The sequence below is a fragment of the Paraburkholderia sp. HP33-1 genome (assembly GCF_021390595.1).
Lineage (GTDB): Bacteria > Pseudomonadota > Gammaproteobacteria > Burkholderiales > Burkholderiaceae > Paraburkholderia.
The window spans coordinates 690,788-746,265 of sequence record NZ_JAJEJR010000003.1 but is presented as its reverse complement, the minus strand read 5'-3'; the positions used below and the strand labels follow the sequence as shown (position 1 = coordinate 746,265).

General features: G+C 58.8%; 55 protein-coding genes and 3 pseudogenes (2 of these 58 running past the window's edge). 18 read left to right on the top strand and 40 right to left on the bottom strand.

Annotated elements, in window-relative coordinates:
• From L0U81_RS30380 to L0U81_RS30370, 3 genes are all read right to left on the bottom strand, one after another.
• A protein-coding gene (locus tag L0U81_RS30380; RefSeq protein WP_233805282.1) for an IS1182 family transposase crosses the window boundary here: on the bottom strand, nucleotides 1-1,381 show its 5' portion. It extends 35 nt beyond the left edge of the window; the window shows 1,381 of its 1,416 coding nt (coding positions 1-1,381); it begins with the start codon at nucleotides 1,379-1,381; the stop codon falls past the left edge of the window.
• Nucleotides 1,378-1,821 carry a hypothetical protein gene (locus L0U81_RS30375; RefSeq protein WP_233809383.1) on the bottom strand — a complete coding sequence of 148 codons (444 nt, stop codon included), beginning with the start codon at nucleotides 1,819-1,821 and terminating at the stop codon, nucleotides 1,378-1,380. The genes L0U81_RS30380 and L0U81_RS30375 overlap by 4 nt, the downstream gene beginning before the upstream one ends.
• 211 nt (nucleotides 1,822-2,032) lie before the next feature.
• Complete coding sequence (locus L0U81_RS30370) at nucleotides 2,033-2,434, bottom strand: hypothetical protein (RefSeq protein WP_233809381.1); 402 nt, start codon at nucleotides 2,432-2,434, stop codon at nucleotides 2,033-2,035.
• Between the two features lie 548 nt (nucleotides 2,435-2,982).
• Here L0U81_RS30370 and L0U81_RS30365 point away from each other — a divergent pair.
• Nucleotides 2,983-3,993 carry a pentapeptide repeat-containing protein gene (locus L0U81_RS30365; protein WP_233809379.1) on the top strand — a complete coding sequence of 337 codons (1,011 nt, stop codon included), beginning with the start codon at nucleotides 2,983-2,985 and terminating at the stop codon, nucleotides 3,991-3,993.
• A gap of 156 nt (nucleotides 3,994-4,149) precedes the next feature.
• On the opposite strand, the gene L0U81_RS30360 is transcribed toward L0U81_RS30365, so the two are convergent.
• From L0U81_RS30360 to L0U81_RS30335, 6 genes are all read right to left on the bottom strand, one after another.
• Nucleotides 4,150-4,518: a nitrile hydratase accessory protein gene (locus tag L0U81_RS30360; protein WP_233809377.1), complete on the bottom strand. Its 369-nt coding sequence runs from the start codon at nucleotides 4,516-4,518 to the stop codon at nucleotides 4,150-4,152.
• Nucleotides 4,515-5,189 (bottom strand): nitrile hydratase subunit beta, encoded by a 675-nt coding sequence (gene nthB / locus L0U81_RS30355; RefSeq protein WP_233809375.1) that lies wholly within the window; start codon nucleotides 5,187-5,189, stop codon nucleotides 4,515-4,517. The genes L0U81_RS30360 and nthB overlap by 4 nt, the downstream gene beginning before the upstream one ends.
• Entirely contained in the window at nucleotides 5,186-5,845 is a 660-nt protein-coding gene (gene nthA, locus L0U81_RS30350; protein ID WP_233809373.1) for a nitrile hydratase subunit alpha, read from the bottom strand. The genes nthB and nthA overlap by 4 nt, the downstream gene beginning before the upstream one ends.
• Before the next feature lie 231 nt (nucleotides 5,846-6,076).
• Nucleotides 6,077-6,814 carry an SDR family oxidoreductase gene (locus L0U81_RS30345; RefSeq protein ID WP_233809371.1) on the bottom strand — a complete coding sequence of 246 codons (738 nt, stop codon included), beginning with the start codon at nucleotides 6,812-6,814 and terminating at the stop codon, nucleotides 6,077-6,079.
• 118 nt (nucleotides 6,815-6,932) lie between these two features.
• Nucleotides 6,933-7,169: a tautomerase family protein gene (locus L0U81_RS30340; protein ID WP_233809369.1), complete on the bottom strand. Its 237-nt coding sequence runs from the start codon at nucleotides 7,167-7,169 to the stop codon at nucleotides 6,933-6,935.
• A 12-nt stretch (nucleotides 7,170-7,181) separates the two neighbouring features.
• Complete coding sequence (locus L0U81_RS30335) at nucleotides 7,182-7,592, bottom strand: (R)-mandelonitrile lyase (RefSeq protein WP_233810053.1); 411 nt, start codon at nucleotides 7,590-7,592, stop codon at nucleotides 7,182-7,184.
• A gap of 136 nt (nucleotides 7,593-7,728) precedes the next feature.
• On the opposite strand from L0U81_RS30335, the gene L0U81_RS30330 reads away from it, so the two are divergent.
• Nucleotides 7,729-8,622 carry a LysR family transcriptional regulator gene (locus L0U81_RS30330; protein WP_233809367.1) on the top strand — a complete coding sequence of 298 codons (894 nt, stop codon included), beginning with the start codon at nucleotides 7,729-7,731 and terminating at the stop codon, nucleotides 8,620-8,622.
• 111 nt (nucleotides 8,623-8,733) lie between these two features.
• Here L0U81_RS30330 and L0U81_RS30325 read toward each other — a convergent pair whose 3' ends face one another.
• On the bottom strand, nucleotides 8,734-9,705 hold the full coding sequence (locus L0U81_RS30325; RefSeq protein ID WP_233809365.1) for a LysR family transcriptional regulator: 972 nt from the start codon (nucleotides 9,703-9,705) through the stop codon (nucleotides 8,734-8,736).
• A 211-nt stretch (nucleotides 9,706-9,916) separates the two neighbouring features.
• Here L0U81_RS30325 and L0U81_RS30320 point away from each other — a divergent pair, with 211 nt between their 5' ends.
• Together L0U81_RS30320 and L0U81_RS30315 are read left to right on the top strand one after the other, a co-directional pair.
• Nucleotides 9,917-10,768, top strand: a complete 852-nt coding sequence (locus tag L0U81_RS30320) for an aldo/keto reductase (RefSeq protein ID WP_233809363.1) — start codon at nucleotides 9,917-9,919, stop codon at nucleotides 10,766-10,768.
• Between the two features lie 206 nt (nucleotides 10,769-10,974).
• Entirely contained in the window at nucleotides 10,975-12,192 is a 1,218-nt protein-coding gene (locus L0U81_RS30315; RefSeq protein ID WP_233809361.1) for an NAD(P)/FAD-dependent oxidoreductase, read from the top strand.
• Between the two features lie 252 nt (nucleotides 12,193-12,444).
• Here L0U81_RS30315 and L0U81_RS30310 read toward each other — a convergent pair whose 3' ends face one another.
• Both L0U81_RS30310 and L0U81_RS30305 read right to left on the bottom strand, forming a co-directional pair.
• On the bottom strand, nucleotides 12,445-12,609 hold the full coding sequence (locus L0U81_RS30310; protein ID WP_233809359.1) for an FmdB family zinc ribbon protein: 165 nt from the start codon (nucleotides 12,607-12,609) through the stop codon (nucleotides 12,445-12,447).
• Between the two features lie 240 nt (nucleotides 12,610-12,849).
• Nucleotides 12,850-13,137, bottom strand: coding sequence for a hypothetical protein (locus tag L0U81_RS30305; protein ID WP_233809357.1), 288 nt, complete (start codon nucleotides 13,135-13,137; stop codon nucleotides 12,850-12,852).
• A gap of 241 nt (nucleotides 13,138-13,378) precedes the next feature.
• On the opposite strand from L0U81_RS30305, the gene L0U81_RS30300 reads away from it, so the two are divergent.
• The gene (locus L0U81_RS30300) at nucleotides 13,379-14,686 is read left to right on the top strand and encodes an MFS transporter (RefSeq protein ID WP_233809355.1); all 1,308 of its coding nucleotides are present in this window, start codon (nucleotides 13,379-13,381) and stop codon (nucleotides 14,684-14,686) included.
• 33 nt (nucleotides 14,687-14,719) lie between these two features.
• Here L0U81_RS30300 and L0U81_RS30295 read toward each other — a convergent pair whose 3' ends face one another.
• The 20 genes from L0U81_RS30295 to L0U81_RS30195 form a co-directional block, all read right to left on the bottom strand.
• Nucleotides 14,720-16,870 (bottom strand): D-(-)-3-hydroxybutyrate oligomer hydrolase, encoded by a 2,151-nt coding sequence (locus L0U81_RS30295; RefSeq protein WP_233809353.1) that lies wholly within the window; start codon nucleotides 16,868-16,870, stop codon nucleotides 14,720-14,722.
• A gap of 506 nt (nucleotides 16,871-17,376) precedes the next feature.
• Nucleotides 17,377-18,243, bottom strand: a complete 867-nt coding sequence (locus L0U81_RS30290) for an alpha/beta fold hydrolase (protein WP_233809351.1) — start codon at nucleotides 18,241-18,243, stop codon at nucleotides 17,377-17,379.
• Nucleotides 18,244-18,251: 8 nt separating this feature from the next.
• Nucleotides 18,252-19,787, bottom strand: coding sequence for a methyl-accepting chemotaxis protein (locus L0U81_RS33745; protein ID WP_326489883.1), 1,536 nt, complete (start codon nucleotides 19,785-19,787; stop codon nucleotides 18,252-18,254).
• A gap of 78 nt (nucleotides 19,788-19,865) precedes the next feature.
• Complete coding sequence (locus L0U81_RS30275; protein ID WP_233809349.1) at nucleotides 19,866-20,609, bottom strand: SDR family NAD(P)-dependent oxidoreductase; 744 nt, start codon at nucleotides 20,607-20,609, stop codon at nucleotides 19,866-19,868.
• Nucleotides 20,610-20,636: 27 nt separating this feature from the next.
• A complete protein-coding gene (locus L0U81_RS30270; RefSeq protein WP_233809347.1) occupies nucleotides 20,637-21,182 on the bottom strand; it encodes a hemerythrin domain-containing protein in 546 nt (181 codons plus the stop codon).
• Nucleotides 21,183-21,208: 26 nt separating this feature from the next.
• Nucleotides 21,209-21,742, bottom strand: coding sequence for a cupin domain-containing protein (locus L0U81_RS30265; protein ID WP_233809345.1), 534 nt, complete (start codon nucleotides 21,740-21,742; stop codon nucleotides 21,209-21,211).
• Nucleotides 21,743-21,754: 12 nt separating this feature from the next.
• A complete protein-coding gene (locus L0U81_RS30260) occupies nucleotides 21,755-22,888 on the bottom strand; it encodes an alcohol dehydrogenase catalytic domain-containing protein (RefSeq protein WP_233809343.1) in 1,134 nt (377 codons plus the stop codon).
• A 69-nt stretch (nucleotides 22,889-22,957) separates the two neighbouring features.
• On the bottom strand, nucleotides 22,958-24,031 hold the full coding sequence (locus L0U81_RS30255) for a porin (RefSeq protein ID WP_233809341.1): 1,074 nt from the start codon (nucleotides 24,029-24,031) through the stop codon (nucleotides 22,958-22,960).
• A 141-nt stretch (nucleotides 24,032-24,172) separates the two neighbouring features.
• Nucleotides 24,173-25,192 carry a 4-hydroxy-2-oxovalerate aldolase gene (dmpG, locus tag L0U81_RS30250; protein WP_233809339.1) on the bottom strand — a complete coding sequence of 340 codons (1,020 nt, stop codon included), beginning with the start codon at nucleotides 25,190-25,192 and terminating at the stop codon, nucleotides 24,173-24,175.
• 11 nt (nucleotides 25,193-25,203) lie between these two features.
• The gene (locus tag L0U81_RS30245; RefSeq protein WP_233809337.1) at nucleotides 25,204-26,133 is read right to left on the bottom strand and encodes an acetaldehyde dehydrogenase (acetylating); all 930 of its coding nucleotides are present in this window, start codon (nucleotides 26,131-26,133) and stop codon (nucleotides 25,204-25,206) included.
• A 5-nt stretch (nucleotides 26,134-26,138) separates the two neighbouring features.
• Complete coding sequence (locus tag L0U81_RS30240; RefSeq protein WP_233809335.1) at nucleotides 26,139-26,942, bottom strand: 2-keto-4-pentenoate hydratase; 804 nt, start codon at nucleotides 26,940-26,942, stop codon at nucleotides 26,139-26,141.
• A gap of 11 nt (nucleotides 26,943-26,953) precedes the next feature.
• The gene (locus L0U81_RS30235; protein WP_233809333.1) at nucleotides 26,954-27,898 is read right to left on the bottom strand and encodes a 3-carboxyethylcatechol 2,3-dioxygenase; all 945 of its coding nucleotides are present in this window, start codon (nucleotides 27,896-27,898) and stop codon (nucleotides 26,954-26,956) included.
• Nucleotides 27,899-27,907: 9 nt separating this feature from the next.
• Entirely contained in the window at nucleotides 27,908-28,333 is a 426-nt protein-coding gene (locus tag L0U81_RS30230) for a lipocalin-like domain-containing protein (RefSeq protein WP_233809331.1), read from the bottom strand.
• 14 nt (nucleotides 28,334-28,347) lie between these two features.
• Nucleotides 28,348-29,178, bottom strand: coding sequence for an alpha/beta fold hydrolase (locus tag L0U81_RS30225; RefSeq protein WP_233809329.1), 831 nt, complete (start codon nucleotides 29,176-29,178; stop codon nucleotides 28,348-28,350).
• Nucleotides 29,178-30,131 (bottom strand): VOC family protein, encoded by a 954-nt coding sequence (locus tag L0U81_RS30220; protein WP_233809327.1) that lies wholly within the window; start codon nucleotides 30,129-30,131, stop codon nucleotides 29,178-29,180. The genes L0U81_RS30225 and L0U81_RS30220 overlap by 1 nt, the downstream gene beginning before the upstream one ends.
• A 93-nt stretch (nucleotides 30,132-30,224) precedes the next feature.
• A complete protein-coding gene (gene iaaH / locus L0U81_RS30215; RefSeq protein ID WP_233809325.1) occupies nucleotides 30,225-31,673 on the bottom strand; it encodes an indoleacetamide hydrolase in 1,449 nt (482 codons plus the stop codon).
• A 162-nt stretch (nucleotides 31,674-31,835) separates the two neighbouring features.
• Nucleotides 31,836-33,164, bottom strand: a complete 1,329-nt coding sequence (locus tag L0U81_RS30210) for a M20 family metallopeptidase (RefSeq protein ID WP_233809323.1) — start codon at nucleotides 33,162-33,164, stop codon at nucleotides 31,836-31,838.
• A gap of 9 nt (nucleotides 33,165-33,173) precedes the next feature.
• The gene (locus tag L0U81_RS30205) at nucleotides 33,174-34,199 is read right to left on the bottom strand and encodes an FAD-binding oxidoreductase (RefSeq protein WP_233809321.1); all 1,026 of its coding nucleotides are present in this window, start codon (nucleotides 34,197-34,199) and stop codon (nucleotides 33,174-33,176) included.
• A gap of 36 nt (nucleotides 34,200-34,235) precedes the next feature.
• On the bottom strand, nucleotides 34,236-35,642 hold the full coding sequence (locus L0U81_RS30200) for an amidase (protein WP_233809319.1): 1,407 nt from the start codon (nucleotides 35,640-35,642) through the stop codon (nucleotides 34,236-34,238).
• Between the two features lie 155 nt (nucleotides 35,643-35,797).
• The gene (locus L0U81_RS30195) at nucleotides 35,798-37,162 is read right to left on the bottom strand and encodes a Rieske 2Fe-2S domain-containing protein (protein WP_233809317.1); all 1,365 of its coding nucleotides are present in this window, start codon (nucleotides 37,160-37,162) and stop codon (nucleotides 35,798-35,800) included.
• A gap of 424 nt (nucleotides 37,163-37,586) precedes the next feature.
• Between L0U81_RS30195 and L0U81_RS30190 the strand changes: the two are divergent.
• A pseudogene (locus L0U81_RS30190) lies at nucleotides 37,587-37,781 on the top strand (integrase core domain-containing protein); the annotation flags it as partial.
• Nucleotides 37,782-37,937: 156 nt separating this feature from the next.
• On the opposite strand, the gene L0U81_RS30185 reads toward L0U81_RS30190, so the two are convergent.
• The gene (locus L0U81_RS30185) at nucleotides 37,938-38,945 is read right to left on the bottom strand and encodes an AraC family transcriptional regulator (RefSeq protein WP_233809315.1); all 1,008 of its coding nucleotides are present in this window, start codon (nucleotides 38,943-38,945) and stop codon (nucleotides 37,938-37,940) included.
• Between the two features lie 183 nt (nucleotides 38,946-39,128).
• Nucleotides 39,129-39,755 carry an AMP-binding protein gene (locus tag L0U81_RS30180; protein WP_233809313.1) on the bottom strand — a complete coding sequence of 209 codons (627 nt, stop codon included), beginning with the start codon at nucleotides 39,753-39,755 and terminating at the stop codon, nucleotides 39,129-39,131.
• 675 nt (nucleotides 39,756-40,430) lie between these two features.
• Here L0U81_RS30180 and L0U81_RS30175 point away from each other — a divergent pair.
• A pseudogene (locus L0U81_RS30175) lies at nucleotides 40,431-40,739 on the top strand (response regulator); the annotation flags it as partial.
• A gap of 151 nt (nucleotides 40,740-40,890) precedes the next feature.
• Here the strand turns inward: L0U81_RS30175 and L0U81_RS30170 are convergent.
• Nucleotides 40,891-42,459 carry a tetratricopeptide repeat protein gene (locus L0U81_RS30170; RefSeq protein ID WP_233809311.1) on the bottom strand — a complete coding sequence of 523 codons (1,569 nt, stop codon included), beginning with the start codon at nucleotides 42,457-42,459 and terminating at the stop codon, nucleotides 40,891-40,893.
• A gap of 211 nt (nucleotides 42,460-42,670) precedes the next feature.
• On the opposite strand from L0U81_RS30170, the gene L0U81_RS30165 reads away from it, so the two are divergent.
• The 5 genes from L0U81_RS30165 (at nucleotide 42,671) to L0U81_RS30145 (ending at nucleotide 45,718) form a co-directional block, all read left to right on the top strand.
• A complete protein-coding gene (locus tag L0U81_RS30165) occupies nucleotides 42,671-43,048 on the top strand; it encodes a DUF2306 domain-containing protein (RefSeq protein WP_233809308.1) in 378 nt (125 codons plus the stop codon).
• Nucleotides 43,045-44,178 carry a sensor histidine kinase gene (locus L0U81_RS30160; RefSeq protein WP_233809306.1) on the top strand — a complete coding sequence of 378 codons (1,134 nt, stop codon included), beginning with the start codon at nucleotides 43,045-43,047 and terminating at the stop codon, nucleotides 44,176-44,178. Before L0U81_RS30165 ends, L0U81_RS30160 begins: the two co-directional genes overlap by 4 nt.
• 59 nt (nucleotides 44,179-44,237) lie before the next feature.
• On the top strand, nucleotides 44,238-45,065 hold the full coding sequence (locus L0U81_RS30155) for a LytR/AlgR family response regulator transcription factor (protein WP_442793484.1): 828 nt from the start codon (nucleotides 44,238-44,240) through the stop codon (nucleotides 45,063-45,065).
• A 96-nt stretch (nucleotides 45,066-45,161) separates the two neighbouring features.
• Nucleotides 45,162-45,419 (top strand): type II toxin-antitoxin system ParD family antitoxin, encoded by a 258-nt coding sequence (locus tag L0U81_RS30150; protein WP_233809302.1) that lies wholly within the window; start codon nucleotides 45,162-45,164, stop codon nucleotides 45,417-45,419.
• Nucleotides 45,416-45,718 (top strand): type II toxin-antitoxin system RelE/ParE family toxin, encoded by a 303-nt coding sequence (locus L0U81_RS30145; RefSeq protein ID WP_233809300.1) that lies wholly within the window; start codon nucleotides 45,416-45,418, stop codon nucleotides 45,716-45,718. Before L0U81_RS30150 ends, L0U81_RS30145 begins: the two co-directional genes overlap by 4 nt.
• A 65-nt stretch (nucleotides 45,719-45,783) precedes the next feature.
• On the opposite strand, the gene L0U81_RS30140 is transcribed toward L0U81_RS30145, so the two are convergent.
• Nucleotides 45,784-46,167 carry a TraR/DksA family transcriptional regulator gene (locus tag L0U81_RS30140; RefSeq protein WP_233808301.1) on the bottom strand — a complete coding sequence of 128 codons (384 nt, stop codon included), beginning with the start codon at nucleotides 46,165-46,167 and terminating at the stop codon, nucleotides 45,784-45,786.
• A 192-nt stretch (nucleotides 46,168-46,359) separates the two neighbouring features.
• A complete protein-coding gene (locus L0U81_RS30135) occupies nucleotides 46,360-47,235 on the bottom strand; it encodes a patatin-like phospholipase family protein (RefSeq protein WP_233809299.1) in 876 nt (291 codons plus the stop codon).
• 508 nt (nucleotides 47,236-47,743) lie between these two features.
• Between L0U81_RS30135 and L0U81_RS33740 the strand changes: the two genes are divergently transcribed.
• The 3 genes from L0U81_RS33740 to L0U81_RS30125 all read left to right on the top strand — a co-directional run bounded on the left by L0U81_RS33740 (nucleotide 47,744) and on the right by L0U81_RS30125 (nucleotide 50,033).
• On the top strand, nucleotides 47,744-48,046 hold the full coding sequence (locus tag L0U81_RS33740) for a VF_A0006 family four-cysteine protein (RefSeq protein ID WP_326489882.1): 303 nt from the start codon (nucleotides 47,744-47,746) through the stop codon (nucleotides 48,044-48,046).
• A 288-nt stretch (nucleotides 48,047-48,334) separates the two neighbouring features.
• Nucleotides 48,335-49,411, top strand: coding sequence for a GGDEF domain-containing protein (locus tag L0U81_RS30130; protein ID WP_233809297.1), 1,077 nt, complete (start codon nucleotides 48,335-48,337; stop codon nucleotides 49,409-49,411).
• A gap of 334 nt (nucleotides 49,412-49,745) precedes the next feature.
• Nucleotides 49,746-50,033 carry a hypothetical protein gene (locus L0U81_RS30125; protein ID WP_233809295.1) on the top strand — a complete coding sequence of 96 codons (288 nt, stop codon included), beginning with the start codon at nucleotides 49,746-49,748 and terminating at the stop codon, nucleotides 50,031-50,033.
• Nucleotides 50,034-50,503: 470 nt separating this feature from the next.
• Here the strand turns inward: L0U81_RS30125 and L0U81_RS30120 are convergent, their stop codons facing one another.
• Nucleotides 50,504-50,842 carry a hypothetical protein gene (locus L0U81_RS30120; RefSeq protein WP_233809293.1) on the bottom strand — a complete coding sequence of 113 codons (339 nt, stop codon included), beginning with the start codon at nucleotides 50,840-50,842 and terminating at the stop codon, nucleotides 50,504-50,506.
• Between the two features lie 197 nt (nucleotides 50,843-51,039).
• Here L0U81_RS30120 and L0U81_RS30115 point away from each other — a divergent pair, with 197 nt between their 5' ends.
• The 3 genes from L0U81_RS30115 (at nucleotide 51,040) to L0U81_RS30105 (ending at nucleotide 54,527) form a co-directional block, all read left to right on the top strand.
• Complete coding sequence (locus L0U81_RS30115; protein ID WP_233809291.1) at nucleotides 51,040-52,644, top strand: hypothetical protein; 1,605 nt, start codon at nucleotides 51,040-51,042, stop codon at nucleotides 52,642-52,644.
• A 26-nt stretch (nucleotides 52,645-52,670) separates the two neighbouring features.
• Nucleotides 52,671-52,889 carry a hypothetical protein gene (locus tag L0U81_RS30110; RefSeq protein WP_233809289.1) on the top strand — a complete coding sequence of 73 codons (219 nt, stop codon included), beginning with the start codon at nucleotides 52,671-52,673 and terminating at the stop codon, nucleotides 52,887-52,889.
• Nucleotides 52,890-53,102: 213 nt separating this feature from the next.
• Entirely contained in the window at nucleotides 53,103-54,527 is a 1,425-nt protein-coding gene (locus L0U81_RS30105; RefSeq protein ID WP_233809287.1) for a UbiA family prenyltransferase, read from the top strand.
• Between the two features lie 23 nt (nucleotides 54,528-54,550).
• On the opposite strand, the pseudogene L0U81_RS30100 reads toward L0U81_RS30105, so the two are convergent.
• A pseudogene (locus tag L0U81_RS30100) lies at nucleotides 54,551-54,745 on the bottom strand (tyrosine-type recombinase/integrase); the annotation flags it as partial.
• 22 nt (nucleotides 54,746-54,767) lie between these two features.
• Nucleotides 54,768-55,478: the 3' portion of an NAD(P)/FAD-dependent oxidoreductase gene (locus L0U81_RS30095; RefSeq protein ID WP_233809285.1), read on the bottom strand. It continues 426 nt past the right edge of the window; only the last 711 of its 1,137 coding nucleotides appear in the window; its start codon lies off the right edge, out of view — the gene reads right to left on this strand; the stop codon is at nucleotides 54,768-54,770.

Sequence of the window (55,478 nt, the reverse complement as noted above, 5' to 3'; positions counted from 1 at the left end):
GCATGAACCGCTTGGCCATTCTTCGCAGGTTTTGCGCAGTCGCTGCCATCAGGAACTCATCATGAGCACCGCTTGGACCTCGCAGTCGCAAACGGTCCAGTTTCAGGATGCGTTTGAGATGCGCAAAGAGCATTTCCACCTTCTTTCGCTCACGGCAAGATCGCTTGTATTCAGGCGTCTTCGCAATACGCCTGGCCTCGTCGCGTGCAGCTTCATGGATGCTGCGGGCAATCTTGCGGAATGGTGTATTCGGGCAGCAGCGCTCCTTCATCGAACAGCTCCCGCAGTCGAGCGGGCTTGCCCGATAGATGATCGTGTCTGCCTTCGTGATGCGCGAGCGCGGATTCCTGAATTTGCGCCGATCACTGCGTAGTGCGTGCCCGGTAGGACAGCGATATTCATTAGCGAGTTCATCCCATCGGAACTCGCTGCTGGACAATGTATTGTCCTTGCGCGTCGTTTTATCCCAGACCGGAACATGTGGTGCAATTTCCTTCTCTTCGATCATCCAGGCAAGCATCGCTGCTGAGCCATACGCGGTGTCGCCTGCAAGACGTCGAGGTTTGAGATCGCGCCGCTGCTCAACGCGATCAATCATCGTCCTGGTTGATTCCACTTCGTGGGAACGGTTCGCGGGCGTCGCCTCGACGTCAACGATGATCCCTGCTTGCAGGTCAATCAGATAATTGGTCGAGTAGGCGAAGAACGGCAAGCCACCCTTGGCGGCTGTCCAGCTCGCAGCGGGATCCGTCAGGGATATCCTCTTTGGAGGCGTCGATGACTCTGTCATCTCCGCCGCTTCGGTGCCTGCTGGATTCGCTTCTTCCAACGCTTCCAGATACTCCCGCACGGCACGGCTTTGGCCCTTGACACAACCCCAGTCGATGGGTTCAGAACCCGGAACACCGCGTACAGAACTCGCGTCGGCTCTGATGATGCTCGCGTCAATCGCGAATCCTTCACCCTTTACGAGCCCTTCGGACATGCACCGACCCAGTACCGACTCGAACACATGGCGCAGCACATCGCTATCGCGGAAGCGACCGTGGCGGTTCTTGGAGAATGTCGAGTGTTCGGGTACGGCGTCCTCCAGGCCCAGGCGGCAGAACCATCGATACGCCAGATTCAGATGCACTTCTTCGCATAGCCTGCGCTCGGACCGGATGCCGAAACAGTAGCCCACAATCAACATGCGGATCATGAGCTCCGGATCAATCGATGGCCGTCCCATGGGACTGTAGAACGGCGCAAGATGCTGGCGTAGATCACGCAGATCAAGAAAGTGATCGATGCCTCTCAACAGGTGCTCGCGAGGGACGTGACTATCGAGGTTGAACGAGTAGAAGAGTTTGTCCTGTCCGCTGCCCAGTTGACCCATCATGACGAATCACTCCCGTCGATCGATGGCTTCCAGGATACCCAACAATCCGCATGCCGGGCGACTTTTTCAACACAATCCACCTTGACAGCGGACATTCGCTGGATGCGAATTAAATGACTCAGTGGGCCGCTTTCACGGAAATTTCTACGGACGGGATAAAGGAATGGGTGGTGGCAGCCGATATCTGAACAAGCCGCAATACGAATCAATCTACAAAAAAGGAAAACCAGATGACGACTGGTCAAAGAATGACGGGGTTCGGCCTTTACGTTTTGCAGGCCGTGGGAGCCCTCGGCGTCCTGATCTCGCTTGCTAGCCATAGAACCGCTGGAATTGTGATTTTTGCCCTGCTGACCGGGCTTAGCGGCATGCTCATCAATCGCATCGTGCGCCGGAATCCGGGCGTGCTTCAACGGTCCAGATTTGCCACCAAGATTCATGTTCTATTCTTGTGGTGTATCGCAGGATGTATAGCTGTGCTTTTGATTGGGTCACCTTTGCTCCAGCTACTGAATCTGCGTCGTTGATCGCACTTGTCGACGATCCCGAGCAATCGATCGAGCGGCCGAAACTGGCCCGCCCGGCGTCGCCACCACAACGCGGACACTACATTCTGCGCGACCAGAACGGAAGAGATAGTCAACGGAACGGCTACCGGAAAATGCGTGCCCATGCGGCCCGAACACGCCGCGCGCGGTCTTCAAGGAGATACGAGGCTGCCAGCGCGAACAAACCCGAAACAACACCCGTCGCGACGTGCTCGATCACGGGGATTCGGTAGTGACTCGGGTGTGAGTAAGCGTCGCCCAACGTTGTCAGGCACCCGACGACCAGGGCATTACCATAGCGATGTCCGTAGAGCTTCGAAACCGGCGTAAAGGTCAAAAGTACAGCAAGAAGTCCGGTGAACAGTCCTGTCCGCAGAGCAATCGTCCAGTGCACAAGGCTCATGACGTTGCCCCAACTCCCCGGCATGCAGGTCATGCATGCGCTGGTGGGTTGCCAGAAACGCTGGACAAACATCCTCGCGCGGCGCTTCCACTCATTTGACATGAGGAATTCCCCATCGACGCCGCGGTCACGTACACCGCCACTCGACGCTTCGTCAGAGCTGTTGTGAGGCTCGCTTCTGTCTCCTACCGAGACTTAAACAGATGCGGAGAACGTGCTCGCGTCCGAGCCCAACGGTAATTTATCCACGGTGGAATACTACACCGCGGCGGATGCAACACCTTCTGGCCACCGTGACTGTCGGCGTGGCACCACGCCGTTGGAAAGTGAACGAGAGCACGCGGGTGAAGTCGGTGCCCGGAGCGGCCGGTCGGTGTCTTGCGACCAGTGGCGCGAGTTTCCAGGTACAGCAGCCTTCCGCATCGCCCCGAAGCACCTGGCGCGGCTCTGCCATAGCACGTCAATGTCTGCCCGACAGTTAGCGCAAGCGACGAAAAATCTCCCTAGCAACGGGCGACATCTCCTTCTATACATCTCAGAGAACACCAATAGAGCAAAGACTCTATGTGTGCTCTCGGAATGTGCCGATGGTCTAACGACCTCTATATATTTTTCTTGAAGACGGCACCCACCAGGAAAAGGAGATCAACATGGGCGACGACACGAACGGTCAACAGTTCGATCCGTCTTCAGTGGGTGGGGTTCTTAAATCTCCACTTTCGGATGATCAGGAGGCTGAGCCGATCAAGCGCATACGCGAAAGCTTCGAGTCAGTTTACGACGGGCCGAATCGGTTCTATCACGAATATACATTGCAGCAGGCCGCAAACAATTTAAAGATCCCGGTTGACGACTATAGGGCGCTTTACGAGCTGCGTCACGACACACCATTCCCGCCTTTTCCACAGGCTGGTAGTTGGAAACGAATCCCTGGAGTGTGGCTAAGTTGGTGGAAGATTTTGCCAGGAAAACAAAGATGGCTCCTTTTACAAACATGCATTAGAAAGGGTTTTAGCAAGGCGATTAAAGGGGGAGCCGCTTTAGCGGTTGTCGCTGCGATTGCACATTATTTATGGACGATTCCAGAACGGGCAGCACAAGCTGAGGCGCAAGTGGAGCAATCTCGTTTTCAAGCGTGGCAATTAATTATCTCGGCAAATGGGCAAAGAATCAACGGCGGAAGAATAGAAGCCTTAGAAAGCCTGGCACGTCAAAATGTCAACCTGGGTGGCCTCGAAGCGCCAGATGCATATTTTGTCGGAATAAATCTTTTTAGAGCCAATCTGCACGACTCAAATTTCAGCCGCGCAATTTTAGGCGGTGCGAATCTTGAAGGTGCGGGGCTCCAACGGGCGCTTCTCGAGGGAACCTACTTCGGCGTCGCGAATTTAAGACATGCAATGCTGCCGGCTGCCAATCTTAAGAATGCAATGTTTCTCTCCACGAATTTGCAAGGGGCTTACCTGCGGGCCGCCAATTTGGAGGGGACTAAGTTTCCAAATGCGAATTTGGAAAGTGCAAATCTTACAGAAACGAAAGGACTTCTCAGTGAAGCACTCGATCGCGCGCATCTTTGCCATACGATGTTGCCGCCAGATTTAAAAGATCTAGCGGACAGAGATTGCGGAAAGCCTTGGTCGGCCATACCTCGGCGGCCATAACCGTTATGAACTGTATTAGCCGGAACTCGATCTGGCAGGTAGTCGGGCCGAACCCGAAAGTTGGTTGTCGATGCAATCCCGTCCAAGCCCCGACGACCGAAATGTGGCTACCCAGGCGTGAAATCTTCCGAGCGAAGGTGCGCGCTTCGGACACAATCATCGTAGCTCAATCGGCTTGCCGTGAGGCGTTCGCCGCGCGGCTTCGTTCCATGCTTCCCGACGTTGCAGCAACGCATCAACTGTCAGATACCCCTTTTCCGTGACGATGCGTTCCAGTGCACTCAGCCAGCACTCATAGTAAGTGTCCCCGCGGTCCGGATCGCGAACTGCCTGCGCGTCCCGGATCGCGCTGCTTAAATGCGCCACCCACTCTGACCACGTGAAGAGCCCTCGTTCATGCAGTGCAAGCGTCATGGCGAATGCCGCGGCTTGCCATGGCGAGCCAAAAACGGGGCCGGGGCTGTCGCGAGGAATGGCCGGCACGGCCGTGAATTCGTCTCTCGGCGGCGTCTTCGTTCGGGTCATGTCCGGCTGCCCACGCTCGCGGCCTCGAGATACGGTTCCCAACAGTCGACGCAGACCGATGATGCCGTTGTATCCGGGCCCCACAGTTCAAGCGCCTCGAAGCGCACGGTATAGAGCCATTGCGGTTGCTCGCCCTCGCCACTCGCGTTTGTATCGGGAAAAACGTGCACGCCATGCCGTACAACAACCTGGCCTAGCTTGCCTCGACAATAACGCGGCAGCCGAGTGTGCGTGAGGGGATTCATCAGGCGGGTGCGTACCATGTCGCCGACCGCAAAGCGCGCTTCACTGAGCGCTGGACGGTCAACCGGATTGCCTCGCGCCAGCGCCGCGACGACTTTGTCGGCCGTTAAAACGCGCGGGACAGGGGCTGCCGCTGTCAACGGCTTGCCCCTTTCGATTTCTTCAGCAGTGGCAAGTCCCGTCTCGATCAGCAACTTCTTGAGGCCTTCGAACCATTTCTCGTAGTAGGTGCTCGCGAGATATTGCGCGGGCGGCAGGCTTTCGCGAGCGGCGCGGGACATGTCGATGTTCCACTTGCCCGTGGCGCCCATCGCCAACGTCAGGGCGTGGACCCGACGTTCCCAGCCTGCGTGAAACGGCGGGGCATCGGGCTCTGGCTGAACCGGGCCGAACGCCTGCATGCCGCCGAGATCCTGTGCGCCGTTCATTCGTCAACTTCCTTGCGCTCGCCGGGCGCCCTGGGCCACCCCGTGCCAATCATCGAATCGCGCGTGACGAGCTGGGCGAGTGCATCCTCGCTCATGCCCTCCGTACCGGGCGGACGCATCGGCAAAACCAGATAACGCACCTCGGAAGTCGAGTCCCATACCTGAACCTCGATGTCGGCAGCCAACTCGACGCCGAATTCCCTCAATACACCGCGCGGATCGATAACCGCCCGCGACCGATAGGGGGCCGATTTGTACCAGACCGGCGGCAACCCCAGGACGGGCCACGGATAGCATGAGCAAAGCGTGCAAACCACCATGTTGTGCACGCCCGGCGTATTTTCCAGGGCCACCATGTGCTCACCCTGCCTGCCCATGTAGCCGAGGGACGCTATGGCCGCAGTGGCGTCAGACAGAAGCCATTGTCTGTACCCGGGATCGCACCAAGCCCGAGCGATGACGCGAGCACCGTTATGCGGACCGACCTTGCTCTCGTAGGTCTCGATCAGGATGTCGAGCGCAGCCGCTTCGACATATCCCTTTTCTATCAGTAGGGATTCCAACGCGCGCACGCGCAAATCCAGTTCCGACAACGCGCTGCCTTCGTCGTGGTCATCATCGGTCTGCCGTGCACCATGCGTGTTGTCGTGGCTCATTGGAATTTGCCGGGAAGCATGCCGAACCGATTCAGTATGGTTTGCTGCAGACGCAAATTCAAGCTGCCAGGTATCGGTTGTGGTGAATGCAGCCGCGGCTCCGAATCCGATTGCCAATACTCACTCGAACGCGCGAAAAAAACTCGACATCACATAGCCAACACGGCGAGCTTTCCCGCGAACAACTCCGCGCGTGGGGGTAACCGACCTGGAGTAGCGCGGTCGTGCTGCTTAGTACATCTGGCTGGTCGGACGGAACAACACTTCGTTGATGTCGACGTACTCTGGCTGGCTCATTGCGAAAATCACTACGCTGGCGAACGAATCAGCCGGAATAGCTTGCTGGTAGACGGCAGACATGCCTGCCGCGACGTCCGGGTCGGTGATCGTCTGTGTCAGTTCCGTCGCGACCGCCCCGGGCGAGATGATGGTCGTTCGAATGTTGTACGGCTTGACCTCCTGCCGCAAACCTTCGGAGATGACACGTACAGCGTGCTTCGTCGCCGCGTACACCGTACCGCCCGGACCGACCTTGTGGCCCGCAACCGATGACACATTGATGATGTGCCCACTCTTTTGCTGGATCATGTACGGCAGGGCAGCGGCGATACCGTACAGCACTCCCTTGATGTTTACATCGATCATGCGGTCCCACTCGTCAACGTGAAGCTTTTCCAGCATGGAACTGGGCATCAGCCCTGCGTTGTTAAGCAGTACGTCAACCCGACCATGCAGCTTTACGGCATGGTCTACGAGCCGCTTCAGATCTTCCCGACGTGTAACGTCGGTTTCGACGACCGCGTCGTTACCCGCGCCGATTTCGCGCGCAAGGTTTTGCAGTCTGTCGGTGCGTCTGGCACCCAGGACCACTTTGGCGCCCAGCGCTGAGAGGTGCCTGGCGGCTGTTTCGCCGAGGCCACTGCTGGCACCTGTGATTACGACAACCTTGTCCTTGATGTTGTCCGTCATGGCGAGTCCTCAGTTTGAAATCGATGTGCATGGTTGACCCCAGCAACCGGAGACCTCTTCAAGTTGCGTGCCAGTATCCGACGCTGGGCGCTCAAAGCGGAACGCGGGCCGACCCATTTCAGAGTTGCGATGGGTCGTAACCTGGCTTCTGATACAACGTGTCCCACTTGTCGCGGATGTCCGGGTTATAGACATCCTTGACCCAGGCTGACGGCTGCACGACCTCGATGCCGACGGAGACCGACTCGTTGCCATATCCGAGAATTTGGGTCACAGCCTTCGTGATTTCATCGGAAAGCTGCCGCTTCTGCTGTTCCGATTTGCCGGGCCACATCTTCACGATTATGTGCGGCATTGATGTCTCCCGTTAGCGCGCGGCGACGGAGGCCGGATACTGGTCATCGGCAACGTGCTCGAGCCAGTCGACCGCCTTGCCATCAAGCGCCTCCTGGATCGCGATATGCGTCATGAAGGTTTCCGCCGATGCGCCGTGCCAGTGCTTCACGCCTGCCGGAATCCACACGACGTCGCCCGGCCGGATGATTTCGAGCGGTCCGCCCCAGCACTGCACGTAGCCACTGCCGGCCATCACGATCAGTGTCTGGCCGAGTGGATGCTCGTGCCAGGCCGTACGCGCACCCGGCTCGAATGTCACGCTACCGCCCGAGGCGCGAGCCGTGTCATTCGGCTGAAACAGCCCGTCTATACGGACGGTGCCAGTGAACCAGTCTGCGGGTCCTTTGACCGAGGCAACGCTGCCGCAACGTTTGACTTCGATTTCCATTTACTGCTCCTGTTCAGAGGTTCGCCCGTGGCAACCTTATGCGCCTCGGTGCGATTGACCGAACTTTACTGCCCGCTTGGTTCCTCCGGTAGCTGCTAGACTTCGCTAAGTGATATGAGTCGAATTCATAATGCCGAACGTTGATCTCAACGTCTTGCGAGCGTTTTTCGTCGTCGCCCGCGAGCGAAGCTTTACCCGCGCAGCCGCACAGCTGGGCGTATCGCAATCCGCCTTGAGCCATTCGATGCGTGGCCTGGAAGAAAAATTGGGGCTCCGCCTGCTGACCCGGACGACACGCGGCGTTTCGTCGACCGAAGCGGGTGAGCGTTTGTTAGCAAACGTCAGGCCGTCCTTCGAACGGATCGACGCTGAACTGGAGTCGTTGAGCTCGTTGAGGGACAAGCCGGCGGGGCTGATCAGGATTTCGGCCCACGATCACGCAGCGGATACGATCCTCTGGCCAAAGCTTAAAGAGGTGCTGCGCAGTTATCCCGACGTCTCGGTCGAAATCAACATCAACTACGGCATGGTCGACATCGTTGCCGAACGATTCGACGCTGGCGTGCGAAGCGGCGACCTCATCGCGCAGGACATGATTGCCGTGCGTATTGGTTCGGATTTCAAGATGGCTGTCGTCGGTTCGCCGCACTATCTGGCGTCGCATGGACATCCGGTGAAGCCGCGTGATCTGGCCGCCCACAGCTGCATCAATCTTCGACTCCCGACGCGTGGCGGCCTGTATGCATGGGAATTCACAAAGAGACGCGAAACGTTGCACGTGAACGTAGATGGCCAATTCATCTGCAACACGACGCCTCAAATGCTTGAGGCTGCGGTGGAGGGGTACGGACTTGCCTACGTGCCGTACGATCTCGCAGAACCGCATATCGCCGCTGGCCGTCTGGCCAGCGTGCTTGAAGACTGGTGCCCAACTGTGCCGGGGTACCATCTTTACTATGCGAGTCGTCGGCAAACATCGCCCGCGTTTGCCTTGATTGTCGAGGCACTGCGATACCGCAGTTGACGGCCGAACTGCGCCCGAGCTACTCGCCGTCTTCCACAGCGCTGCCGCTATTTTTATGCGCGCCCTTGTGAACTTGAGAGCGCGGGATTCGTTCCTGATAGTCCAGCGGCACTAGCGAACGCGGCTGGACCGCCGCGTTCGCGACCCAAACTGAGCTAGTTCTTTGTCAGCGAGCACGTAGTCGCCGCAGTGATGCAGGCGAGCGAGGGCGAGGTCCAGGAACGCTCGTACCCGCTTGGGCTGAGCTGCTCGGCTCCCGTAGTACACGTGCAAACCGATGTGCGCGCTCATATGCTGCACGAGAATTGGCTCTAGTCGTCCCGCCCGGATGTGGGGCGCCGCCGAGAAGCTCGCGAGCTGACCTATGACTTGCCCTGCGAGCACGGCTTGCAGCTCCAGTTCCGCGTCGTTCGTCGCGAACGCTGGGGACATCTGCCGATGTTCGAGCTTGCCATCCACGGACAAGTACCAGGGCGCCACCTTGCCCGTGGCCGAATGCCGGAACACGCTGCAGCGATGCGCCGCGAGTTCATCGAGTGTCGATGGCGTTCCGTACGCTTTCAGGTAGCTGGGCGCCGCGCACACGATCATCTGGATCGGGAAAAGTTGTCGACCGATTACGCCCTCGCTGGGCGACACCCCGATCCGGAAGCCGACATCGACGCGATCCAGCACCCAGTTGCCGATACCGTCATCGAGCTGGACATCCGGCTGGATACCGGGGTGCTCCCGGCAGAATTCGTCGAGCAGCGGCATGAGGATGGCGGCGAACGACGATTTCGGCCCGACGATCCGCAGCGGCCCCGCAATCTCATCCTTGGACTCTCGCGCCAAGGCTAGAGCCCTGTCCAGCGCTGCCAAGGCGGGCTGTGTGTTCTCCAGGAACCGTTGGCCTTCCTCGGTAAGGGCGAGACTGCGCGTCGTCCGATGCAACAGGCGGACTCCAAGATGCTGTTCCAGCTGCGCAATGGCCTGACTGGCAGCCTGGGGCGTGACGCCCTGGGCCAGCGCAGCCTGTCGGATGCTGCCGAGTTCCACGGCTTTGGCAAACGTCGCGATGGCCTTGAAGTCGTTGATGGGCATGGTGAACTCTTCTGCTCAAGCGCGCACGGAACCGTAGCACAGACCATCCAGTATCAACCAGAAATTGATACTGGTGCAAGACGAAATCGACTATTCACTTGAAACTGAGGCGCATAAAGTTACAAGCTTCGGGCGATTGCCCTTGTCATGTACGCGGCGTGTCTTCAGCAGACCTCATGCCGTCATCGACTCTCACCAGCAAGGATTGACCATGCAACACGTGACCCTGAACAATGGAATGGAGATGCCGATCCTTGGCTACGGTGTCTTCCAGATCGCCGACGAGGCGGAATGTGAACGCTGCGTCGTGGACGCGGTACAGGCGGGCTACCGCCTGATCGACACCGCTGCGTCCTACAAGAATGAGGAGGCCGTCGGCCGTGGACTCAAGCGTTGCGGGATACCGCGTGACCAGCTTTTCGTCACCAGCAAGCTCTGGGTTGAGGATGCTGGCTATGAGCGTGCGCGGGTGGCCATCGACAAGTCACTGACGCGCCTCGGCCTGGACTACCTCGATCTGTTCCTGATCCATCAACCGTTCTCGGACGTTCACGGCGCGTGGCGAGCGATGGAGGAGGCGCATCGCGCCGGCAAGCTGCGCGCGATCGGCCTGAGCAATTTCCAGCCGGATCGTCTCATGGACATTGCGGCGTTCAACGACGTGAAGCCAGCCGTCAACCAGATCGATGTCAATCCCTTCCATCAGCAGGCTGAAAGCGTCGAGTTCATGCGCGAACTCGGCGTTCAGCCAGAGGCTTGGGCGCCCTTCGCCGAAGGGCGGAACAACCTGTTCGGGAACGAGCAACTGGTGGCGATTGCGCAACGTTACGGCAAGACCGTGGGGCAAGTCGTGCTGCGATGGCTGGTTCAGCGTGGCATCGTCGCACTGGCGAAGTCCGTGCGGAAGGAGCGCATGCTGGAAAACCTGGCTGTCTTCGACTTCGAACTGTCCGAGGCAGACATGCAGGCCGTCGCAACACTGGAAACTGGGAAAAGCAGCTTCTTCTCGCATCGCGATCCAGCGATCGTGAAGTGGATGAGCGAACGAAAACTCGGCCTTTGACGCGCAATCAGCGTGACCGTCCGACAGGTCAGGCAGATCGCGTCATAGCCGAGGGCGGTGGGGCGCATGCTCCGCATTCGTTCGGCGATATCGGCCGCTCATTCGCGGCCGCCTCCTCCTTCGATCCGAGGTCTATCATGTGTCAAGCCTCCTTTGCCTGAGAACTCAGTCGGCGTGATAGACAGTTTGGCGTGGGACAATCATCGATGATCGAATCCGCAGATGTGATCGTCATTGGCTCCGGCGGGCTAGGAGCAGCGACAGCCTTCCACGTCGCGAAGAGAGGTGCTCGCCGGGTCGCGGTGATCGAGCGGCTCGAAATCGCCTCACAGACCTCACCGCGAGCGGCTGGGATGGTCAGTTGCCTGCGCAAGAGCGACTTGATGATCGACCTGATCAAGCTGGCGGCTGACAGGATCAGGCAATTCTCCGAGGACACGGGTCAGCCCCTTGATTGGGTGCACTCGGGCAGCCTCAAGGTAGCGCGGCGACCAGTGGATGCCGAGGTCATCCAGGAAGACATCCTGCGCGGCCGGCGCCACGGCCTGGACGTAGAGGAACTCTCGCTCGACGCGGCCCACCGGCTCAACCCGTTTCTTCAAACAACGGGAGTCGCTGCGGTGATTCGCATCGGCGACGACATGTATTTCAATCCCGCTCAACTGGCCGTCGGCTTCGCTCGTGCAGCGCAGGAAAACGGGGCAGTGCTACTGTCGAACACCGCGGTGACGCGCGTCCTGATCGCGGACGGCGAGGTGGCCGGAGTCGACACCACGTGCGGCCGCATACGAGCCCCAGTCGTTGTCGATGCAGCCGGCGCCTGGACGAGACAAGTGGCCGAAGCCAGCGGAATTCGAGTTCCTCTTGTCACGACGGCGCAACAATTGTTCGTCACCGAGCCAGTTCCCGATGCCCGAGCCGAATTGCCGATGGTCCGAATCATGGATGCCGCGGTGTATATGAGACCATGTGACGGCGGATTTCTCTGGGGAGTCTACGAGGAACATCCGAGATTCTTCGACATGAATAGCTTCGACGCCAGGTTCGACGTAAAGGATCTGTCGCTCGATGCCGACGTTCTCTGGCGCTACGCCCGGGATGTCGAGGCCCAGCTTCCCGTCCTTCTGAACACAGGAATCCGCGAGCATCGTGGCGGGCTTCCAACGATGACGGCCGATGGCCAGCACATCGTCGGCCCTACGCCGGCCGTTCGGGGGTTTTACTTCGCGAGCGGCTGCAATGTGGTTGGACTCTCCATCGCCCCGGCACTGGGGGAAATGCTCGCCGCGTGGATCGTCGATGGTGCACCCCCTATCGATCTGACGCCTCTATCGCCAGGTCGATTTGGAATCGGCCCGTGGCCGGACGACGAGTTGATCAGGCAGGCCGCGTGGCAGTACCGTCATTTCTACGGTGCAAGGTGAGAGCGATGGATCAGTCAAGTACCGTCGTTACCACCCCCATTCTTCGCGCCAAGGATTTGAAGTCGTTTGCGAAGAGCCTGGCGCTCGCAATGAGACCGTGCGGCAATAGGGAGCAGCATCTACAACCGACGAGCGCATCACGCTGCCGGACGCAGATTTTCGGCGGATAACGGCCGAACTCGACTAACTGGGAGCTTAAATGCCGGGAGACCGCGCCTGGCTGGATTTTGCCTTCGCTTGATCAGACAGTTTTCAGCTCTTTCTGGAAGTTTTCGCCACGAATGGCGTGGGTATGTGCTGAACTTTCTCGCTTCCGCACTTCGGACAAGGTGGATGAGCGGTTGCATGTTCAGCAAGATGCTCGGCATGTTCGAACGTCTCACCGCACTTCTCGCACCTGTACTGGTAAGTCGGCATGGCATTCCTCCAACGAGAATCCTGCACGTCGTGCTGGCCAGATACCGTCTGTCGACGACGTCGGCAATAACCCATTCTAGTGCAGCACTCGTCGTATGCGGTACAGGCAACAGCGGTATCCCGCCTCAGTAGTTAACTAACGGGCCGCGCCGGTGATCCCATTGGCCGGACCACCGCGTCCGCTGGCGCCTCGATTCTTGCCGCGGACGAAGTCGCTTCATGGGGATCGGTTGCGCGGTCCTACCCGTGCATTTGTTCATCGATGATAAAGTCTGCGACTCTCATCGCGTCCACCGAGTTGCCGTCCACGTCGTTCCAGTCACGAATCGCGCGATTGACTTTAGTTAGTGCGGTGACGGCAAGTAATACAGCGTCGGTCTCGGTGATCTTGCCTTCAATATCATCTACCAGATAATCCGCAACACGTAGAGCCGCTTTGATTAGGTTGACGTCGTCAATCAAGTCCGACAAGACCGCACGAACGGTTGCGAGACAAGCATCTTTGCGTGCAAGTGCGATATCTGTCATGAGTTTCTCCAGAGTCGAGGTGTCTGGTTAGCAAACTTTGGCGGTCGCGTAGAACAAAGGGAACCCTACTCCGCCCTGGCCGAGTTGGGAAGGGATACTGTCCCGCCCTCAGAGCAGCTGTCTCGAGCCATGCGCAGCCGATCAGCGAAGGAGCGCACGTGGTATCGTGCAACGCCTCGCGTAGCGAGGATGGATTTTCAACGTGAAACTCATGCGCCAATACTGACCGCCCTATAAAAGAATGTTCACGCCTCTATTCGCGACGTACGACCCGCCTTCGGGCAATCAGGAAAATCCCCGTGAACTTGTCAAAGCCGTCGTTGCGGCATCGCTTGTGACCGGGCTCGAAATGTTCGATTTCACCGTTTTCGGTTTTTTCGCGGTGATGATCGGAGACCAGTTCTTCCCGGCGAACGATTCGATGACTTCACTGCTGTGGGCCGTCGGCACATTCGGCGTCGGTTTTTTCATGCGCCCCGTTGGCGCGGTGATCATCGGCGCTTACGCGGACCGCGTAGGACGCCGCGCAGCGATGACGAGGACCAGCTGGATGATGGCTCTGGGAACCGCCGCGCTCGCCCTGTGCCCGTCATTCGCCAGCATAGGAGTGCTTGCGCCGCTGCTTGTCATTGCCGGTCGATCGTTGCAGGGCTTTGCCCTTGGTGGCGACATCGGAGTCACCGCGACCTTCGTGCTGGAGACAGGGCCCGCGTCGCGCCGTGGCTATCTGCTCAGTTGGCAGCTAGCCAGTCAAGGCGCGGCCGCGTTGCTGGGTGCAACGTTGGGCCTGCTGATCACCAGCACGATGTCACCGGCAGCTGTGGCTTCGTGGGGTTGGCGGATCCCCTTCCTGATCGGTCTGCTCATCGCGCCAGTCGGCCTCTACGTTCGCCACCGGCTTCGCGATGATCCGATTCTCACCACCACCGCCAGTATTCCCGCCACCCCGCTCACCGAACTGCGTCGCGAACACGGGACGACGATCCTGCTGGCCATGCTGATGATGATGGGGCAGACGGTACCGGTCTACGCGATCGTCTATTTCATGCCAAGCTATGCGACTCGCGTGATGCACCTGCCCGCCGTCATCGGATTTCTGGCTTCCGCGTTGTCTGCGCTGCTGCTGGTCAGCATTCCCCCGCTGGCAGGGCGTCTCCTGGACAGTCTGCGGCGTCGCAAGCCACTGGCCCTGCTTGCCTCCGGATGCACGGCGCTTCTGATCTATCCGGCCTTTGTGGTGATTACCCATGCGACCAGCGCGCTGCCCATCCTGTGCGGCGTCGGGCTCGTTAGCACCATGGTCGCGCTCGGTGCTGGCGCGGTCACCCTGCTTGTGCTCGAAGCGCTTCCAGCGCGGGTACGCGCCAGCGGCATGGCCGTTTCGCATGCGCTGAACGTCGCCTTGTTCGGCGCTACCGCTCAATTCATCGTGACAGGTTTGATCAAACGGACCGGCGACCCCATGTCCGCAGCCTGGTATGTGGCGCCGGCGTGTGTGGTGAGCTTCTGTGCGGTGATGCTTTTCAAGGAACGGCGCCTCGAAACCTGAACCAGACGCCGGACCCCGAATCGCATAATCCACTTAATGCGGCACGCTCACGACCCCATGGTCCGCACTGATCGCATTGCTGCCAGGGTTCGCAACGATGGGCGGCAGGTTCGATACGTTCAACGTCGGCGCCAAACCCGGAGTGCCACCGCGCGGTGTCGTGCGAATCACCTGCGACGGCGGCAGCGGCGTGCCGTTCTTCAGGTGGCTCCACATCAGGTTGAGCGCCTGGAGGTTGTAATAGTGGACCGGCACGAAGCGGGTGTCGAAGCCGGGGAAACCTAGAAACGCGTCGAAATGCTGTCCGTTCGTCACCTCGTAAAGCGACAACTGGCTTCGCGAGCCTTCCCGCACGCTGTTCGCGGCAAGATACGCACGGGAAGCGTGATTGATCGGCACCAACGCATCGCTGCGGCCCTGGACGATGATCGTGGGCTTGCCATGCAGGATCGCATTCACACGGATCGCATCGACGCTCGCCAGTACGCGCGGGTTTTTGCCGGTCCACAACGCGCGCGCACATACCGCGCCGGCGAAGCTCGCGTCGGCTGTCGCGAGCCGATGGTCCGCGCCTCCCGACGGCGTCACGTTGTAGACGAGGCTGATGCCGTTGGTTGGCGGCACACCGTTGCCGAGGCCGAAGATGGTCGGCATCGGCGAAACCGCGGGCGCAAAGCCCGCTGCACCCGTCGCCGGGTTCGTCGTGCCGAAGCTGAAGCCGCACAGATTGTCGGCGACGCTCGCCCTCGCGTACGCGTTCGCGTACGTGACGGCGACCGCCGGCACCGCTTGCGAATCCCACATCGGCGCATGCAGCAGGTCCGAATCCGCTTCATAGCCGGCCTGATGCAGCTGTGCGAGGGCGTCGTTGGCCTGCGTTTGCGTGTCGCTGCCATGTACATATCCGGCCGCCGCCAGCGACGCGCAGCGGGCCTGGCGGATCGCGCTGGTCGTCGCGAACGGCAGCGCGGTCAGATACGGAGCGCCGGCGGCCGCGTCCGCGAGCGCGGCGCACGGTTGGAGCAGATTTGCGAGCGTCATGTAGTCCGCCAGCGGTTTGCCGGCCGCGGCGATACGCTGCCCGCCCTCTATCACCTGCGCATTGACTGGCATCCGGACGTTGATCTGCGGCTCGCCGACCACCACCGCCGTGATCCACCCTTTCGTGTCCTGTTCGGCGGTCGCAAGCGACGCGCCGCCGCCGTTACTCACGGATGCCGCGATGGTGGTGATGCTGCCGGGCCGGTAGTGCACGCGGTGATGCGACGACTCGACGAGCGGCGTGAACTGCTGGTTCAGCACCCAGTACGCAAACTGGATGGCTTCCAGGGTGTCCTTGCCCCAGTCCTGCTCCGGATTCTGTTGCGAATGCGCGTGCTTGAACGCATAGCGGTTCGGAAAATTCTGGTTGTACGTGCTCAGGATGGTGGCGGGCACGTGGGCGGTGAAGAGACTGGCTGGCCCGGCGGTGGCGGCGTTAGCGAGGCGGCCATCGATCAGCGTGACGAGGCCGCTCATCAGTTCGTGCGCGCCGTTGCCGCTGCCCTTGTCGGTATAGGCGACCGCGCAGCCGCGCTTGAGGCCCCATTCGCCGGCCGCCGAAATGGCGCCGTAGACACCGCGCGAGCCCGACGACGTCGCCGTGACGATGCACGGATTCGCCGGGTTGAAGGTTGCCGGCACCTGGACGAGAAGGCTGACGTTTTGCCGGCCACTGCCGTCGTCGGCATAGGCCAGATATTCCGTGCCGGCGATTTTTCCTTCGCCAAGGGTGTCGTTTCCGTCCAGATCGACGTTGGGCCCCCAGAAGCGACCGTAGCCGCCGGCCGGGGTTATGTCGACGAGCGCGCGGTAGTTCGACCAGATCGCAAGTCTGCGCAATTCCGCTGCCGTTGGGCTCGCGGCGTTCGCAACGGCGGGCGCCGCAAGGCTCGCGAGTCCGGTTTTTCCAAGGCCGGCTGTTAGCAGATCGTCGCTGACGCCGTCGTAGGTGGTGGTTGAGAGACTGCCTGGTACGACGAACGATGGCAGCGTATTCAACTCGCCGTCGTCGTCGTTGTCGTGATCCGTGGCATGCGCGGCGCATACGAGTGTCGCGCATATCGTTGCTATTACTAATGCTGTCGCGGTACGAAGTTGTGCCGTTCTGGTTCTGGTTCGGCTCGCGATCGGGAAGTCTGTCATTTGTGTCTCCTTCTTTGTTGTTCAAATAAGAAGAGATGCACATCGCACTTTGAGAATCGCTGTGCGTCGATGAATCACAGCATCGTGGACATTAGGACAATCGGGGCCGAGATTCCAGCAGAGATCACCCGGAGATGACGGGTGTTGTTGCGGCAAGGACGTGGTCAATGTCCAGCCTGTGCGGATCGCGGCATATCCCGGTGGCGACCGGGGGGCCAAGTCTGATGCGTTGCTGCGGGCCCTCGTGTCGAGGCCACAGCGTCGCGTTTTGGATGAAAGTGGCCGTACGCCGACTGACCCGATTGGCAGATCATCGGTGCCACTGCCGACACTGGGACAGTCTGCGTTCTATGTCAGCAATGTCGCGGCGGATTGCTGACGGTGGTGGCATCGAGCAGCCGAACGTCAGCTTCCCGCATCAGCGAAGATATTGCGTCGCTGGAGACGCGCCTCCCGAACGAGCTCGGACTCAGCACCGAATCGGGAGGCGTCCACATAGGCGACGTTTAGTTGGACAGGAAGTCCAACACCATGCGATTGAACTTGTCCACGTGTTCCCACTGCACCCAATGACCACAGCGGTTGAACATGTGGAATTCGGCATTGGGGAGACCCGCCATCAGACGGAGGCCCATGTCGTAGGGAAGGAAGCGATCCTCCCGACCCCAGACGATCAGTGCAGGTGCCTTGATCTCGTGGAGTTGCGTTTGATAGTCCGAGAATTGCTTCGGATTCGCGGCCATGCTCTTCACCCAGTTATCCAGGTGGTGCTTGCTGGCCTGCATGTTGTCCACCCTCTGTTGCAGCAGATCGTCGGTCAGGGCCGACGCATCGTAGACGAACACATTCATCATGCGCTTGACGTTTTCGAGCGTGGGTTCCCTGTACACGAAGTTCAGGAGCTTGATCCCTTCGGCCGGCTGCGGAACGAACATCGAGGGCCCAGCGGTACCGCCGCCCATATAGACCAGACGGTTGACCCGCTCCGGGTTCTTCAAAGCAAACGCCGTAGCCGAGTGGGCACCCATCGAATTGCCGACAACGCTTACCTTATCGACCTGGATTTGATCCAGAACAGCGCGAACGACCTGACCGTTGAATTCGGAACGGGAGCCTCGGTCGATGACGACCGGATCGCTCTTGCCGAAGCCCGGCATATTGATCAGCAGAAGGCGGTATCCAGCACCAGCAAACGCGTCAATGTTTCGATAGTAGTTGGCCCAGCCGGTGGCACCGGGGCCCGAACCGTGGAGCATTACCACCACGGGATCCTTGCTGTGCCCAATGTCGTTGTAATGCACCTTGTAGCTGGTGCCCTCGACCTCGACCGCCACCTCATGGCTGGTCTGCACTTCATTGAAAAGCGAACTCATATGTGTTCTCAAACGTTGAAAGTGGCTACTGTCCGCGACAGTTGAGCCGATTCGTCTCGCAGTTGCTGCGCCGCAGCCGATGCCTGTTCAACCATTGCTGCGTTGCTCTGCACCTGCTGATCCATCTGGGTCACGGCTTGGCTGATCTGCTCGATGCCCTGAGCCTGCTCCTGACTCGCAGCACTGATTTCCCCCATGATGTCCGCGACCCGGGTGATGCTTTGCACCACCTCCTTCATGGTTGTCCCTGCTTCATCGACCAGCCGAGTACCGGCACCGACTTTGGTAACCGAATCATCGATCAGGTCTTTGATCTCCTTTGCAGCGCCGGCCGAACGTTGAGCGAGCGAACGAACCTCACCTGCAACCACGGCAAATCCACGACCTTCCTCCCCAGCTCGCGCAGCCTCAACCGCAGCGTTCAGCGCCAGGATATTGGTCTGGAAGGCGATACCTTCAATCGTACCGATGATGTCTGAAATCGAATTAGCGCTGCGATTGATGTCCTGCATGGTTTCGACAACACGGGTCACTGCCTGGCCGCCACGGGCCGCCACTTCAGAGGCGTTTCGGGCCAACGTATCCGCCTGGATCGCGTTTTGAGCATTGAGGCGCACAGTTGAACTCAGTTGTTCAACTGATGCCGCAGTTTCTTCCAGCGACGCTGCCTGCGACTCCGTGCGGGAACTCAACTCCTGATTGCCCTGCGCAATTTGAACCGATGCGTTCTTGATCGACTCCGAGGAATTTCGCACATCGCTCACGATACGACTCAGACTCTGGCTCATGTCGGCCAAAGCGGCCAGAACTCGTCCCGTCTCATCCGTAGAACGCGTGTCGATTCGTTGAGTCAGATTCCCGCTCTTCACGTTCTGCGCGACCTGCACCGCCGTATTGAGCGGAGTGGAAATCGCGCGAATCAACCAGACGGAAAATCCGAATGCCATCAGTCCGCCGGTCAGCACGCCGACAATACAGAGTACTCGCACGATCTGGTAGTTTTGCTGCGAACGCTCGTACTCGCGTTTAGCCAGTTCGCCCTCCAGAGTCACCATCCGGTCCAGTCCGTCTTGTACCGGCTCATAAAGAGCTTCTAACGGCCCTCGTGAGATATCGTCAATAGCTGAGATGTCGTGGGCTGCCATAGCCGCCATTGCCGGCTGTACCACTCCAACAACGAACTTTCCGAATACCGGCACGAAAGCATCAGTCTCTGCTTTTTCTTCAGGAGTCAGGTTCTTCGTGTAGTCCGCCCAGGCTTGATCCCCGATTTTCATATCGCTCTTGAAGCTCTGAAGCTTGGCGTCGATATACGCCTGCTTCGTATCCAGCGCCGATGACGCAATGGTGAATCGCAGACGATTCAGCGCCGTGTTCATCAAATCGATACGCTGAATGGAAACCAGCCTCGCTTCGTAGACTTCGCGTAGTGAATCGTTGACTCTACTTACGCTCCAGAGCCCCATCAGGCCCCCGGCTAGCAGCAGCACACTCAATGCAGACATGACGGCGATCAGTCGCGTCTTGATAGTGAGGCTTTTCAAAGTTCAATTCCCCGATTGATACGATATACACAAGCGTATTTTCGCCGCCCCAGCTCCGCAAAACCCGGTCCTGCAACGTCAGATCGTCATGCCACCGTCAACGCTCAGGGTCGTTCCCGTCACGTATCGAGATTGATCCGACAGTAGCCATATCACAGCACTAGCGACCTCGTCGGGCTGGCCGATTCGGCGCATCGGAATCATTCCATCCAACAGATGGACATCGCCGCCAGTGCTGCGCATGTAATTCGGCGTCTCGGTGGCTCCCGGACACACGGCATTCACGCGAATCTTGTGGCCCGCGTATTCCTTGGCGACTGCACGGGTCAGCCCCACCACCGCGTGTTTGGCCGCCACGTAGTGAGCAATGCCATCCATACCGCGCAATCCAAAGATCGAGGCGTTATTGACGATGGAGCCCCCGCCCGAGCGCAGCATGGCTTCAACCTGATACTTGACGCCGTAATACACGCCCTTGAAATTCAGATCGATCACCCATTCCGCTTCATCGATTGGCGTTTCGTGAATGGGTTTGAAATCCCCGTGCCCGCCTGCGTTGTTGAATGCGAAATCGAGACGACCGAACGTTTTTTCCACGAATTCAACAAGCGCATTATTGTCTTCTCGCTTCGAAACGTCGGCCTGGAAGATTGTCGCCTCGCCACCCAGGGTTTCGATTTCTTTTTGGACCGAAACCAGCTTGTCTTCGTCACGACCGGCCAGAACAACCGTGGCCCCTTCCTTGGCGAGTTCCAGTGCAGCGGCCCTACCCATTCCAGAACCGCCACCGGTCACCAGACCAACCTTCCCTTTCATCAGCATCTTTTTCTCCTTTTTTGTCACGGGTAGTTATGCGGCCTCTGCCTGTGATTCGACAGGCACCCGATCCTCGTGCATCAGATTGCGCCGCAATACCACAGCTTGACCGCCATGCGTTTTACCGTTGATCCACGCGGACAAGGACGAGTCCATATAGTCCGCGTGGCCCGGAAACCAGTCCATCAGCGATTGTGCAAGTCTATGCACGGCGCCCAGCCCAATCTGACCGATAGCCGCCAGCTGATGCACCTGAAATACCGAACCAAGAACTTCGTCGTGCTGATCTCGATGGCACTTGGAATAGACTTCAGGAAAACCCGTTTTGTCCATCCACGCGTGTTCAAGATCGAAGTGAGAAATCAAATGCTTTTCCACTGCATCGAGAGCAGCCAAAGCGGTGTGCGCCGTACTATTGCGCAATGCAGTGACAACCTGAACGAACTCACGATGTTCATCATCCATAGGACCGTGCCCGAGTAGCAGAGCATCGCTCCATTCCAGCTTTTCGACGTGTTTGGTCGTTCGCTGTGCATGGTGTGCATGATGGTCATTGTGATTAGTCTGTTGAGCGTTCATTTTCAATTCCTCACTTCGGTTCCTGGTTAGGCCTTCCGTTGCGCTCCAATCAGAATCGAAGCCATCACGGCAGGTGCATTGCTCCTGTTACGCCATGCATGACGCGTACCGTTCTGAACCACGATATCGCCGGTTTTCAGAACACGAGTTTCTCCATCATCGAGTTCCAGACAGAGTTCGCCGCTAAGGACGATATCGTAGTCAACCGAGTCGGTGATATGAAAGCCCGAGCCATCGGGTTCAAAGCATTCGGCCAGACCCGGCAGGATGGCCGCATACTCGGCGCCAGCGGCAGCGCCGTCGAACGCAGGATCAGCCGTCACGGCATCAGGTGGGAACTGCACGGTCATCAGACGCGTGCCATTCAGCGCCGGCATCACCGTGGCTGCGGCGGCAACGGGGTCCCCTGCCGAATGCGGGAGCACGGTTTCGGGACTCGTTGCCCAAATCTGCGTGGTCTTGAAACCGGGAACGGCTGCGAAAGCATGGCCCGATTCTTCGGAATCGCTCAGGACAACGGACTTGCCATTGATTTGGCCAGTCACAACGCGACGCACCATTTTGTATACCTCTTAGTTTTGAACAACGACGACGTTGACGAAGCCCGTGACGCGCTTTGCTGCGTCTTCCAGCGCTTCATTTGCTTGATCGAGCGTGTAGGTGTGGTTCTTGAACGACGACACATCGAGCGTACCTGCTTCGATCATCGCAACCAGATCCTGGCCTTCGCCAACCGTGAACCAGAGCGAGCCGATCACCGACAGCGCCGAGCACATCATTTCGTGCATGTTTACCGGCACTTCGTTGATCTGGGCACCGATTTCCACGAGCTTGCCGCCGCGACGCAGAGCACCGAATGCGTCTTTGGTGACTTGCATGTTCGGGCCCGGAGCGATAGCGTCCACCACCGAATCGACACCCACACCGTCCGTCTGCTCTTTGGCCCATGCAGCCATACCCGACGAACCGTTGGCGACCGAGTACGTCAGGATACGAGCCGGATCGATTGCCTTGACCTGGGCCAGCGTTTCTTCGTTGCGAGCCACGACCAGGATCTTCGTTGCGCCCATTGCACGTGCGATCAGCGTGGCGCACAGGCCCAGCGTACCCGTGCCGCCGATGATCATCACCGACTTACCGGCCGCGACTTGTGCCTTGCGCAGACCCGAATAGGCCGTGCCCAGATAGCCCATACGCGCGCCGACTTCGAACGAAACCTTGTCACCGAGCTTCACCAGACCGTCTGCGGGCGCCGTTGCGTATTCGCTGAGGCCCCCGTACGGGTATTCTTCATACAGGAACTGCGACTTCGGTCCGAAGCCGAAGTAGCCCTGGAATGCATAGGCTTCGCAGTTGATGGGCTCGCCCACGCGGCAGGCGTGGCACGAGCCGCACGAACGGCCCGGATTAATGTACACGCGGTCGCCGACCTTGATGCCTGTCACTGCGGGACCGACCTCAGCCACTACACCTGCTGCGTCCAGACCGTAGATGGCGGGCAGTGCCGCATGCGCCAGATACGGCTTTTCCGAGCGGTAGTTGGTGATCACATTGCCCAGATTGGGAACGATGCCAGAAGCTTTGAGCTTGATCACGACGTCGGTCGGGCGCTTGAGCGTCGGATACGGAATCGTATCAACGCTGAACTTGCCCGACGTGTTGTCGTGCAGGCGCGCCGCGCGCATGTATCGGCCTTCGTTGCTCATTCGTACGTCTCCTTAAAATGTTCCTGACGCACGGTGCGCCAGGAACCGTCACTACGTGTCCGCTCCAGATCAGAACGAATGAATCAGACCGAGGCTGAATGCAGTTTGACGCCCACCCGAAGCAGGACCCGCAGCCATGAGGATCCACGCCGGGCCACCCGACGATTGTTGGAACGCCAGCGTGGAATACACGCTCGTGCGCTTCGACAGAAGATAGATCAGCGAAAGCGTTTCCTGATTCACGTGCTGCTCGTTCAGCACGTCGTTGCCCTTCTGGTACTGATATGAGAGGTGCGCGTGCAGCGGAGTGGAAAGTGCATACGTCACATCAGCTTCGTAGACACCGATGCGTGCGCTATTTTGCGTGTTCGCCGTATTCGTATACAGCGCAGCGAATTCAGCAGCGCCCAACATGTACGAAGCGCCAACGCCGAAGTTGCGAATACCGTCGTTACCGTTGTTCAGCGACGGATACTTGATATACGTGTATGCGCCATTCAGCGAGAAGCCACCATTACGGTAGTTGACGCCGAAGCTCTGTGCCGAGTTCGTACCGACGTTACCTGCGACGCCGCCGAAGCTGTACAGACCACCGAAGGACAAGCCGTTGTACGTCTGGCTCGTGTACTTGATGGAGTTCGGGATTGCCGAACCCAGGAGACGGTCGAAGTCGAACGAGCCGTTGCCGGGACCGCCGCGCGGGCTATTGAGGCCCTGGAACGAACTTTGGCGCAGGTTCATTGCGTTGACAATGGGGAATGCGGGCCCCCAGCGATCTTCAACCAGTGAATCGAACATAAAGTCGATTTGATTGCCAGCCGTCAGCGTACCCCACTTTTCGTCCTTAACACCAACGTATGCCGTATGGCCGAACAGACCGTTGATCATGGCGCCGTTGTTCATGTTGAACTGGCCTTCCAGCTTGAAGATCGCCTTGGTGCCACCACCAAGATCTTCACTGCCTACCAAACCGAACAGATCAGGTGCTTGACTATCCGGGTCGATGGACACCAGTTTCTTGCCACCGACATTCGACGTGTACATCACACCCGAGTCTATAAGACCATAGAGCTGAACGGATTGTGCGTTGGCGTTGGCTGCCACCATCGCACCGATTAGCAGTGCACATTGTTTGATCTTCACTCCCGACTTCTCCTCACCTGTCAGCACCCACCTACTCTATGGGCACTGTGTTTTTCGCTATGTCCTTGGGGACCGCGATATATGACTCCCTCTGCAATGGAGGGAGTCGCCTCCGTGAGTGACGGCTAACCGCCACTAATCTTATTTTTTTGCTTTGAGCAGATCCAAAGCCACGTCAACGATCATGTCTTCCTGGCCACCGACCATACGGCGCCTGCCCAGTTCGACCAGAATGTCCACGGTGTTCAGGCCATACTTCTTCGCCGCGACTTCTGAGTGACGCAGGAACGACGAATACACGCCTGCGTAGCCCAGGGCCAGCGTTTCACGGTCCACGCGAACCGGACGATCCTGGAGTGGGCGCACGATGTCATCAGCCGCATCCATCAATGTCATCAGATCCGTACCGTGATTCCAGCCCATGCGTTCTGCTGCGGCGATGAATACCTCCAACGGTGCATTGCCGGCCCCGGCGCCCATACCGGCGAGTGATGCGTCGATACGGTCGCAGCCTTCTTCCACTGCAACGATGGAGTTTGCGACACCCAGCGACAGGTTGTGGTGGGCATGCATACCCGTCTGCGTTGCGGGATCGAGGACCGCCTTCACGGCACGGAAACGGTCACGGACGTCTTGCATCGACAGTGCACCGCCAGAGTCCACGACGTAGATCGTGGTGGCGCCGTAGCTTTCCATGAGCTTCGCCTGCCCAGCCAGTGCTTCCGGCGTGGTCATATGGCTCATCATCAAAAAGCCCACGGTATCCATGCCGAGTTCACGAGCGTATTCGATGTGCTGCTTCGAAACGTCGGCTTCCGTGCAGTGGGTAGCAACACGAACCACGCGCGCACCCGCGTTGTAGGCGGCCTTCAGATCGTGAATGGTACCGATGCCGGGCAGCAGCAAGGTCGCGATCTTCGAATGCGTCACCACGTCAGCAACTGCCTCGATCCACTCCAGGTCCGAGTGTGCGCCAAAGCCGTAGTTGAAGCTCGAACCTTGCAGGCCGTCACCGTGTGCTACTTCGATAGAATCGACTTTCGCCTTATCCAGTGCGCGTGCGATGTCCTGCACGTTCTGGATCGAATACTGATGGCGAATCGCGTGCGAACCATCGCGCAGCGTAACGTCCGAGATGTAGAGTTTCTTGGCCTGAGTCATTTGCAGTCCCCTTATGCGCCGATCATGGATTGAGCCATGCGCTCGGCGGTACGCATACCGGCGCTGGTCATGATGTCGAGGTTGCCTGCATAAGCGGGCAGGTAGTGTGCGGCCCCTTCCACTTCGAGGAAGATCGAGGTCTTCAGACCGCTCAACTTGCCGAGTCCGGGGATGTTCAGGTTCTGAACTTCATCGAACTGCACCTTCTGCTTCAGACGATAGCCCGGAACGTAGGCGTTCACGGCCTTGGCCATCTCTTCGATCGAGGCCTCAACTGCATCGCGATCTGCGAGTTCCGACAGGGTATAAACCGTGTCACGCATGATGACCGGAGGCTCAGCCGGATTCAGAATAATGATGGCCTTGCCCTTCGATGCACCGCCCACGGCTTCGATTGCCTTCGAGGTGGTTTCCGTGAACTCGTCAATGTTGGCTCGGGTACCGGGACCTGCCGACTTGCTGGAGATCGAGGCGATGATTTCGCCGTAGTGGACCTTGGCCACGCGCGAGACCGCCGCAACCATCGGAATAGTAGCCTGACCACCGCACGTCACCATGTTGACGTTTAGTGCATCAGCATTCGCTTCACCGTTCACGACAGGAATGCAGTACGGTCCGATTGCAGCGGGTGTCAGATCGATCATGCGGATGCCGGGCTTCAGCGTGCGAAGGAATGCGTCGTTCTTCACGTGAGCGCCAGCCGACGTGGCATCGAACACGAAATCGATGTCCTTGAACACAGGCAAACGGGTCAGGCCTTCAACGCCCTCATGGGTGACCGCAACACCGAGGCGAGCCGCGCGAGCCAGACCATCCGATTTCGGATCTATACCGACCATTGCGCCCATTTCCAGAACCTGGCTGTTGCGCATGATCTTGATCATCAGATCGGTACCGATGTTACCCGACCCGATGATTGCTACTTTGCGTTTCTTTGCCATATTCGTTACTCGATGAATGTTGCACGGACCGACCCCAGCCCTTCGATTACCGCCGTGTAGGTGCCGGGCCTGGTCACTGCAACCATGGGTCCGAGCGCACCGGTAAGAACCACGTCCCCTGCACGCAGCGGCGCACCCAGCGCAGCCATACGATCTGCGAGCCATACCGCGGCATTCAACGGATTACCCAGACACGCGGCGCCGTTGCCTATGGAGAGCACTTCCCCATCTGATTCGAGCCTCATCGCGCACTCTGTGAGATCGAGTTGCGAGAGTGCAACCGGACGCGAACCCAAAACGAATGCGGCACTCGATGCGTTGTCGGCAACCGTATCCACGAACTTGATGTCCCAATTTCGGATTCGACTGTCCACGACTTCGATGGCGGCCACCGCGTAGTCCGTCGCACCGATCAGATCGGCAAACGTATGACGCTCGTGCGTCAGATCGCGATTCAGCACCAATGCGATTTCGGCCTCCACTTTCGGCTGGATCAGTTTCGAAAGCGAGATCGGTTGACTATCGCCGTACGCCATGGACGCGAACAGTGCGCCGAAGTCCGGTTGATCGACGCCCAACTGTTTCTGTACCGCCAGCGAGGTCAGACCAATCTTCCGGCCAACAATGCGTTCGCCGCGAGCGACACGCGCCTCAACATTGATCTGCTGCACCGCATAGGCCGTTGCCATATCGTCAAGCGCGATTTCCGGATGAACCGCAGGGACCGTAACTCCCGCGCGTATCGGAGCGATAGTTTGGCGGGTAGTTTCTGCAATCCGCAGTCGTTCCGCGATAGCTTGCTTATTCATCTATTTTCTCCTTACACCTTGGGTGCCGCATGCATGTAGGCAAACCCGGCGATCCATTCAGGGATGGCCTGATAGAAATCGATTTCAGCCTCGTACTCTCCAAACGCGGAAAGTGCAGCAAACGCTGCGACCCACGCCCGGATCTCGTGCGCGCTCTTGCCCGCGTCACGCGAAACGTCCTCATTGCTCAGGCGATCCACGGCAAGCAAATCGCTTTGCATCATCTTCAGGAATGCCATATCCCATTCAGGGTTAAGCGCACGCATGCCCGGCGCCTCACCTGCTGTGAACGCCCTGGCCGCATTGATAACGCGTTCCTGACGCGCATTCCGAGCTTCCTGGCTGAGATTGCGCCCCGTGTGGATCAGACGCTCCGAGATCTCGTGCGTAGCATTCTTCAGCTCAGGAATCGGCGGCTCATGGGAGATTCCGCCTGACCCGAGAATCAACACACGCTTGCCCGTCGATTTCAGGTACTCGCCAATAACCTGGCCCATCATGCGCGAGCGACGAAGCGGCGCCATCGGAGGCGCAACCGAATTGATGAAAACAGGAATGACCGGGTAGTTGTCGAGGCCGCCCGTCACTTCTTCAAGAGCTTGTGCCGCACCGTGGTCCACGGACATGCGATACGAAATCGCCATATCGATGTCGCGATTCAGCAAGTACTCGACCATCGCCCTGGCATCTTCGGCCGGAACCGGCAGATCCCCGGCCAGGCTCTTATAGTCGCCAATAGCATGGGCTTTGGCCCCGACACAGAAGCTGGGCATCAATTCATAGAAGAAGCCGTTGTAATGATCGGGAGCGAACACGACCACGAGTTCAGGATCGAACTGGCGAACGCGTTCCCGTGCAGCGGCACTCATTTTGGCCACATCTGCAACGACTTCTGGCTTCGGATCGAAATACCCGTGCAGCGGCGTATGGGAAAGGCATTCAAGAATAACTGACATGCACAGGCCTTAAACGCGTTTGAATGTGAGACGAGCGACCCGGGCTTCCGACGTACCCGCTTCCAGCTTATGCGTGGTCAGCGACAACAGATCGCCGTTCAGCTCTGCATAGCGCTTCTGTTCGCCACCTACCCAGTTCGGGAACAGGCAGTGCTTGACCGCGTGCGTTACCACGTTTCCTTCGATGCTCCAATCGCCGGCGTAGGTCAAATACGTGTTGTATGCCTGGGCCTTCTCTGCGTCCGATGCATTCCACTGACCGCCGGTCGTGAACTGGGCGCGATCTTTTTTGGTGATGGCGCAGAACATGCCATTCGGACCGTATTCCATGAACCCTTCGAGTTCCGTACCCATCGGGTAGGTGACTCGACCGTCATCAAAAATCTGTTCCCAGGCCTGGATTAGCCAACGGCCTTTGATATCGAGATTTTCCATCTTTGCCCCGCTAATTAATTGAGCAGAAAGTCCGAAACCGCGAGCGTGAACGTCGCAGCCTTTTCGATCTGCACCCAGTGTCCGCACTGATCAAACTCTTGCAGCGTCGAGTTCGGGAGCAACGTCTTCATACGTCGCGACCACTCGACCGGGATCACCTGATCGTTCAGGCCGTGGATGAGCAATGTCTTGTGCGTGATCGCCGCCAGATCCGACTCGGCAAGGGCCAGCATTTCTACGCCCTGCTGACGCGGCGCTGGGAACAGGCGAGCAAATCGTTCCTGCACGTCTGCACGAATCGATGCCTCGTAACGCATACGAACCAGATCGTCAGTGATGATTGAGTGATCGTAGGCGAACACTTCCATCAGGCCCTTCATGGCTTCCAGGCCAGGCGTGTAACCCCATACCTTCTCAAGACCCTCACTGATCGGAGCATTGATGCCTGCCGCACCCATCAGTACCAAACGATTCACACGCTCGGGATGTGCCTTGGCCAGTGCCAGTGCGATGGCACCACCGAAGGAGTTGCCGACCACCGACACCTTCTTGATCTTCAGCGCATCGAGCAACATGATCAAAGACTCTACCCAGACAGCGGGAGTCAGCTTGAGGTAATCGGGGCACTTGGTATATCCAAAACCCAGCATATCCGGTGCGATAACTCGCGCCTTCTGGCTCAGTACCGGGATAATGCCGCGCCAGTTAGCCCAGGCCGTGACACCGGGGCCCGAACCGTGAATCAGCAGGATCGGATCGCCCGCGCCCTCACCAACGTCGTGATAGTTCAGCGTGAAGTCACCCAGCTCGAGTGAATTTGCGATTTCGGGACTTGCGTTGCTCATCACTTTGCCTTCTGTGTATCAGGAATAACAACCGGTGCGCGCATACCCTCGGCCGCCAGTTGCTTGAGAATTTGTCGCGCTTCTTCGCGCTTGTGATCCGGAAGCCATGTCCGGTCATGGCCCCAGAGGCTCATACCTTTCAGCTCCTCGACTTCCCAGTCAGGTCCGACCGTGCGCGTAGCCCAGCCCAGTTCGAACATCCAGCCATCCGGGTTCTTCAGGTAGAACGAGGTGGCGTGGTCGTTGATGTGACGACCCAGCGTCACGCCAATCGAATCCGGATTCAGGAGCGCGGTATCGTACGCACGACCAACGTCATCGAAGTCGTTGTATTCGAGCATCAGGTGATAGATACCGGCCTTGCCACCCGTGTGTGCGATGCCAATCGTATGGTGACGTGGGTTGCAGTGCAGGAATTCGACCTTGAACGGCTTATAGGTGTAGTCCGTGAGGTGCATGCCCAGCACGTTGCGATACAGGTTCGAGAGCTCTTCGAAGTGCTCGGTAATGAGCGCCACGTGACCCAGGCCCATGTTGCCGGTACGGAAACCGCCAATCGGACGACCGGGCGCGAATTCCGTATCCGCATCGGCCAGACCATAGGCGATCTCCAGACGCACACCATCATCGTCACGGAAATGCACCATGTTCCTGACGCCCCGGAATTCAATCTCCTCGGCCGTACCGGGCGTCGTTTGATAACCGGCGGCCTCCAATGCCATCGTGCATGCCGCCAAGGCCGGGGCGTCAGGAACTTCGAAGCCCATACCCATCGTGGACTCGCCACCGGTAGCGGTGACGACGAACCGCTGAATCTTTTCGTCCGCGCGAATGCGCATGGTCTTTCCAGCTTCGATCACTTCGACCTGCATACCGACGTGGTTCGTCACCTGGTCGATCCATTCCTGCATACGTGGGGTTTCGACCACGATGTAGCTCAGCGCATTAATCATCTCTGTTCAATCCTTGCAGAAACAACGTACAGGCCATTCACGGGGCCGGAGGCGCCGCCGCGCCTCCCACCTACCCCGGTCAATAGCGGCCCATCAGGGACGCGCGATGCAGCCCAAAACGCTTTCCAACAAAATGCCAATCGCAAGCAGCCGTCGATCTGAACCTTGCGGACCGTCCAACTCCATGCCAACCGGGAGCCCCGTTTGCGAACCAAGTCCTGCCGGGAGATTCAGGCCCGGGAGCCCAGCACTCGCCATCGGCTCAGTGTTCTGGATCAGGCGCCGGAAGTTCTCTTCCTCATAAATGCTGTCATCAGCATCGGGCGCCACGCACGCGGTAGTCGGGAACATCAGCGCATCCAACTGATGCTCGGAAAACAGTTCGGCATACCTGGCCCGCAACTGATCACGTCCGCCACCGGCCTTTTGTGCCTGTTCGTACATGGGTGCCACATCCACGAGTTCACCTGAGGCATTCGGGAACTTGTTGGGCAGCACCCAGTTTTCATATATCCACTTCACGTCTGGACTGTCGATCTTCTCAGCCAGCTTCTCGAGCGTCATCTGATGATCGTTGTCCTTCAGGTACTGCTCCATACTGGATCGGGACTCGCCAACCACAGCCTGGAAGCCAACTGCATCATTCAGTTCCATCAATCCGGTTTTGCCCAGATCAATGAAGGTCACACCCAACTGGGTGAGACGCGTAAGCACAGAGCCCGCGACCTCGCGTGTGTCGAGATCGAGATTCGCCCAAAACTCAGCGGGAAGGCCTAGACGTAGCTTCTTGAGTTCCACGTGCGGCAACGCGTACTCGTCGGAAATCACACCGTCAAGGAGCGCCACATCGTGCATGTTCAATGCCATGGGGCCCACGGTATCCCGAGTCCTGGCAATGGGGATCACACCCAAACCCGGGTAGCGACCCCACGTCGGACGCAGCGAAGCCACGCCGTTGAGTGCCGGGGGAATGCGCATCGAGCCGCCTGTATCGGTTCCCAATGCCCCGAGCGCCATACGCGCTCCCAGGGCAGCGGCCGAGCCCGAGGACGAACCGCCAGCAATCCTGGTCTGGTCGTATGCGTTACGAACCCCACGGCCCGCACCCGTATTGAAGGCACCGTTGTAGCCCGTCGCCCCATAGGCCAGTTCATGCATGTTGGTCTTGCCCAGCACGATGGCTCCCGCATCCCGGAGCTTGCGCACAGTCGGTGCATCCGTGACAGGCACGAAGTCTGCGAACGCGGGACTCCCTGCGGTGCAGCGGATGCCTGCGCTATGGATGTTGTCCTTGACCACGATAGGGATGCCTGCCAAAGGCCCCAACGGAATCCCTGTCTGCCGTGCCTTATCAATAGCCGCTGCTGCTTTCAAAGCGCCCTCTGCATCAACGGTAACGAATGCATTCAGGGCTTTTCCTGCGTTGATACGTTCCAGACAGGCCAATACCAACTGGGTACTCGTCACCGATCCATCGTGAAAAGCTTGAGCGGCATCGGCCATCGTGAAATCGATGAACGACTGGTCTTTATCGTGGGTCATATCTAGTCGATGTCCGGGAACTGCATCGAAGGCGGCAGTTGCGATTCCACCAGAGGTCGAGTCGCATCGCTCATCGGAACCGGGAAGATCATATTGATGCGCTTCCTGCTCACGTCTGTCTCCTTCCCTGCTTTCTGGTTATGGAACTACAACTACAGAAACTTAGAGGCCAAGCTCGCTCCGCTCACGGGTAAGCGTGTCGATCACCGCATATAGGATCTTTTCAGCGCAGGGCATCAGGTCCGGAACGTAGGTGGCACCCATGCCGCCCAGACCCTCGGCAACAGGCACCGGAGCGCCCTGAGCCGGCCACGGCCAACCGATACGGGCAGTCGGCACACCGTAACGACGGAGGGCCGCACCGTCCGTTTGACCGGCCAGCATGTCGGGAACGCCATGTGGACGTCCCTCGATGTGCTCCCAACCGCGCTTGGCCGACTGAACAATCCAGTTTTCTGGATCAGTGGTGCCGCCCGGGACCGAGCCGTACATCTCCCAGTCCATAGTGATTTCCGGATGACGAGTCTTCACGTCCTGGATGAAGTTCGCGAACTGTGCCTTGACATCAGCGGGGCTCGTCCGAGGATTCACACGAACGTCGAAGAAAATCTCTGTCACTGCGGACGGGAATGCAGGTCTTTCGATCTGACCGCCACGAACGCCGGCAATCCAGCCATGGGGCTCGATAACGCCCGACGTATTGCGTTTCGTGTATTCGGGCAGCCATGCCTGCAGCTCCTGAATCACCGTGGCAGCGGGAACCACCGACGAACGGAAACCCGGAACGTCGTGCGGAATACCCGCATAGCCCATCGTGCCCTTAACCGTGATCTTGAACCAGGCCATACCCGGCTCTTCGTGGTAGACCCAGTTCCACGGCTTCATGATGATTGCGAAATCGGGGTACATGCCACGATTCAGCAGATTGATCACGCCATTCGACATGCCCGAATGACGCGCTTTGATGTCAACGGGCATACCACCGTCTGCCATACCGACAAGCAGATTGCCCTTCAGCGGAATACCCGTTTCCAGCACTGCCGTTGCCACTTCAACGTGCGTGGCAATCATGCCCTTCGGATTCGAAGCGCCGAGGCCGAATACCCAGTCTTCGATCTGCCTGGCGTGTGGCTGCAAATCCGCTTCCTGACCGGGGCCCGAAAGAATCTCTTCTTCCTTGGTGCGATCCAGGTGCGTGTCAATAGGAGCATAAAGCAGCAGCGACGCGCCGCCGCCGGCGCCCCGGTGTTCACCCATCACCGAACGGCTGATGGCCGAGTTGTCATGGGTTTTCGTTTGCAGCCCGATCATCTCCATGTGATGCTGCATATAGTCAGCAGCTTCACGCGTCGAGCCCGTAGGGCTGTGAATGTCAGTCAACTCGAACAGCAACTTTTGAAGACGCTTCGAACTCAGGTTGGCCTTAGCCTTCTCGTACCATTCGGTCTGCTGAGACGAAAACGGCAGTTGTTTCGTAGGTTTGAATTCCATGCCCATTCCTTAGTTCGAGGCAACAAACTGCTCTGCGAAAATCAATTCCGACTTCACGCCCAGCTCGATCAGGCGCGTGGTTGCCGCGTCGATCATCGGCTGCGGGCCGCACAGATAAGCCACCGTATTCGGATCCGTCACATCACCTTCCTTGAGTGCCGAGACCGGTGAACCTTCGTGCAGGCCTTCCTTGGCATTGCGATCCACGCAGACCCGGGTCTTCAACGTCGGCAACCAGTGCTGACGCAGTTCGATGTCATCCAGAGCAAACAGCGCTTCAGGGACCGCGCAACCAAACGAGAGCAGCATCGGCGGCTTCTTGCCCGAGGCCTGCCTGAGGCTATCAATCATCGACAGGATCGGAGCCAGACCCGTCCCGCCGGCAACGAAGATGTGCGGCGCACGACGATGCTCTTCGCGCAGAAAGAACGCACCATAGGGGCCCTTCATCGTCAGAACCTGATCCACTTGTGCCTCATCTTCGAGGAACGTGGACATCGCGCCATTGGGCAGCAACCGGACCAGAAATTCCATCTTGGGCAGGGTCAGCGACGTAGACGACGGGCTGTAGCTACGGAGAACACCCAAACCCGGTACCGTGATCTGCATGAACTGCCCGGGCCTGAATTCGAGCCAGTTGCCTTCGGCCAGCTCGACAGTCAGGCGCATCACGTTGGGCGCGATACGCTCCACGGAGTCGATGAAGACCTTCACTTCCTGGGCAACCGACGAGCCGACTTCCGAACCGTACGCGACGTTGAATGAACAATCAGATTCAGCCTTCGTAACGCAGAGCAGCCGATTTCCTTCTGCGTATTCCGAAGCCAGGAGCGTCGAACTGGCACCGGGGATAGACACGGCCTCACCTTCTGCGAGCTTGCACGTGCAGGACGCGCAGGCCCCTGCCTTGCACTGGTACAGAACAGGCACTTCGGCCTTGATTGCGGCTTCGAGAACGTTTTCACCCGACTCGGCAGCAAATGTACGGCTCACGCCGTCCGCGAAGTTAATGGTTACCTGATGAGCTTGGGTCATGACTTAATCCACAAAACAAAACACTTTCAATATCAATCAAGCCAACCCAGGCGGGACCTGACGATGCCAATCACTATGGCTCTGCAATACCATGCCGACCATACACAGCAGGTCGTCCTGATACTTGCGGCCAATGAGTTGCCCACCGATGGGCAACCCTTGCTCAGTAAATCCAATGGGTACCGACAATGCGGGGTGTCCCGAGGCGTTGAACGGTGACGTGAACTGAATCAGGCGGCGGTTAGCCTCAGGATCCGACGCCAAACCTGCCAGCTGTTCATAAGTCGGAGCCGCGTAGGGCTGCACCGGAGCCAATACAACATCCACCTCTGTGAATACCGCATCCATCTCGCGCGTAAACTGCTGAGCATCACGAATGATTCGCTCGTAGTCCACAGCCTTAAGTTCCCGCCCCTGGTCGATAAGACGGGCCAGTGCAGGACCGTATTCAGCGGACTTGCCGGGATACGTCGCTTCATGAGCAACAGCCGTTTGAACCCCGCAGTGATGTTCCCAGTTGGAACTGGTGGCCCGCGTATCCGGAACCTTGATGCTCTTGATCTCGCCGCCGGCCTCGGCGAGGATGACCTTGACCTGCTGAATCGCGCGCTGAATCACGGGATCGACGCCATCCGAAATCCACGATTCGTCCATGCCGATGCGCAATCCCTTGAAGCCTTTCAGGAAATTTTCGAATCGTTGCTCGTCAATGGTGGCGAGCAGTCGTTGCGTATCGTGGCCGCCAATAATTGCAAGAAGGAGCAGGACATCACGGGCCGAACGCGCCATGGGTCCCACGTGATCCAGCGAGGCAGCCAGTTCCATCGTGCCCTTACGGCTGATCGTGCCGTAAGTGGTTTTCAATCCAGTCAGATTGTTAGCTGCACTGGGGAAACGCACCGATCCACCCGTATCCGAACCGAGCGTGCCATAGCACAGACGAGCCGCTGTAGCGACACCGCAACCCGAGGAACTAGCACCACACCAATGCGCGGCACCCCACGGATTGACAGGATCAGGGATCGTCGGATGATGGATGGCAAATGCGCCCTCCGTCATTTGCAGCTTGCCCAGCATCACCGACCCTGCATCTTGCAGGCGTTGCACGACCGTCGCGTTTTCCGTGGGTACGCGCTGTGCATGAATCGGCATACCACCGGCAGTAACTATGCCCGTGGTATCGAACAAATCTTTGACTGCGAGCGGAATACCATGCAGGGGACTCCTTACGTTTCCGGCTTGAATCTCTTTCTCTGCCTGCTCTGCCTGCTTCAATGCCAGTTCAGGAGTCACACGAGCATAGCTATGCAAATTCGCGTCCAGTGCTTCCACGCGGGCCAGCATCGCCTTGGTGACTTCTACCGGACTGATCTTGCCACTGCGAATCTGCAGGGATAGGTCGTAGATTTCGAGATTATGCAGGTCGCGTGGAAGGCTGCTCATGACGGATACGGATAATGAATTTAGTAGGTCCGGGCCTGATGCACCAGAAACGAGAATGGAGAACGAGAAGGGAGCGAACTGTCCTCGCCCCTCGTAACGGTGCGTCAGGGTGTTACAGGGGACTCATAGTCACCCTAAGGAGTGCCGATCACGCTTTAGAACCAGACTTGTTCTACAAAGTACGCCGGGCGCTTGCCATCGGCGAGATCCTTGAGGCGCGTGCTATGGGTCTTCACTGCACCGAAGGTGCCCTTACCCGGCTTCGCGATACCACGGTTGTGGCGCGAAGCGAGCTTGCGCCACGTAACCGGGGAGATGTCGGTCGCGACCAGTTGCTCGTCATCCCAGCCCGTGCCGTCCGCGTAGAAGTGCTGCATACCTTCGCGAGCGTACAGGTCGCAATCGTTGAAGCCGTGCAGGCAGAGTTCCTTGTACACACGGTCAAAGCGGTACTTGAATTTCTTGCGATCTTCTTCGGTCGGGCAGACGCGGACCAGCACTTCCCAGTACTCGTGCAGATCGTCCGTGATCGGAACGTACCATTCGTACTGAACGACGTGCTCTTCCGGCCAGTTTTCGACCATGAGAACGCCCGGAAGGACCACCGACGTGCGGTAGAAGCGACCATTCAGGTTGTCGATCTTGAGGCCCAGTTCCTTGTTTTCCAGCACCGGCAGCCACTTGTCCGTGAACAGCCATTGCATCATGCCCTTCGGACCATTTTCGTCTTCAACGACCTGAATGCAGTCGTCCGAGACCGGCAGAATGCCCAGCGGGAGCACCCAGTCGTTCACGTGAACGATGGAGTTGTCCTTGTGGACCAGGATGTGTCCATTGTCGAAGCCGTTTTCGCATGCGATACGCCAGTTGCCGAAGCCCGTGCGGTGCATACCGTGAGCGACCGCGTTTTCGTCCAGGATCGAAGGCGTATCCGGCCACAGCGGGTGCGGGAAGCGCTCATTGTTTTCCGGGAAGCGGAACGGCAGGTCATCCGACAGCGGGGGAACATCTTCGAGCGGGAAGTCATCTTCACGAACGAACACGAAGATCATGCCCGCGACTTCTTGAACCGGGTACGTCGTGATACCGGTCGTGCCGATCAACTTGTCGTCGGGATTAGCAACGATGGTCGCGAGCTTGCCGTCGTCCAGATTGAACGTGAAGCCGTGGTACCAGCACGTGATCGTTTCCTTGTTGAAGCACATCGGCTTCTCGGAGAGGCGAATGCCACGGTGAACGCACTGGTCCTTGACTGCGTAGATTTTTCCGTCGACGCGACGCAGCACGATGGGCACGCCAGCGATCATGATGCCCTTAATGCCCGTCTGGAGTTCTTCTTCGTTCTCGGTCGTGGTTTCCACCAGCTCCTTGCTGAACATCGCCGGATACCAGTGGTTGATGAAGCCCCAAGCTGCGTCCTTGTAGGGCTGGTATTGCGATTGCGACTTTGCATCGTTGTAGCGCGTGTCGCTGATCGAATGCTGCGCTACGCGACGGCGAACAACAGTTTGGTCCGACATTTGTATGTCTCCTCAGAGGGGGTTAGCCCTTGTAAAGGGGGTAGTTTTGTGCGCAAAGTAAGGCAGTGACCGCGAGACAAATCGTATTACCCGACCGAGCAGTCAACACTCCAATGACTACGAGCCCTATCCCATCTGTGCATTCAATATGCATTTCGAGGGTTTATCCCTACAAACGAAAACGGGGCTCCTGGGAGCCCCGTCTGGGTTAGCACCTAGCCTAATCAGCTATCACGTTCGTAGTGGTTCGAGTTTCGAGCGTGGCGTAATTCCCATGGCGGAAGACCAGCGGGAAGCGCTCTATAGAGGTGGCCGCGCAAAATCGGACAGGCGGATAAGTGGTTTGACCGGGGACATGACGAACAGAACCCGACGGACCCACTCGGCGGCGTTCAAAGGAGGGTAACCAGTTCAGGGGGGCGCGTTCACCGAATCGGTGCTGGACCGAGGCATCCGGCTATCGATGGACGGCAACGGAAGCTGGCGCGACAACGTGTTCGTCGAGCGGGTCTGGCGCAGCATCAAGTACGAGGAGGTCTACCTGAAAGCGTACGAGTCGGTCGGCGATGCCGGGCGCTCCATCGGCGAATACATCGACCTGCACAACCGGAAGCGGCCCGTTCGATCCTGGCGGATCAGACGCCGGCGAGGCAGACTTCGCGACGCTGCCTGCGATCAGATCGGCAGCCTGATTGCCCCGGCCGTTCCACTTAAAAATCTCGGAAAACTTTCCGAACGAGCGAGGTCGCCTCTGTCCCCTCCAATGCTAGCCGGCTTAGCGAGCTAGTGTTTCGCTAGGAGTCTCGCCAAACCAACGTTTGTAGTCAGTGGTGAAGTGCCCGAGATGGGCAAACCCCCACTGATACGCCACTGCCGTCACCGTTGTATTTTTTGGATCTGCCTTCAACAACTGCTCACGCACCCGATTGAGTCTGATGCTCTTCAGCAGATGCATGGGTGATGTATTCCGGTACTTTCTGAAGCCCGTGTATAACGAGCTGGTACTGACTTCTACGTGCTCCGCAATGGCGCCCACCGTTATAGGCTCGTGCGCCCTCTCCTCGATGAAAAGCTCTGCTTTCCTAATAAATGCCGGAGTCACGGAACGAGAACGATCTTCGTTGAGTGCCAGACTATGATTGCTTGCTTGACTGATGAGCAGCAGCGAGCCAATCATGTGCTCGACTTGCGCTGTCAACAGTGGCGATGACGAATGCGTACCGTCCAGGTAATCGAAGAGCCATTGCATGGTGGAAGCCCACCGTCTGCCGGCTGCGGAATCGAGCGGCATCGCGGTTTCGAATTCCACTCGGGTTTGCGCACCGTTGCCGAGATGCTGCCCACACAGGCGCTCCACCAAACCGCGATCAATACGGAGAATCAGCTTTTCCGTGCCCGTCGTATGAACGATTTCATGTTGTTGCCCGGCATTAAGAATCGAACCTACCGTAGGTGATGAACTGATGGACTGGTTGCCATTGGTGATGTGCTCACCGCCACTGAGTGGCACTTGCACCAAATAGAAGTCGTCGAATGTAACAGGTCTGATCCTGACTTCGCCGCCATAGCTCATTCGTCCAATGCCTATTGAGCCATACTTTCGATACATTAGACGCGCATCGAGTTGACCGCGCACATCAATATTTCGAAGTTCGTTTTCGCAGAGTGTACGCGTCCCCCAGTCTCGGGCCTGCTCTATGTCCCGGGTCCGAAATAGCTCAGCATCAGTTGAGGGGCCGCAGTCGTCGCTGGCCTCGTGATGCAATTCCTCTATCTGTTTCATTGACTCTATAAGTTAGAAGTATTGAGCTATTAGGGGTCAGGACTGGATTGTTAAGTCAATTATACATTCGTTAAAACAATCCACCCATACGTACCTCCCCTATCGACTACGTGGACTAGCCCTGATCAATTGCGGAGGTCGAATTCAGCCGATTGCGCAATGCAAATTTTTGAATTTTTCCTGTCAAGGTCTTGGGCAGTTCACGGAAGTGCGCCGCCTTGGGAGCCTTGAACGATGCCGGGAGCGAACGGCGCTGAACAACGATTTCCTCGGGGCGCGCATTCGATACGGGGTCGGAGTCAGATTCGCGCCACGATGGGGGGAGACCACGTCCTTGGAATAGCCGGTCGTGCCCGACGCGTAGTTCAATGCAGTTGCATCCCATTCATCGGCCGGAAACAGGTTTTGGAAGTTCGGACTGCCTTGACCAATCAGGTTGTCATAGCTCTGAACCGTGGCCAGTACGCTATCGTCAGCAACAGCGGATGTGTCGTGAACCTTGATGATCTTCAGATCGGGAAGAGCTTCGGCCACGGCCTGCGCGAGAGTCGCATACTCAGCGTCGATGACCAGTACGCGAGCCTCGCCGTGCTCGAGCATGTGATGAATCGCTTGCGCATCAAGTTGGGCAAGCGCGCTCGCCAGTGGAACGCATCGTTCGAACTTTTGGCGCCAGGTGCGCTTCGCCTGAACGTACAGAACCGCAGTCTTGTCGCCATAGACTTCGGATGCGCGAACCAGGAAGTCCACCGGGGTCAGCGGGGTGTAGTTGGCATTGCAACGCTGCAAGCCATCTTCATACATGTGCATTCGCACCGCCTCCGTCTATTTTTGACTGCTCTCTTGAATGCCTTGATCGTGCTCAAGACGTGCTCAAGATTGTTGCGCCCAGACTATTCCAACCAAATCTGGCGAACTATCCAATTCGTGCACCGACTATCCCGATACTGCAAGAACCGTGGCCCCCGTCTTCTGCATACAAGGGCCACGAGGTGATCCGAAAACTGATGTACAGCCGGTCTGCTGTTCGTTCAGAGGGAAAATCAGGGTCCCTGTCACCGAGGTCTGACGATTGTTGTCTCCCGAACGGGAGAATCCTGCGGCCTGGTTTTTGGTCGTTTCCAGAGCCGGTTTCCATTGCACATGTCGAGACCGGTGGCTTTCGATCCCAGACGGGCGATCTTGCCCCAAAACCTGGAAATGGGGTTTCCGGCCGTCAGGCATCGAACTGCCTTGGCTCGACGAGGCGCCCGCGGTAAGACAGTGCCGTGGAGTCGCAAGGATGAATCGCAGCCACCACATCACATTGCCTCGACACCTGATTCGGAAAGGGACGGGCTGCTCGCCGCCCTGAAGCGGAGCCATCGAAAAGGTTTCCAGCATCCGGCAGCCACCCTGAAGCGGACTCTTTCGACGGTCGGTACCAGACGACCGCTTCACGCCCTGAGTCACTCAGTCAAGCTCTAAGAGGGCGAACGATGCGATGTCATCATGCTGGACCTGCAAATGTCCGGCCTCAGTGGGATAGAAACGACATGTGCGATCCGCGCACGTCCTGGAACGATCGGTCAGATACTGATCATTGCTTTGACTGGCTATTCAGACTCAGGAACGATCGAGTCAGCCGTAAATGCGGGCATGAACGATGTCGCAACCAAACCAGCTCGTGGACCGACGCCTGTCAGAACGCTGATCCAGCATATGCATCCCGGCACAAACGGAGTACGTTGGGCCGCAACGACCGCTGTACCGGGCGGAGGCGACGGGTGCCCCTCTTCGGCCATGTCGAAATAGCGATCCTTGGCGGGCCCATCCTGGGCTAGTAACGTCGTGAGGGGTAGCGGAGCTACGCCGCGAGTTGGTGCGCGCAGTAACGGCGGTCAATTTTCTCTCGTTGCCTGCAGCGTGCACATGGGAGGAGCGCTCGCTGTGCGCCGGGCGCCGTTCAGGCGCCTCGCCAGCCGTCTATCTCTTCGCGAAGCACAGCAATTACGCCAGTCCAGTCACCTCGCGTCGCCTGTCGAAACAGCCGCGCCGTTGCATACCACGGACTATCGCACCTATCGAGTTGCCATCTCCAGTCCGGCATGAACGGCAAGGCAATCCATACGGGCTTCCCGAGCGCCCCTGCCAGATGCGCCACAGCCGTGTCGACGCTGATGACGAGGTCGAGGCGATCGATCAGCGCAGCGGTCTCGGCGAACGTGGTGAGCCGCGCGGAAACATCGCGCAGCACCCCGCGTTGATCGAGTTGCGCGAGGCACGCATGATCACTGTCGCGTACATCCTTTTGCAGCGCGAAGAAATTCGCATCGGCATCCAGCAAGGGCGTCAGTTGCTCAAGCGAAATGGACCGATTGCGATCGTTCAAATGCGTCCGGCTTCCCGACCACACGATTCCAATGTTCGGCCGTTGAGCGGAGCCTGCAAACAAATGATCCCATTGAGAGGCAAGCGCACCGTCTGCGTGCACATAGGGACCAGGCACCTCGAGATCGGTGGCACGTATCTTGAGCGCAAACGGCAGACTCAAGGTTGGGATGTGATAGTCAAAATCTGGGACTTGCCCTTTCTCGTCGATGACTTCGGCCACACCCCGGTAATTCCGGAGGAGCGGCAATAGCGCATCCTGAACCCGCAACACTACGCGAGCACCAGCCTCACTGAGTCGATCCACGAAGCGCACGAATTGCAGGGTGTCTCCGAACCCCTGCTCATGGTGAACGAAAATTGTCTTGCCATTTATCGGCTGGGCGCCAGTCCATTGAGTGCTCTGCGGAAACCCGTGGCTTTGGGTGCCATCGCGCCAACGCCATTCGTATTCGCGCCAGCCGTGCTCAAATTCGCCGAGCAGCAAATTCGTCTGAGCTCGATTGGTGCGGGCGCCGGCGTCGTTTGAATCGAGCGAAAGCGCCTTCTTGAATTGAAGCAAGGCCTCATCGAAGCGCAGCAGATCTCGCAACGCGACCCCGAGATTGACGTATGCGCGCACGAAGCGCGGGTTAATCGCGATCGCCTGTCGGTAGGCATCCAGTTCGTCGTCATAGCGTGCCATCGCACCGAGCAGTGTTCCTCGGTTGTAGTGCGCTTCGGCCGATCGTGGGTGGGTTTTGCACAGATGCACCAGCATGTCGAGCGCGCGCTGCGGTTCGCCAATCTGTGTCAGCGACATGGCGGCGCCATGCAACGCGGCGGCATGGTCCGGAAACTGGGCGAGGCAGCGCTCGAACAGCACGATCGCACCATCGTGACGTTGCGCCAACTGACAGACCTGGGCGGCGAAATTCAGTTGCTCCGCGGACATGGGCATGTGCGCAGATGCCTGTATCAGGTACTCGGCTGCCCGTGCATGTTCGCCCTGTCTGACGGCGATGTAACCGAGGGCTTCAAGAACTGCACCGTGATCAGGGACACTCGCCAGGATATTGCGCAACAGAAGTACGGCATCGTCGAATTGCCCGGCAGTGACGTACTTTTGCGCGGTGGCAAGAGCATGTTCAATATCGTGATTCATGGTAATGAAGATCGGTGCACCAGTCCAATTGGGGCAGATTCAACCGGTCGATGCAATAGTTCGACGGAGCCCTTCCGCCCATCCTCTCGCGCCACGGGAAACACCACTGGCGACGGGATTCGCACGGTTCGTCGCTTTCACCTCGAAACCGATCCCGCCACGGCCCAGACTGCAGCCATCGAGTCCGCTCTTCCTTGCAACGAGGGCCAGCATGTCAGCGATCATTGCGGTTCATATCGCAGCGGCAACCCTTTCTGTCATACTCGGGACAGTCGTGCTCGGGTCGAAACAAGGGTCCGCGCGCCACAAATGGCTCGGCCGTCTGTGGGCCGTGACGATGTTGGCGACGGCGCTCAGTTCGTTCGACATCCGGGAACTGGATCCAGGGCATTTTTCCTGGGTGCACGCGCTCTCATTGCTGACGTTTGTAAGCGTCGGACGAGGGATCTGGGCTATCCGGCAAGGCAACGTGCGCGCTCACCGGCTCGCCATGCGCGGGGCGTTCATCGGGCTGATTGTAGCCGGCATCGCCGCTGTGGCCACGCCGCATCGTATCTTGAACCTGATCGTGACGGGTTGGATCGCATGATTCCCGGTACCCACATCAAGTTTCCCGAGGTGTCCGCAAGGTTGAGCATTTCGGCGAAACAGCTGCTGGCCGGGTTCGCCCGGGAGGCGGTGATCGTCGTCATCGGGAACGCATTGATTGCTGTCGCCCTGACTGCAGTCGGCATCGGCAGAAGCCTCGCAGAAAACCTCGTGTTCAGCCAGGCGATCGGGCTGTCGATTATGCTGCTGCACCACGCGGCGCGGTTTTACCTTCATCAGAGGAACGCGCTCACCGCGTCGAGACTGGCCGTGGCAACGGTGATCGCCATCATCGCCGGGGCCGCGATCGGGCGGGGTCTCGCGAGCCTGCTGCTCGGCATTGACATGAGCAAGGCGTTTTCCCCCAAACAGCTTGCCATCACCGGCTGGATCGCGTTGGTCGCGACATTGCTGGTCACCTGGTATGGTTGGTCGCGCGCGAGGATCGCCGGCCTCAGCGAGGAAGTCGCGCGCACGGCGTGGCAGAAGGAAGTCGCGGAAAAAGCGGCGCTGTTCGCCCGTTTGCAGGCGTTGCAGGCGCAGATCGAGCCACATTTTCTCTTCAACACGCTCGCGACTCTGGATAGCCTGATTGCGTCCGATCCGCCCCGCGCACGTGAACTGCTCGGCAGTCTCAACCGGTTTTTGCGAGCAACGCTGGAAGCGTCGAGAGCGGAAAGCGAGACCTTGTCCGTGCAGTTCGCGGTGCTGGAGTCGATGCTGGCCGTGCATGCGATGCGCCTCGGCCCGAGGCTCGAGTATTCGGTCGATCTTCCTCACGATTGCGCGAGGCTTGCGGCGCCGCCCATGCTGTTGCAACCGCTGGTCGAAAACGCGCTCAAGCATGGCATTCAGGGGACGCTCGCGGGTGGGCGAATCGAGGTTAGGGCAAGGCGCGCCTCTCAACAAGTGGAACTGACGGTGACCGACACGGGAGCCGGATTCGGTGCGACGCCGGCAACGCAAGGCACCGGCATCGGCCTCGCGAACGTGCGCAACCGGCTTGCCGCGCTTTATGGCGAGCGCGCTTCGCTGACCCTCATCGAAAACGTTCCGCGCGGTATCGTTGCGAGCGTGCTGCTTCCAGTGTCTGACGCTGATCACCCGAATCGGCTGGCGGGCAGCCCATGAAACCTCACTCGCCCCGCAACGCGTCACAGCATCAGGATGGCGCCCCCGGCGCGCCGGAGCTGTCTCGCATCCCCGTCGCGTTGATTGCCGAGGACGAACCGCTGATCGCGGCCGCACTGCGGCGGGAGCTGGTGGCGGCATGGCCGGAGCTGCGCATCGCCGCGATTGTCGACAACGGGCACGACGCCATCGAGCAAATCGCCGCGTTGCAACCCGACGTCGCATTTCTCGACATCTCGATGCCGGGTGCCACGGGTCTCGACGTTGCTCGCGCATGTGCGAATCTCGCCGCGCCGCCGCAGATCGTGTTCGTGACCGCTTACGGCGAGTACGCGCTGGAGGCGTTTGACGCGGCGGCCATCGACTATCTCCTGAAGCCTGTCGATCCCACACGGCTCGCGCGCGCGGTCGACCGCTTACGGGGCCGACTTTCGCGGCCGCCAGCGGAGGCGGTGCCTGGCGCGCAGGTGCAGGCGGATCTGCAGCGCCTGATCGGCCAGCTGGAGCAGATCACGCGCGCCGTGCAAGTCGAGAACCGCACGCGCGACACTGAACGTAGTGCGCCGCTACGTTATCTGCGAGCCTCCAGTGGGAACGACATCCGGATGGTGCCCGTGGAGGACGTGTTGTTCCTGGAAGCTGCCGACAAATATGTCGTCGTCACGACGCGCACCGGTGAGCTGCTGATTCGCACGAGCCTCAGAGAGTTGTGCGGCCAACTGGACCCGGCGCGCTTCTGGCAGGTGCATCGGAGTACGGTGGTGAACGTCGATCAGGTGGAGAGCGCGTCGGTGAGCGCACTGGGGAAAATGACGCTCAGACTGCGCGGCCACAGCGGCGCACTTGTGGTGAGCAAACAGTATGCGCATCTGTTCCGGGGGATGTGACAGGATGGGGATCGACGGCGCGCAGACCAGCTGCGGCGCATCGACCTATAATATTTTATGGAGCGTATGGGCGGATGAACGTTCCGGGGCACGGCCATGATCAATGCGGATCTTGGGGAACAGCTTGAGGGCTACGTCGCGAAGCTGGTTAATTCGGGGCGATACGGCTCGCAGAGCGAGGTCCTGCGCGAAGGCGTGAAGCTCATTCAGGATCGCGAAATGCAACTCAACGCGCTGGATGCGGTCATCGAGCGCGGCATTGTCGATTCCGAGGCAGCACGGGGCAAGCCCGCCGGAGATGTGTTCGACCGGCTTGAAGCAAAGTATCGTGCGATGGCGAGCACCAGGCCATGATTGTCCAGATTCTTCCTGACGCTGAGGCCGACCTTGAGGCGATCGGCGACTACATGGCCCGCGACAACCCCCGTCGTGCGCTGGGTTTCGTGCGCGAGTTGCGCGACAAGTGCACGCGGCTGGCCGACATCTGTTTTGCATTCCCGATCGTACCGCGCTACGAAGACCGAGGCGTGCGTCACCGGGTTTATGGCGGTCACCAGATTTTCTACCGTGTCGTTGGCGAGCCTCCCGCGCGCATCGACGTCATTCACGTTCTGCACAGCGCGCGCAACTACGCCGCCATCCTTTTTCCCTGAATTCGCGTGAGCCGTCCGACGGCGATCCGCCTGCTTCTGCCGGTGGAGTTTCGCCGTTGAGCATCCTATTGGCGGATGTGGCGGTGTTGTTCAAACGCGGTCTGGCATGACACGCAGCGGGCCGTGTAGGGCGCGGCGGCAAGCCGCTCATAGCCGATTGGGTCCCCGCACTCGACGCAGGCGCCGTACAGGCCGGCGGCGATGCGTGCCAGCGCGGCGTCGATCTGCAGCAGTTCGTTGCGGTCGTGCCGCGCGAGCGCCGCGCGCAACTCGTCGCCGGCCTTGCGCGAGGCGGTCTCGTCGGGATGCGACTCGGGGCCTAGCGCTTCGGGCGGTCGGGCCCCGGCGAGATCTCCGTATTCGCCGTGCAGCGCCGCCAGCAACTCGCGACGGCGCTCGCCGAGCCGGTGCTGTAAGAGCGCGAGTTCGGAAGAGGTGAGCGTGATCATGGACAGGTTCGATGTGTTCTGTAACGCCCCGCACGACGGGCATACATCAAGTATAGGTTTTGCAGATGATCGGATGGTTCGGGACAGTTCATCCTCCCGAAGGCCGCATTCAGCGCATCGACGCCGAGCTTCTGAACCTGGTTGCCCGCTCCGATCGAACTTTGCGGTCGTGGGCCGTCTTTGCTTGCGCCGTTAAGGCGCGGCGTGCGCATGCTCGCGCAGCTCACCGGGAATCGACGCGCGTTCGAGGCCACCATCACGGAGCCATGCGCGCGTCTTCTTCGCAGCGCGTTCGATCAGTAGGGCGCACTGTGTATAGTCGTAAGGCGAGACATCGAGTGGACACAACGGTGGAACGACGTAGATCTGCGCACGCGTCGAATAGAAGTCAAGGTCGCGCACGAGCTGGCGTGCAATGACGAGCGTCAGCGCATGCAGGGCCTGCGCGATCGCGCTACGCGGCGGCGCATGCAATGCACACGCGAAACCGGCTGGCAGCACGATGATGCGCGTCGCACCGAGCGAGACCGCCACCGAGATCGGCGTGTTGTTGGCGACGCCGCCGTCGACGAGATCCGCACCGTCGATACGCACCGGCGGGAACACGCCGGGTATCGCTGCGCTCGCCAGCACGGCGTTCACCACAGGACCGGTAGAAAGAACGATTTCGTCGCCAGTCAGCATATCGGCCGCGACGATGTGAAGCGGCAAAGTTGCCTGCTCGATCCGCTCATACGACAGATGCGTCTCTAGCAACTGACGCAACGCGTTCGCCTCGACGAGGTGCGAACGACTGCGCAGAATCATCGCGAGCAGCCCGAGCATGGAAAACGGCATGATGTCCTGCCGCCGGATCTTGCACCAGAGCGCTTCGAGCATTGCCACGCCGCCGCCGTCCGGTTGACCGGCAAAATACGCAGCGTTGATCGCGCCTGCGGAGGCGCCCACCACGCAGCCCGGATGCTCACCGCGTTCGAGCAGCTCGCGCAGCATGCCAACCTCGATCGCGCCAAGACTGCCACCGCCGGCGAACACAAAAGCGGTCAAACCAGAAGGGGGGGAGTTCATGTTTGTTCGAAACGTCTGCCCGCGGCTCAACGCCAATTGCCGGTGCCGGTCGCCCCGCACCAGCAAACTGACGCAATCGCATTCAAGCGCCAATTGCGCATCCAGCGCAGCATCAGCAATTTACCGCCGCGACGTCTCCTTGTCCTTTGATCAGATCCTGCTGTTCAGTCTTCATGGTATGCCCCTTTCAAGGTATCCACCAAACGACGGTAAGGTCAGACGAGATTCCCTGGTTGTTCTGGGAAGCCGACACCCACGTTAAGGTGCTGGGCGGCCACCGTTCGCAATTCGCGACCGTCCGGGGACTTGCCCGCTACCGAAGGCGCGGTCGGCCGTGGGACCGAAGAAGCTGTCATTGAAGTGGACCCGGCTCCAGTGGCCGGGGCGGTCGACATGCGCCCGATGCGTCGGGCAACCTGCGGCCACAACCTGTCGATCGACACCGACGCCTGAATCGCTGACAATCCGTGACTGCCCGCCACTATATCCCTGAGTCTCGGCCACAATCATGCTCAAAACCGCCTATCTGTTTCTCTCGATAACGCTCGCCACCCCGCTCACGGCCCTAGCGTACGGTAGCGATAATCCAGACTACGATCAATGCATCCTGCATTCGTTGGGAAACAGTCAGAGCAGCTTTGCGGCTCGCGAAATTAGCAACTCGTGCGACGCGCTTTACAGAAATGGCGCCATGCTTTTGCCGCGCGAAAGAGCGTATCACCTGTGCGTTCTGCAAAATGTGCAGACCGTGAGAGGAGCATTTGCGGTCAACGAGATACTGCATGCATGCCGACGTCAAAATCAGATGTAGGACGAACGCCGTTGACGATTGCAGCCTTGAGATTCGCACGATTCAATTTCAATTGCATTCATTGACCGTGGCTTCCCCTGGAACGATTTGCTGCTTACGGAAAATGCCACGGTCCGCTTCCGGTCGACTTATGCCTTTTGCATGAAAGTGAAACATAACGCAGATCGCTTCAATCATTTTAAAATCGATTCTAACGGCGGCGCATTCGTGGAGACCACAAGTGAACGAATACGAACCACGAGATTTGCAAAGACAGCAGTTGTTGGACTCTAGCGAGGGAAGTTGGGCATGGGCGCGGCAAATCGACATTCCTGGAACGGGCAAGCCGTGTTTGGCGCGTTTCCGAAGAACCCCGAGAAGGAACAAGCGATACTTCGTGTAGCCTGTGGATCCGTAGCATTTCTCGCATACCTGGTTTTCACCCTGCTTAGTCCCTCGAAAAATGCCTACATAGTGCTGGCTGCGATCGCGTTTTACACGACGTTCGGTATCGTGACGTACGTCGCCGTGACAGTCGGGCCGGCGCGCTCACACCTTAGATTAATCCTCCACACGATTTTGGATCAGGCAACGGTAATGATGGGTCTGGCGGTCGGCGGCCGGGCCGCACTTCCGTTCCTCTGGCTCGTTTTCTGGTTCCTGATAGGTGCGGGCTGCCGTTACGGCCGACGAATGCTGGCGCTGTCATGTGCGGTGGCGCTCGCCGGTCTCATAGGGCTGATGCACTGGCAACCTTGGTGGCGGACAAATATCACCGCCGGCCTCGGTTTGACGTTAAGCGTTGCGGCAATATCCCTCTACCTCGCGGTGCTGGTGCTCCGACTCGAAAACCAGGCTGCGACTGACCCGCTAACCGGGCTTAGCAACCGCATCCGACTTGAGCAGGCAATTGGTCGGAAGCTGATCAGGCGCAGTACCGAAGTCCATCAGACAGCGTTGCTTCTTATAGACCTTGACGGTTTCAAAGAAGTAAACGACTCCCACGGTCATGCTGTAGGAGACGAATTGCTGCAACGTTTTGCCACGGCACTGGTCGACCGGATGCGCCGCGGTGACACGCTCGCCCGATTGGGCGGAGATGAATTTGTGGTCCTTGCCGACCGCGTCTACGGACAGGAAGGCGCGCTAAGAATAGCGGATGATATTCACGCCATCCTTAGCGACGTACGAACCGTTGGCGGACATGAGACCTCCATTTCCGCCAGCATTGGAGTGTGCATGCTGGCCCAAAGCACCGGCAGCACACCTCTCGATGCCCGAACAATGATGCGCGCTGCTGATAGCGCAATGTACCGGGCGAAAACGCGCGGCAAGGGGCAGACAGCGTTTGCCGAAGCAACCGACATGCATCCCGTTGCGACGTGACGGCATAGAGTTACCCAACCCGCATTTTCCGTATCAGGAATATGGCCTCTGTGCGGGATTTGATCAGGGCGAGGTCGGTAAGCACAAGCGCCTGAGACAGGTGCCGGAGTTCGCGCAAGCAATGCCGGCGCACCCTTAGCCGAACGAGGGTCGCGCTCCGAAAGCCGTTTCCACTTGGCGCTGTCACAAAATCGTGTTGGTAGAATGAGCACCAACATGGCGTTGGGTGTCTGTGCCATGAAGAAGCGCTACTTTGAAAGGTTACGCAAGGGGTTATGGCGGCTGACAAGCAGTTGACCGAGATATTTGTGAGTTTTACACACTGGAGGCATACATGAGTATCAGTTCCGTGGCGAGCACTTCGGCGACCACAGCGACTTCTACGCAAACGACGGCATCAAGCGCCAAGTCCCTTAAAACTATCGAGAACGCTGTAAACGATATTTCCGGTGCCGCATCGAAGGTTGTTTCCGCAACCGAGGATGTCGCAGACGATATTTACAACGTCGCAGCGAAGGTGGTTTCCGCGACACAGAACGTCGCGGACGATATTTACGACGTCGCAGCGAAGGCGAAATCGGCAATCGCTTCGGTGGGCACCTCCATAGACCACTTCGTTTGACGTATTGGCGTTTGAACACAGGGAGGCCGTCGGGATTCGCTCGACCCGGTTCCTGCGCTTGACGCTTGAAGTGATTCGTATCAACGTCTCAGTGCCTGACGGAGGCGTTTCTTTTCCACGGGGCTCCCACAAGCCCGGGCCTACCACATCCATAACGTCAACGCGCGTCAAAGCCGGATTAGAGAGGGCCAATTTCCGTTCCATGGCGATGCCTTGAAGTACCTGGCGGCCTGTCCAAGGTGGCTTCGTCTTTCGACCGCCTCCAAGGCCCTCCAGCCCACGCCTGTTCTTGTTCGACGCGTTCGATATGTCCGCTACCAACAGTGTTTAGTGACAGCGCCTTCCACTTCGAAGGGCTGTTCAGGGTCGATGACGGTTCGCCGGGTCGGACAGAGGTCAACCATGAAGCGTCATTCGCCCGCGTTGTCGCTCTGACATTCAGATGTCGGTTTCAGTCAGGAGCCGGTCATTCAATCCGGGATGTAAGCGTTGCGTCGTCGGCCTGCGCCGACGTTCAGGTCTCGCTGTTCGCAAGGCGCCTTCGGGCGGCCGCTTTTCTTCCGGCCGTCCGCGACCACCGACGAAACATCGCTTTCGGCGAATACGTGTTCCCACGGCGCGCCAAATAAACCGGCCGTCTGCGCGTTGATGATCCGGAGGACAGGCTCGCGAATGCCGCCAGTTCGCTTACGAGTAGTGAGACTTAAGCGGTTGACGTGAATTTTGACATCCAGTATGCGTGGCCGCACGTTCCAATCCCGCAGGCAAGTTCTCCAGGTCGTCTGCGATCGCCTTGGCACGCAGGACATGGGCGTCTCCGCCAAAAGCTTGAGGGTTTCCGCCAATAGCAATTGTCAAGTCGAATCGGAAGGTACGATGCTCCCCTGAAAGAGGTTTCCATTCTCAGAGGTGCAATCAACTGGGAGGGCTGCGCTATCCGACGTAATTCGGCGGCTCCGGGACCATTGTTTTTGCAGGTCGGAAAAACTTGCCGGAGGCTACTGCCATGGACCATTTCTGCCTTGAGCCGACCGGCCCCAAAAAGGAGAACGCCGTGTATCCCATCCTTGATGCGAACGACGCCACGCAAGCGGAACCGGTCCGTGCTAGCGCGCGAACCGAATGGCTGGTGCGCGCGATTCCCATCGGCTATGTACTGGTCTTCGTGCTCTACGGCGCCGTGGGCTACATGTCGATGGGATACGACGATGAATTTTTCAACATCAGGTTGATCGAGCAACATGGCCTGGGCGCGGTATCGCTAATGCAGAAGCAGGACGTGCATCCGCCCGGGCAGTACTTCATCAACTGGGTGCTGCACTTGCTGACCGGCGACTGGTCACTGGTACGCTTGGCCACAGCGTTGCTGAGCGCACTCTCCCTTGTCTATGCGACCGAGTCGATCCGTCAGCGTCACGGCAATCGCGCCGGGGGCATGCTTTTCGTGCTGCTCTGCCTGAACCCTGCCATCCTGATGTGGTGCACGGGCGTGCGCTGGTATGCGTATTTCGTGCCGGTTCTGGTCTGGCTCAGTATCACGCCCCTTCGTGACGACTGGCGCTACTGGGCCAAGTGTTTCGGCGGACTGGTATTGCTCGGCTATATCGGCTACGCGGTGTTCGTGGTAGCTCTGCCAGTACTGCTGCTGTACTGGAGCGGCACGCGACAGGGCTTGCGTACCAGGCTGACGTCAATATTCTGGGGAGCGCTGATCGCGGCGCTGCTGTATGCCTACCAGTTCTACATATTCGTGACCGTGCATCTGCAGGCGAAAGACGGGCAGATGTCGTCAATGGCCAAAAACTTGATGGGATTCCTGATCGCGCAGGGGTCGAACCAAGGGGTGTTTCCTATGTCGATACCCGCCGCGCTGTCCGCGCTGGGCGTCACGGGGATGGTATGGCTGGCGTTTTCCGCCGATTCACGGCGGAATCTGGACAACCGTTACCTGGTGCCGTACGGAGTCGGGTCGATCATGAGCATCGTGCTAGGCATCGCGGGAAAGCTCCGCAATCTCGTGATCGTGTCGCCGTGGCAGGCCATGTGGCTGGCCACGCTCCGCGTGTCCGGGCGCCGCGCGAAAGAGTTCGGGCTCTGCTTCGCTGCACTGGCCGCCGGCAATCTGTGCGGTGTGTTCAATGTGGTCACGCACCAGAACACAACCAAGAACAGCTGGAACCTGCAACTGGCGCCGGTCATGGAAGAGTTGGCGCGTGAAAGATCGGCATGCGGAGGCGACCTCGTGGTCGTGGCGCATGATCCGGCGCTGAACTGGCATGTGGATCACGCCGGATATCTGCAACTGGGGCCGTACTCGAGTCAGACCTTGTCGCCCCACATCCTTGACGAACCCCATCGCTGCGTCGCTGTGGTACGCAGCTATGCGGGGAACTTCAAAGCTTCCTCGATCGATCAGATGTACCGGCAGGCCGACGGGTTGCGTCACGGCGAGCAGACGCGCAAGCAGTTCGGTCATGACGGCAACTATCGCATCAAGGAGCGTCTGGACGCGCGCTATCCGGAATACCAGTTCGACATCACTATGTACCGCGACGTTTCGAGCCTGGCTGCGTTGACCGCCTGGCAGCCGATAGCCGTCGCTCGTGACTGAGACGCCGATGGGAGCCAGCGGAGCACATGTCAGCCGCGATCCACATCATGCCCGCCGCGCCCGCGATCGTGGCGAACATTGGCGGGCATGACTTGCTCCTGCACGGCTACGGTGGCGCGCACGAGACGCCGCTTTGGGTGAATGTTGGCACCGGCATGGACCTGGTCATGGCGTTCGGCCTCGACAACATTTCATCTTCGATTTCCAGGCGGACAACACGACGCACGACTCACGCGTGTTCGTAGTGTACGCAGCACGGGCTTGGTTACGACAGCCATCTTCCGAGCCTTCGAAATCGCCTTCGGCCATGTGTTTCATGTGTTCGAGACGCGTTTCCGCGACTGCGCGGGTGGTCTGCGGAAGCTGGTCATCGGTCACGGTACCAGGTACCAACTCGACATACGATTCGTTATCCGGCGCAACTGTGGCGAGCAGCCTGTTTGAAAGGGAGAAGGTAAATGAACTACCCTGCCGTTCCGCTGTGCGTTGACCTCGATGGCACGTTGATCCACGGAGACCTGATGGTGGAAACCTGCGTGGCGCTGCTGCGCAAGAATCCGCTCTACATTCTCCTTCTGCCCTGGTGGCTGCTGCACGGCAAGGCCCACCTGAAGGCGCAATTGGCCAACCGTGTCCTGCTCAATCACACGGCGTTGCCGTTCCGCCGCGAACTGCTGCAATGGCTCGCTGATGAAAAACGGGACGGGCGCCAGATCTGGCTGTGCGCGGCATCGAACCAGCATCTGGCCGAAGCCGTGGCGCTGCATCTGCAGTTGTTCGATGGCGTGGTTGCCAGCACCGATACGCTGATTCTTTCAGGCAAACAGAAGGCCGAAATGCTGGTGGCGAAGTTTGGCAATCGCGCCTTTGACTACTGCGGCAACGATCGCGGGGACCTGCAGGTCTGGTCGGTCAGCCGTGGCGGCGTGGTGGTCAACGCGCATGGCAACGTGGAACAACGCGCGCGTGAAGTGACCGATGTCTACCGGACGTTTGGCTCGTCGGGTCATCATATCCCTGCCATCTGCAAGCTACTGCGCCTGCATCAGTGGGCCAAGAACCTGCTGCTGTTTGTGCCGATGGCTGCCGCGCATCGCGTGCTCGATCCCGCTGCGCTAGGCGCCGCAACGCTAGGTTTCCTCGCATTCTGCCTGTGCGCGTCGTCAGTCTATGTGCTCAACGACATGCTCGACGTAGAGGCGGACCGCCAACATCCGCGCAAGGCGCTGCGCCCGTTTGCCAGTGGCACGTTGCCACTCAAGGCCGGCTTTGCGTTGATTCCGTTGCTGCTTCTGGCCACAGCCGGCATCGCATGGATACTGCCGGTCAGGTTCGGCCTGGCGCTCGCTGGCTACTACCTGCTGACACTGGCGTACACGTTGGGAGTAAAGCAGGTAGTGATCGTCGATGTGTTATTCCTGGCCGGCCTTTACACGATACGCATCGTCGCCGGCGCGGCGGCCGTGGTCGTGCCGCTGTCACTCTGGCTGCTGCTGTTTTCGCTGTTCCTCTTTCTGAGCCTGGCACTGGTCAAGCGCTTTGCCGAACTGCAGGTCATGCAGCGCCAGGGAAAGCCGGAAGCTGCCGGTCGCGGCTACCGGTGCGACGATCTGGCGCTGCTGGAAAGCCTTGGCACCGGAGCAGGCTACATGTCCGTGCTGGTGCTGGCACTCTATATCAACAACCCCGTGGTCGAAACGCTTTATCGCCACCCCAAAGTGCTCTGGGGTCTGTGTCCGCTGATGCTGTATTGGATCACACGGGTCTGGATCGTGTCGCATCGCGGAGAAATGCATGACGATCCGGTCATGTTCGCGTTGCGCGACCGCACCAGCCTGCTCATCGGCGTACTCGCGGCCATCGTGATATGGGGCGCCGCCTGAGATGATGCAGGAATATGTCTATCCCGTGATCGGCGAATCCTGGCGTCAGGCGCTTCCAGTCGACCGAGCGCTTTCTCCTTCATCGCGAGGTCAGCTTCGACGTACCAATGGGTTGTCATTGGGCTCTTGTGACCGGGCCACAAGGCGATCACGTTGAATGGAACGCCCGCCTGCAACAGGTGCATCGCAGTCGTATGTCTCAAGATGTGCGGTGAGACAAGCGCGCGGACCTGGTGTTTTTCAAGTACCGACTCCCAACGCTTTTCGGTACTTCGGGACAAACATATGGCGCGCCTTGATCATGCTGACAAGCCAGCCCGCCTTGACCGTACCCAGTCCCTTCAGATGTGCAACGCCAGCCTTGCTGCCCATCGTGACGACCATTGACGGATTGCCGGTCTGCGGGCGGTACTTTTTCAATCCGTTGACATCCTGCTGTCCTTCCAGGGTCCGGCGGATGTTCCACAGCGCTGTCTTGACCTGACCGGCGATGTGCCATGCCATTTTGTTTTCATCGAGGTCGGTTATATCGCCAAGCGCGTAGATGGACGGAAGTCCGACCACACGCAATTCGGGCGTCACCCGAACGCGGCCTTGCGCGTTGAGAAGCGACGAGAAATGCGTTCGCATGTAGTCCGTATTGGACCGGCCACCGGTGCACCAGATCATCAGGTCGTAGGCGATGCGCTGCCCATTGGCCGTGACGGCCACGCCACCTGGCGCAAAAGCGTCGCTGGGGTCATTGCTGCCGTTGACCAGCTTTTCGCCGACGAGAACCGATACGCCGCGGTCGCGGAGCATTCCGGTAACGTGAGCCGCCATCTCCACGGTCGTGCCCGCCAGGATACGCGGCCCGGCTTCCAGAATCGTCACGTGTTTGCCGCTGCCATGCACCTCGGCAATTTCGCCGGCCACTTCAACGCCGATAGGCCCGCCACCTACGATTACGAT

What these genes read in the sequence shown, in the direction of transcription:
- L0U81_RS30120 (WP_233809293.1), bottom strand. Translation starts at nt 50,842, where the DNA reads ATGTCCTGCGTGCCAAGGCGATCGCAGACGACCTGGAGAACTTGCCTG.
- dmpG (WP_233809339.1), bottom strand. Translation starts at nt 25,192, where the DNA reads ATGACTCAGGCCAAGAAACTCTACATCTCGGACGTTACGCTGCGCGAT.
- L0U81_RS30225 (WP_233809329.1), bottom strand. Translation starts at nt 29,178, where the DNA reads ATGAGCAACGCAAGTCCCGAAATCGCAAATTCACTCGAGCTGGGTGAC.
- L0U81_RS30205 (WP_233809321.1), bottom strand. Translation starts at nt 34,199, where the DNA reads ATGACCCAAGCTCATCAGGTAACCATTAACTTCGCGGACGGCGTGAGC.
- L0U81_RS30105 (WP_233809287.1), top strand. Translation starts at nt 53,103, where the DNA reads ATGAACTACCCTGCCGTTCCGCTGTGCGTTGACCTCGATGGCACGTTG.
- L0U81_RS30170 (WP_233809311.1), bottom strand. Translation starts at nt 42,459, where the DNA reads ATGAATCACGATATTGAACATGCTCTTGCCACCGCGCAAAAGTACGTC.
- L0U81_RS30230 (WP_233809331.1), bottom strand. Translation starts at nt 28,333, where the DNA reads ATGGAAAATCTCGATATCAAAGGCCGTTGGCTAATCCAGGCCTGGGAA.
- L0U81_RS30210 (WP_233809323.1), bottom strand. Translation starts at nt 33,164, where the DNA reads ATGGAATTCAAACCTACGAAACAACTGCCGTTTTCGTCTCAGCAGACC.
- L0U81_RS30360 (WP_233809377.1), bottom strand. Translation starts at nt 4,518, where the DNA reads ATGACCCGAACGAAGACGCCGCCGAGAGACGAATTCACGGCCGTGCCG.
- L0U81_RS30325 (WP_233809365.1), bottom strand. Translation starts at nt 9,705, where the DNA reads ATGCCCATCAACGACTTCAAGGCCATCGCGACGTTTGCCAAAGCCGTG.
- L0U81_RS30330 (WP_233809367.1), top strand. Translation starts at nt 7,729, where the DNA reads ATGCCGAACGTTGATCTCAACGTCTTGCGAGCGTTTTTCGTCGTCGCC.
- L0U81_RS30195 (WP_233809317.1), bottom strand. Translation starts at nt 37,162, where the DNA reads ATGTCGGACCAAACTGTTGTTCGCCGTCGCGTAGCGCAGCATTCGATC.
- L0U81_RS30245 (WP_233809337.1), bottom strand. Translation starts at nt 26,133, where the DNA reads ATGGCAAAGAAACGCAAAGTAGCAATCATCGGGTCGGGTAACATCGGT.
- L0U81_RS30370 (WP_233809381.1), bottom strand. Translation starts at nt 2,434, where the DNA reads ATGTCAAATGAGTGGAAGCGCCGCGCGAGGATGTTTGTCCAGCGTTTC.
- L0U81_RS30265 (WP_233809345.1), bottom strand. Translation starts at nt 21,742, where the DNA reads ATGGTGCGTCGCGTTGTGACTGGCCAAATCAATGGCAAGTCCGTTGTC.
- L0U81_RS30150 (WP_233809302.1), top strand. Translation starts at nt 45,162, where the DNA reads ATGATCAATGCGGATCTTGGGGAACAGCTTGAGGGCTACGTCGCGAAG.
- L0U81_RS30115 (WP_233809291.1), top strand. Translation starts at nt 51,040, where the DNA reads ATGGACCATTTCTGCCTTGAGCCGACCGGCCCCAAAAAGGAGAACGCC.
- L0U81_RS33740 (WP_326489882.1), top strand. Translation starts at nt 47,744, where the DNA reads ATGCTCAAAACCGCCTATCTGTTTCTCTCGATAACGCTCGCCACCCCG.
- L0U81_RS30300 (WP_233809355.1), top strand. Translation starts at nt 13,379, where the DNA reads ATGTTCACGCCTCTATTCGCGACGTACGACCCGCCTTCGGGCAATCAG.
- L0U81_RS30340 (WP_233809369.1), bottom strand. Translation starts at nt 7,169, where the DNA reads ATGCCGCACATAATCGTGAAGATGTGGCCCGGCAAATCGGAACAGCAG.
- L0U81_RS30130 (WP_233809297.1), top strand. Translation starts at nt 48,335, where the DNA reads ATGGGCGCGGCAAATCGACATTCCTGGAACGGGCAAGCCGTGTTTGGC.
- L0U81_RS30135 (WP_233809299.1), bottom strand. Translation starts at nt 47,235, where the DNA reads ATGAACTCCCCCCCTTCTGGTTTGACCGCTTTTGTGTTCGCCGGCGGT.
- L0U81_RS30165 (WP_233809308.1), top strand. Translation starts at nt 42,671, where the DNA reads ATGTCAGCGATCATTGCGGTTCATATCGCAGCGGCAACCCTTTCTGTC.
- nthB (WP_233809375.1), bottom strand. Translation starts at nt 5,189, where the DNA reads ATGAACGGCGCACAGGATCTCGGCGGCATGCAGGCGTTCGGCCCGGTT.
- L0U81_RS30305 (WP_233809357.1), bottom strand. Translation starts at nt 13,137, where the DNA reads ATGACAGATATCGCACTTGCACGCAAAGATGCTTGTCTCGCAACCGTT.
- L0U81_RS30185 (WP_233809315.1), bottom strand. Translation starts at nt 38,945, where the DNA reads ATGAAACAGATAGAGGAATTGCATCACGAGGCCAGCGACGACTGCGGC.
- L0U81_RS30235 (WP_233809333.1), bottom strand. Translation starts at nt 27,898, where the DNA reads ATGTCAGTTATTCTTGAATGCCTTTCCCATACGCCGCTGCACGGGTAT.
- L0U81_RS30310 (WP_233809359.1), bottom strand. Translation starts at nt 12,609, where the DNA reads ATGCCGACTTACCAGTACAGGTGCGAGAAGTGCGGTGAGACGTTCGAA.
- nthA (WP_233809373.1), bottom strand. Translation starts at nt 5,845, where the DNA reads ATGAGCCACGACAACACGCATGGTGCACGGCAGACCGATGATGACCAC.
- iaaH (WP_233809325.1), bottom strand. Translation starts at nt 31,673, where the DNA reads ATGACCCACGATAAAGACCAGTCGTTCATCGATTTCACGATGGCCGAT.
- L0U81_RS30200 (WP_233809319.1), bottom strand. Translation starts at nt 35,642, where the DNA reads ATGAGCAGCCTTCCACGCGACCTGCATAATCTCGAAATCTACGACCTA.
- L0U81_RS30290 (WP_233809351.1), bottom strand. Translation starts at nt 18,243, where the DNA reads ATGAGTTCGCTTTTCAATGAAGTGCAGACCAGCCATGAGGTGGCGGTC.
- L0U81_RS30345 (WP_233809371.1), bottom strand. Translation starts at nt 6,814, where the DNA reads ATGACGGACAACATCAAGGACAAGGTTGTCGTAATCACAGGTGCCAGC.
- L0U81_RS30160 (WP_233809306.1), top strand. Translation starts at nt 43,045, where the DNA reads ATGATTCCCGGTACCCACATCAAGTTTCCCGAGGTGTCCGCAAGGTTG.
- L0U81_RS30295 (WP_233809353.1), bottom strand. Translation starts at nt 16,870, where the DNA reads ATGACAGACTTCCCGATCGCGAGCCGAACCAGAACCAGAACGGCACAA.
- L0U81_RS30270 (WP_233809347.1), bottom strand. Translation starts at nt 21,182, where the DNA reads ATGAACGCTCAACAGACTAATCACAATGACCATCATGCACACCATGCA.
- L0U81_RS30180 (WP_233809313.1), bottom strand. Translation starts at nt 39,755, where the DNA reads ATGCACATGTATGAAGATGGCTTGCAGCGTTGCAATGCCAACTACACC.
- L0U81_RS30125 (WP_233809295.1), top strand. Translation starts at nt 49,746, where the DNA reads ATGAGTATCAGTTCCGTGGCGAGCACTTCGGCGACCACAGCGACTTCT.
- L0U81_RS30220 (WP_233809327.1), bottom strand. Translation starts at nt 30,131, where the DNA reads ATGATTAATGCGCTGAGCTACATCGTGGTCGAAACCCCACGTATGCAG.
- L0U81_RS30320 (WP_233809363.1), top strand. Translation starts at nt 9,917, where the DNA reads ATGCAACACGTGACCCTGAACAATGGAATGGAGATGCCGATCCTTGGC.
- L0U81_RS30275 (WP_233809349.1), bottom strand. Translation starts at nt 20,609, where the DNA reads ATGCTGATGAAAGGGAAGGTTGGTCTGGTGACCGGTGGCGGTTCTGGA.
- L0U81_RS30375 (WP_233809383.1), bottom strand. Translation starts at nt 1,821, where the DNA reads ATGAATCTTGGTGGCAAATCTGGACCGTTGAAGCACGCCCGGATTCCG.
- L0U81_RS30110 (WP_233809289.1), top strand. Translation starts at nt 52,671, where the DNA reads ATGTCAGCCGCGATCCACATCATGCCCGCCGCGCCCGCGATCGTGGCG.
- L0U81_RS30140 (WP_233808301.1), bottom strand. Translation starts at nt 46,167, where the DNA reads ATGATCACGCTCACCTCTTCCGAACTCGCGCTCTTACAGCACCGGCTC.
- L0U81_RS30260 (WP_233809343.1), bottom strand. Translation starts at nt 22,888, where the DNA reads ATGAGCAACGAAGGCCGATACATGCGCGCGGCGCGCCTGCACGACAAC.
- L0U81_RS30240 (WP_233809335.1), bottom strand. Translation starts at nt 26,942, where the DNA reads ATGAATAAGCAAGCTATCGCGGAACGACTGCGGATTGCAGAAACTACC.
- L0U81_RS30145 (WP_233809300.1), top strand. Translation starts at nt 45,416, where the DNA reads ATGATTGTCCAGATTCTTCCTGACGCTGAGGCCGACCTTGAGGCGATC.
- L0U81_RS30315 (WP_233809361.1), top strand. Translation starts at nt 10,975, where the DNA reads ATGATCGAATCCGCAGATGTGATCGTCATTGGCTCCGGCGGGCTAGGA.
- L0U81_RS30365 (WP_233809379.1), top strand. Translation starts at nt 2,983, where the DNA reads ATGGGCGACGACACGAACGGTCAACAGTTCGATCCGTCTTCAGTGGGT.